This is a genomic window from Pseudomonas sp. P110(2024) (assembly GCF_057480795.1).
In genome coordinates, this window is record NZ_JBLIYT010000002.1 from 170,373 (window position 1) to 226,345 (window position 55,973).

General features: G+C 64.8%; 54 protein-coding genes and 1 pseudogene (2 of these 55 cut by a window edge). 24 read left to right on the forward strand and 31 right to left on the reverse strand.

Translation table 11 applies throughout. From position 1 onward, the window contains the following. Positions 1–350, forward strand: partial view of a flavin reductase family protein gene (locus AC25ND_RS03725; protein WP_062364125.1) — the 3' portion only. It extends 256 nt beyond the left edge of the window; 350 of the gene's 606 nt are visible here — the last part of the coding sequence; its start codon lies beyond the left edge, outside the window; the stop codon is at positions 348–350. On the opposite strand, the gene AC25ND_RS03730 is transcribed toward AC25ND_RS03725, so the two are convergent. Both AC25ND_RS03730 and AC25ND_RS03735 read right to left on the reverse strand, forming a co-directional pair. After that, entirely contained in the window at positions 351–584 is a 234-nt protein-coding gene (locus tag AC25ND_RS03730; RefSeq protein WP_028690193.1) for a hypothetical protein, read from the reverse strand. 42 nt (positions 585–626) lie between these two features. Beyond that, a complete protein-coding gene (locus AC25ND_RS03735; RefSeq protein WP_028690194.1) occupies positions 627–920 on the reverse strand; it encodes a putative quinol monooxygenase in 294 nt (97 codons plus the stop codon). Positions 921–1,122: 202 nt separating this feature from the next. On the opposite strand from AC25ND_RS03735, the gene AC25ND_RS03740 reads away from it, so the two are divergent. Beyond that, positions 1,123–2,043: an AraC family transcriptional regulator gene (locus tag AC25ND_RS03740; RefSeq protein WP_028690195.1), complete on the forward strand. Its 921-nt coding sequence runs from the start codon at positions 1,123–1,125 to the stop codon at positions 2,041–2,043. A 73-nt stretch (positions 2,044–2,116) separates the two neighbouring features. Here AC25ND_RS03740 and AC25ND_RS03745 read toward each other — a convergent pair whose 3' ends face one another. Further along, positions 2,117–3,754, reverse strand: coding sequence for a 5-guanidino-2-oxopentanoate decarboxylase (locus AC25ND_RS03745; RefSeq protein WP_486976151.1), 1,638 nt, complete (start codon positions 3,752–3,754; stop codon positions 2,117–2,119). A gap of 112 nt (positions 3,755–3,866) precedes the next feature. Here AC25ND_RS03745 and AC25ND_RS03750 point away from each other — a divergent pair, with 112 nt between their 5' ends. Continuing rightward, complete coding sequence (locus tag AC25ND_RS03750; RefSeq protein ID WP_028690197.1) at positions 3,867–4,748, forward strand: LysR substrate-binding domain-containing protein; 882 nt, start codon at positions 3,867–3,869, stop codon at positions 4,746–4,748. A 123-nt stretch (positions 4,749–4,871) separates the two neighbouring features. Here AC25ND_RS03750 and AC25ND_RS03755 read toward each other — a convergent pair whose 3' ends face one another. Together AC25ND_RS03755 and AC25ND_RS03760 are read right to left on the reverse strand one after the other, a co-directional pair. Continuing rightward, a complete protein-coding gene (locus tag AC25ND_RS03755) occupies positions 4,872–5,486 on the reverse strand; it encodes an NAD(P)-dependent oxidoreductase (RefSeq protein WP_062364124.1) in 615 nt (204 codons plus the stop codon). A 28-nt stretch (positions 5,487–5,514) separates the two neighbouring features. Then, a complete protein-coding gene (locus AC25ND_RS03760) occupies positions 5,515–6,390 on the reverse strand; it encodes an MBL fold metallo-hydrolase (protein ID WP_486976114.1) in 876 nt (291 codons plus the stop codon). A gap of 103 nt (positions 6,391–6,493) precedes the next feature. Here AC25ND_RS03760 and AC25ND_RS03765 point away from each other — a divergent pair, with 103 nt between their 5' ends. Beyond that, complete coding sequence (locus AC25ND_RS03765) at positions 6,494–7,402, forward strand: LysR family transcriptional regulator (protein WP_028690200.1); 909 nt, start codon at positions 6,494–6,496, stop codon at positions 7,400–7,402. Positions 7,403–7,478: 76 nt separating this feature from the next. Next, a complete protein-coding gene (locus AC25ND_RS03770) occupies positions 7,479–7,652 on the forward strand; it encodes a hypothetical protein (RefSeq protein WP_167388398.1) in 174 nt (57 codons plus the stop codon). A gap of 6 nt (positions 7,653–7,658) precedes the next feature. Here AC25ND_RS03770 and AC25ND_RS03775 read toward each other — a convergent pair whose 3' ends face one another. Further along, positions 7,659–8,528: an isocitrate lyase/PEP mutase family protein gene (locus AC25ND_RS03775; protein ID WP_028690201.1), complete on the reverse strand. Its 870-nt coding sequence runs from the start codon at positions 8,526–8,528 to the stop codon at positions 7,659–7,661. A gap of 396 nt (positions 8,529–8,924) precedes the next feature. Between AC25ND_RS03775 and AC25ND_RS03780 the strand changes: the two genes are divergently transcribed. After that, positions 8,925–10,376, forward strand: a complete 1,452-nt coding sequence (locus AC25ND_RS03780; RefSeq protein ID WP_028690202.1) for an MDR family MFS transporter — start codon at positions 8,925–8,927, stop codon at positions 10,374–10,376. Positions 10,377–10,454: 78 nt separating this feature from the next. Here AC25ND_RS03780 and ttgR read toward each other — a convergent pair whose 3' ends face one another. After that, positions 10,455–11,087, reverse strand: a complete 633-nt coding sequence (gene ttgR / locus AC25ND_RS03785; RefSeq protein WP_028690203.1) for an efflux transport transcriptional regulator TtgR — start codon at positions 11,085–11,087, stop codon at positions 10,455–10,457. Positions 11,088–11,334: 247 nt separating this feature from the next. Between ttgR and ttgA the strand changes: the two genes are divergently transcribed. From ttgA to AC25ND_RS03810, 5 genes are all read left to right on the forward strand, one after another. Continuing rightward, positions 11,335–12,489, forward strand: coding sequence for a toluene efflux RND transporter periplasmic adaptor subunit TtgA (gene ttgA, locus AC25ND_RS03790; RefSeq protein WP_028690204.1), 1,155 nt, complete (start codon positions 11,335–11,337; stop codon positions 12,487–12,489). 3 nt (positions 12,490–12,492) lie between these two features. Then, positions 12,493–15,645, forward strand: coding sequence for a multidrug efflux RND transporter permease subunit TtgB (gene ttgB / locus AC25ND_RS03795; protein WP_186594315.1), 3,153 nt, complete (start codon positions 12,493–12,495; stop codon positions 15,643–15,645). Further along, positions 15,642–17,087, forward strand: coding sequence for an AdeC/AdeK/OprM family multidrug efflux complex outer membrane factor (locus AC25ND_RS03800; RefSeq protein WP_028690206.1), 1,446 nt, complete (start codon positions 15,642–15,644; stop codon positions 17,085–17,087). Before ttgB ends, AC25ND_RS03800 begins: the two co-directional genes overlap by 4 nt. Before the next feature lie 241 nt (positions 17,088–17,328). Further along, positions 17,329–18,582: an OprD family porin gene (locus AC25ND_RS03805; RefSeq protein WP_186594307.1), complete on the forward strand. Its 1,254-nt coding sequence runs from the start codon at positions 17,329–17,331 to the stop codon at positions 18,580–18,582. 171 nt (positions 18,583–18,753) lie between these two features. Continuing rightward, a complete protein-coding gene (locus AC25ND_RS03810) occupies positions 18,754–19,737 on the forward strand; it encodes a LysR family transcriptional regulator (RefSeq protein ID WP_069016088.1) in 984 nt (327 codons plus the stop codon). Here AC25ND_RS03810 and AC25ND_RS03815 read toward each other — a convergent pair. Beyond that, the gene (locus tag AC25ND_RS03815; protein WP_186594305.1) at positions 19,637–20,323 is read right to left on the reverse strand and encodes a Crp/Fnr family transcriptional regulator; all 687 of its coding nucleotides are present in this window, start codon (positions 20,321–20,323) and stop codon (positions 19,637–19,639) included. The two genes, AC25ND_RS03810 and AC25ND_RS03815, sit on opposite strands and share 101 nt — an antisense overlap. A gap of 92 nt (positions 20,324–20,415) precedes the next feature. On the opposite strand from AC25ND_RS03815, the gene AC25ND_RS03820 reads away from it, so the two are divergent. Then, positions 20,416–20,940: an Mpo1 family 2-hydroxy fatty acid dioxygenase gene (locus AC25ND_RS03820; RefSeq protein ID WP_028690210.1), complete on the forward strand. Its 525-nt coding sequence runs from the start codon at positions 20,416–20,418 to the stop codon at positions 20,938–20,940. A gap of 120 nt (positions 20,941–21,060) precedes the next feature. Here the strand turns inward: AC25ND_RS03820 and pcaC are convergent, their stop codons facing one another. The 9 genes from pcaC to pcaR form a co-directional block, all read right to left on the reverse strand. Continuing rightward, the gene (gene pcaC / locus AC25ND_RS03825; protein ID WP_028690211.1) at positions 21,061–21,462 is read right to left on the reverse strand and encodes a 4-carboxymuconolactone decarboxylase; all 402 of its coding nucleotides are present in this window, start codon (positions 21,460–21,462) and stop codon (positions 21,061–21,063) included. Positions 21,463–21,472: 10 nt separating this feature from the next. Continuing rightward, entirely contained in the window at positions 21,473–22,264 is a 792-nt protein-coding gene (gene pcaD, locus AC25ND_RS03830) for a 3-oxoadipate enol-lactonase (protein ID WP_062364116.1), read from the reverse strand. 12 nt (positions 22,265–22,276) lie between these two features. Then, on the reverse strand, positions 22,277–23,629 hold the full coding sequence (locus tag AC25ND_RS03835) for a 3-carboxy-cis,cis-muconate cycloisomerase (protein WP_186594301.1): 1,353 nt from the start codon (positions 23,627–23,629) through the stop codon (positions 22,277–22,279). A 9-nt stretch (positions 23,630–23,638) separates the two neighbouring features. Further along, positions 23,639–24,928 carry an MFS family transporter gene (locus tag AC25ND_RS03840; RefSeq protein WP_028690214.1) on the reverse strand — a complete coding sequence of 430 codons (1,290 nt, stop codon included), beginning with the start codon at positions 24,926–24,928 and terminating at the stop codon, positions 23,639–23,641. A 135-nt stretch (positions 24,929–25,063) separates the two neighbouring features. Beyond that, on the reverse strand, positions 25,064–26,269 hold the full coding sequence (pcaF, locus tag AC25ND_RS03845; RefSeq protein WP_182322201.1) for a 3-oxoadipyl-CoA thiolase: 1,206 nt from the start codon (positions 26,267–26,269) through the stop codon (positions 25,064–25,066). Further along, on the reverse strand, positions 26,266–27,045 hold the full coding sequence (locus AC25ND_RS03850; RefSeq protein WP_028690216.1) for a CoA-transferase subunit beta: 780 nt from the start codon (positions 27,043–27,045) through the stop codon (positions 26,266–26,268). The genes pcaF and AC25ND_RS03850 overlap by 4 nt, the downstream gene beginning before the upstream one ends. Next, positions 27,042–27,902: a CoA transferase subunit A gene (locus AC25ND_RS03855; protein ID WP_028690217.1), complete on the reverse strand. Its 861-nt coding sequence runs from the start codon at positions 27,900–27,902 to the stop codon at positions 27,042–27,044. Before AC25ND_RS03855 ends, AC25ND_RS03850 begins: the two co-directional genes overlap by 4 nt. Positions 27,903–28,070: 168 nt before the next feature. After that, on the reverse strand, positions 28,071–29,417 hold the full coding sequence (gene pcaK, locus AC25ND_RS03860; protein WP_186594299.1) for a 4-hydroxybenzoate transporter PcaK: 1,347 nt from the start codon (positions 29,415–29,417) through the stop codon (positions 28,071–28,073). A 358-nt stretch (positions 29,418–29,775) separates the two neighbouring features. After that, positions 29,776–30,645, reverse strand: coding sequence for a pca regulon transcriptional regulator PcaR (gene pcaR / locus AC25ND_RS03865; RefSeq protein ID WP_028690220.1), 870 nt, complete (start codon positions 30,643–30,645; stop codon positions 29,776–29,778). A gap of 566 nt (positions 30,646–31,211) precedes the next feature. Here pcaR and AC25ND_RS03870 point away from each other — a divergent pair. Then, positions 31,212–31,412 (forward strand): hypothetical protein, encoded by a 201-nt coding sequence (locus AC25ND_RS03870; RefSeq protein ID WP_028690221.1) that lies wholly within the window; start codon positions 31,212–31,214, stop codon positions 31,410–31,412. A 312-nt stretch (positions 31,413–31,724) separates the two neighbouring features. Beyond that, positions 31,725–33,197 (forward strand): inorganic phosphate transporter, encoded by a 1,473-nt coding sequence (locus AC25ND_RS03875; RefSeq protein WP_028690222.1) that lies wholly within the window; start codon positions 31,725–31,727, stop codon positions 33,195–33,197. A gap of 84 nt (positions 33,198–33,281) precedes the next feature. Here the strand turns inward: AC25ND_RS03875 and AC25ND_RS03880 are convergent, their stop codons facing one another. Beyond that, positions 33,282–34,757: a helicase HerA-like domain-containing protein gene (locus AC25ND_RS03880; protein WP_028690223.1), complete on the reverse strand. Its 1,476-nt coding sequence runs from the start codon at positions 34,755–34,757 to the stop codon at positions 33,282–33,284. Between the two features lie 171 nt (positions 34,758–34,928). On the opposite strand from AC25ND_RS03880, the pseudogene AC25ND_RS03885 reads away from it, so the two are divergent. The 5 genes and pseudogenes from AC25ND_RS03885 to gpgF form a co-directional block, all read left to right on the forward strand. Further along, a pseudogene (locus AC25ND_RS03885) lies at positions 34,929–35,945 on the forward strand (HAMP domain-containing protein); the annotation flags it as partial. A gap of 93 nt (positions 35,946–36,038) precedes the next feature. Beyond that, complete coding sequence (locus tag AC25ND_RS03890; RefSeq protein WP_420917071.1) at positions 36,039–36,803, forward strand: methyl-accepting chemotaxis protein; 765 nt, start codon at positions 36,039–36,041, stop codon at positions 36,801–36,803. 159 nt (positions 36,804–36,962) lie between these two features. Continuing rightward, positions 36,963–38,084: an N-acetylglucosaminyl phosphatidylglycerol synthase gene (gene gpgS, locus AC25ND_RS03895; RefSeq protein ID WP_028690225.1), complete on the forward strand. Its 1,122-nt coding sequence runs from the start codon at positions 36,963–36,965 to the stop codon at positions 38,082–38,084. Further along, positions 38,077–38,841 carry an N-acetylglucosaminyl phosphatidylglycerol deacetylase gene (gene gpgD / locus AC25ND_RS03900; RefSeq protein ID WP_028690226.1) on the forward strand — a complete coding sequence of 255 codons (765 nt, stop codon included), beginning with the start codon at positions 38,077–38,079 and terminating at the stop codon, positions 38,839–38,841. Before gpgS ends, gpgD begins: the two co-directional genes overlap by 8 nt. Then, positions 38,838–39,827 carry a glucosaminyl phosphatidylglycerol flippase gene (gpgF, locus tag AC25ND_RS03905; protein WP_028690227.1) on the forward strand — a complete coding sequence of 330 codons (990 nt, stop codon included), beginning with the start codon at positions 38,838–38,840 and terminating at the stop codon, positions 39,825–39,827. The genes gpgD and gpgF overlap by 4 nt, the downstream gene beginning before the upstream one ends. Before the next feature lie 154 nt (positions 39,828–39,981). Here gpgF and purU read toward each other — a convergent pair whose 3' ends face one another. Next, positions 39,982–40,833, reverse strand: coding sequence for a formyltetrahydrofolate deformylase (gene purU, locus AC25ND_RS03910; protein WP_028690228.1), 852 nt, complete (start codon positions 40,831–40,833; stop codon positions 39,982–39,984). A gap of 300 nt (positions 40,834–41,133) precedes the next feature. Between purU and mvaT the strand changes: the two genes are divergently transcribed. Beyond that, a complete protein-coding gene (mvaT, locus tag AC25ND_RS03915; RefSeq protein WP_028690229.1) occupies positions 41,134–41,511 on the forward strand; it encodes a histone-like nucleoid-structuring protein MvaT in 378 nt (125 codons plus the stop codon). A 75-nt stretch (positions 41,512–41,586) separates the two neighbouring features. Here mvaT and sbcB read toward each other — a convergent pair whose 3' ends face one another. The 3 genes from sbcB to AC25ND_RS03930 all read right to left on the reverse strand — a co-directional run bounded on the left by sbcB (position 41,587) and on the right by AC25ND_RS03930 (position 43,948). Then, a complete protein-coding gene (sbcB, locus tag AC25ND_RS03920) occupies positions 41,587–43,017 on the reverse strand; it encodes an exodeoxyribonuclease I (protein ID WP_028690230.1) in 1,431 nt (476 codons plus the stop codon). 61 nt (positions 43,018–43,078) lie between these two features. Beyond that, entirely contained in the window at positions 43,079–43,438 is a 360-nt protein-coding gene (locus AC25ND_RS03925; RefSeq protein WP_023631126.1) for a PilZ domain-containing protein, read from the reverse strand. A gap of 123 nt (positions 43,439–43,561) precedes the next feature. Continuing rightward, complete coding sequence (locus tag AC25ND_RS03930) at positions 43,562–43,948, reverse strand: tol-pal system YbgF family protein (RefSeq protein ID WP_028690232.1); 387 nt, start codon at positions 43,946–43,948, stop codon at positions 43,562–43,564. A 181-nt stretch (positions 43,949–44,129) separates the two neighbouring features. Between AC25ND_RS03930 and pyk the strand changes: the two genes are divergently transcribed. Next, positions 44,130–45,584 carry a pyruvate kinase gene (gene pyk / locus AC25ND_RS03935; protein WP_486976115.1) on the forward strand — a complete coding sequence of 485 codons (1,455 nt, stop codon included), beginning with the start codon at positions 44,130–44,132 and terminating at the stop codon, positions 45,582–45,584. Between the two features lie 91 nt (positions 45,585–45,675). On the opposite strand, the gene AC25ND_RS03940 is transcribed toward pyk, so the two are convergent. Then, a complete protein-coding gene (locus tag AC25ND_RS03940; RefSeq protein ID WP_062364099.1) occupies positions 45,676–46,596 on the reverse strand; it encodes an iron-sulfur-binding ferredoxin reductase in 921 nt (306 codons plus the stop codon). Between the two features lie 273 nt (positions 46,597–46,869). Here AC25ND_RS03940 and AC25ND_RS03945 point away from each other — a divergent pair, with 273 nt between their 5' ends. Beyond that, positions 46,870–48,393 (forward strand): fumarate hydratase, encoded by a 1,524-nt coding sequence (locus AC25ND_RS03945; RefSeq protein ID WP_011532463.1) that lies wholly within the window; start codon positions 46,870–46,872, stop codon positions 48,391–48,393. 82 nt (positions 48,394–48,475) lie between these two features. Here the strand turns inward: AC25ND_RS03945 and AC25ND_RS03950 are convergent, their stop codons facing one another. The 7 genes from AC25ND_RS03950 to AC25ND_RS03980 form a co-directional block, all read right to left on the reverse strand. Continuing rightward, positions 48,476–49,066 carry a GNAT family N-acetyltransferase gene (locus AC25ND_RS03950; protein WP_186594297.1) on the reverse strand — a complete coding sequence of 197 codons (591 nt, stop codon included), beginning with the start codon at positions 49,064–49,066 and terminating at the stop codon, positions 48,476–48,478. 172 nt (positions 49,067–49,238) lie between these two features. Then, positions 49,239–49,817: a DJ-1/PfpI family protein gene (locus AC25ND_RS03955; RefSeq protein WP_062364095.1), complete on the reverse strand. Its 579-nt coding sequence runs from the start codon at positions 49,815–49,817 to the stop codon at positions 49,239–49,241. A gap of 73 nt (positions 49,818–49,890) precedes the next feature. After that, positions 49,891–51,048 carry a phospholipase D-like domain-containing protein gene (locus tag AC25ND_RS03960; RefSeq protein ID WP_028689707.1) on the reverse strand — a complete coding sequence of 386 codons (1,158 nt, stop codon included), beginning with the start codon at positions 51,046–51,048 and terminating at the stop codon, positions 49,891–49,893. A 1-nt stretch (position 51,049) separates the two neighbouring features. Next, a complete protein-coding gene (locus AC25ND_RS03965) occupies positions 51,050–51,631 on the reverse strand; it encodes a YceI family protein (protein WP_028689708.1) in 582 nt (193 codons plus the stop codon). A gap of 44 nt (positions 51,632–51,675) precedes the next feature. Then, complete coding sequence (locus AC25ND_RS03970) at positions 51,676–51,972, reverse strand: amidase (RefSeq protein WP_028689709.1); 297 nt, start codon at positions 51,970–51,972, stop codon at positions 51,676–51,678. Then, complete coding sequence (locus tag AC25ND_RS03975) at positions 51,969–53,045, reverse strand: serine hydrolase domain-containing protein (RefSeq protein ID WP_028689710.1); 1,077 nt, start codon at positions 53,043–53,045, stop codon at positions 51,969–51,971. The genes AC25ND_RS03970 and AC25ND_RS03975 overlap by 4 nt, the downstream gene beginning before the upstream one ends. A 43-nt stretch (positions 53,046–53,088) precedes the next feature. Continuing rightward, positions 53,089–53,976: an acyl-CoA dehydrogenase middle domain-containing protein gene (locus tag AC25ND_RS03980; protein ID WP_186594295.1), complete on the reverse strand. Its 888-nt coding sequence runs from the start codon at positions 53,974–53,976 to the stop codon at positions 53,089–53,091. 132 nt (positions 53,977–54,108) lie between these two features. Between AC25ND_RS03980 and olsB the strand changes: the two genes are divergently transcribed. Beyond that, a complete protein-coding gene (gene olsB, locus AC25ND_RS03985; RefSeq protein ID WP_028689712.1) occupies positions 54,109–54,864 on the forward strand; it encodes an L-ornithine N(alpha)-acyltransferase in 756 nt (251 codons plus the stop codon). Continuing rightward, positions 54,864–55,646, forward strand: coding sequence for a lysophospholipid acyltransferase family protein (locus AC25ND_RS03990; protein WP_062364089.1), 783 nt, complete (start codon positions 54,864–54,866; stop codon positions 55,644–55,646). Before olsB ends, AC25ND_RS03990 begins: the two co-directional genes overlap by 1 nt. A 10-nt stretch (positions 55,647–55,656) precedes the next feature. Here AC25ND_RS03990 and AC25ND_RS03995 read toward each other — a convergent pair whose 3' ends face one another. Beyond that, positions 55,657–55,973 carry the 3' portion of an acyl carrier protein phosphodiesterase gene (locus AC25ND_RS03995; RefSeq protein ID WP_028689714.1) on the reverse strand. 268 nt of this gene lie beyond the right edge of the window, so only the last 317 of its 585 coding nucleotides appear in the window; its start codon lies off the right edge, out of view; it ends in the stop codon at positions 55,657–55,659.

Consider the following 55,973-nt stretch of genomic DNA (forward strand, 5'->3'; position numbering starts at 1 on the left):
CGCAGCAGATGAACCAGAGCTGCGCCGCCGTGGCGGCGGATGTCGACGAGTTCGCGCTCAGCGGCCTCACCCCGACCGCCTCGAATGTGGTCAAGGTGCCGCGTGTCGGCGAAAGCCCGGTGAGTTTCGAATGCAAGGTCAGCCAGATCGTCCAGCTCAAGCGTGCGGACCAGGAAGTGGTGCCCAGCTGGCTGATCCTCGGCGAGGTGGTGGCGGTGCACATTGCCGAGCACCTGCTGAAAGACGGTATCTACGACACCGCCGCCGCCGAGCCGATCCTGCGTGGCGGCGGCCCGGCCGACTACTTTGCGCTGGGCGAGCTGTTCAAGATGGCTCGGCCACAGGCCTGATCAGAAAATCAGCTCACCTTCCTCGCCCACGCCCTGCAGGCGTTCGAGTTCGGCACAAGCGGCCTCGTCGGCCGCGATCGCCGACTGGAACACCTGCCCGTCCAGCACTTTGTGAAAGCGCGGCGCGCCGCCCATGACCAGGGCCTTCACGGCAATCGCCGCGTGGTAGCCGCCGCCTTGTACCGGGACCATTGCCGAAACCGCTTCGAAGTGGGGGAATTCTCTACGTGCCATGTCGCTCTGCGCCTGTGTGATCGAGGGACAACATTTTACACGCTAGGCGAACGTATGCAGGTCGAGGCTGCTGACCACCTGCTCCTGCACCAGCTCACCAAATACGTCGAGGGTGGGCGAGGCGAAATAGCCACTCATCGCCTGCTGGTCGCACCAGCTGCCGCTGAGCAGCCACAGGTCGGCATCGACCTGCGAGCGCTGCACGCTGAAGCTCAGGCAGCCCGGCGCACGCCGCGACGGCTCGAGCAGGTCGCGCAGGCGCACGCCAAGTTCCGCGGATCGACCGTTGCTGGCGCGGATGAAAGCCAGGTGTGTGACCGGTTGCTGCTGGCTCATGAACGATCTCCTTGAAGCGCTACGGACGGGAAAACCAGGCTGCCAAGGTTAGGGGGTCGCCCACGCGGAACGTTAGGCCATTACTGCCGGCCGATTGCCTGATCCTGCAACGGAGCAGGATCAGGCAATCGATCTGCAGCTTTCGACTAGCGCCTGCCATTGCCCAAACCTATGCTGCGTCCGTCAGCAGAGGAATACCGCCATGAGTTCATCCACGTCCCTCGATCCGCTTCTGGAGCAGCAACGCCAGGAGCTGGCCGGACTGATCCGGCGTCACGCCCAAATCCCCCATGGCTCGGTGTCGGCCATCGAAGACCTGTACCTGACCCGCTACGAAGAGGATGTACGCGGCATGCCGGCCCTGGCACAACCGGCCTTGTGCATCCTGGCCCAGGGCAGCAAGACATTGTTCCTGGGCGACGAGCGCTATACCTACGACCCGCTGCACTACATGGTGGTCTCGGTGACGCTGCCCATTACCGGCGCCCTGCTCGAGGCCAGCCCGGAGAACCCCTGCCTGGGTTTGCGCCTGGATATCGACCCGGCACAGATCAGCCAGCTGATCGCCGAGAGCGGGCCGATACTGGTCCCCGGCCAGGCTTCCGGCCGTGGACTGTTCGTGGAGAAAAGCGATCCGCAGTTGCTCGACACGCTGCTGCGCCTGGTGCGCTTGCTCGACAGCCCGCGGGATATCGCCGTGCTCGCCCCACTGGTGCGCCGCGAGCTGATGTATCGCGTGCTGCGTGGCCCCCAGGGCTGGCGTCTGTGCGAGATCGCCCTGTCCAGCAGCCAGACCCACCGGGTATGCCAGGCCATCGCCTGGCTCAACCGGCATTACCAGGAGCCCTTGCGCATCGAGGACCTGGCACGCGAGGTCAACCTCAGCACCTCGACCCTGCACCACCGTTTCAAGGCGGTGACCTCGATGAGCCCGTTGCAGTACCAGAAGCAGCTGCGCCTGCAGGAGGCGCGGCGACTGATGCTCAATGACGGGCTGGAGGCCGCGGTGGCTGGCTACCGGGTGGGCTATGAAAGTCCGTCGCAGTTCAGCCGCGAGTACAGCCGCTTGTACGGAGCACCGCCGATTCGCGACGTGGCGCGCCTGCGCGCCAGCGCCAGCTGAAAAGAGACAAACATCGGACGACCGTAGGATCGGGCTTGCCCCGCGATCGACGGCAAAGCCCTCGCTACTGCGCTCAGGCTAGTACCGCCTGCTGCCACCGACCTTGATCCACCTGGATCAAGGTCGGTCCCTGACGCTCCACTGCCCGGCCCAACGCCGCCTGCAACTGCCCCACATCGCCCACGTCCTCTGCCTCGGCCCCCAGCGCCAGCGCCAAGCCAATGAAGTCCGGGGTATGGATGTCCACGCCAACCGGCTCGATCGCCCGGTTGACCATGTACTTCTTGATTTCCTCGTACCCCTGGTTGTTCCACAGCAGCACGATCAGCGGCACCTGCGCCTCGACCACGCTGGCCAGCTCGGGCAAGGTGAACTGCAACCCGCCGTCACCGATAAGGCACACCACCGGCGCGCGTTCGGCGGGCGACTCGGCGCTGCCCAACCAGGCGCCCATGGCGGCCGGCAACGCGTAGCCCAGCGTGCCGTAACCGGTCGAGGCATTGAACCAGCGGCGCGGCCTGGCCATGTCCAGGGTCAGGTTGCCGGTATAGACCGGCTGGGTCGAATCGCCCACCAGGATGGCGTCCGGCAGGGTTTGCAGGATGCTGGTCAGCAGACGGGTCTGGCTCAGGGTCGGCTGGTCCCAACTGGCCGCGTTGTCCTGGCGCAGGCGGGCGGCCCGCGCCGCTCCCCAATCGCTATCACGCGGCGGTTGCGCCTGCAGGTTCAGGGCTACCAGCAGCGCTTCGGTGGCCTGGGCGGCATCGCCCACCAGGGCCAGTTCTGGCAGGTAATTGCGTACTGTCTGGTCAGGGTCGATATCGATCCGCAGCAGGCTGCCGGGAATCTCGAAACCGCCCTTGAAGGTCACATCGTAGTCGGTTTCGGCCAGTTCGGTGCCGATGGCCAGCACCACGTCGGCCTCGGCCACCAGCGCGCGGGTGGCAGACAGGGTCTGGGTCGAACCGATCTGCAGCGGATGGTTGGCGGGCAACAACCCCTTGGCGTTGATGGTCAGCGCCACCGGCGCCTGCAGGTGCTCGGCCAGTCGCGCCAGCGCGGTGCCCGCCTCCAGCGCACCGCCACCGGCCAGGATCAGCGGACGCCGCGCCTTGGCCAGGCGCACGGCCATGCGCTGCACGGTCTGTGGCGCGGCGCCGGCACGGGTGGTACGCACCACGCGGCCCGGCAACAGATGATCGGCGGGTTCCACCAGCACATCCAGCGGGATCTCGATATGCACAGGGCGAGGCCGGCCACCGTCGAACACGGCGAAGGCCCGGGCCAGCACCTCAGGCAGATCATCGGCGCTCATCAGCGTGTGCGAGAACGCCGCCACCCCCGCTACCAGCCCGGCCTGGTTGGACAGCTCATGCAGCTTGCCACGGCCGCCGCCCAGCTGGTTGCGCGATTGCACGCTGGAAATCACCAGCATCGGAATCGAGTCGGCATAGGCCTGGCCCATGGCGGTGGTGATGTTGGTCATGCCCGGGCCGGTGATGATGAAACACACGCCAGGCTTACCCCGGGTACGCGCGTAGCCATCGGCCATGAACCCGGCACCCTGCTCGTGGCGGGGGGTGATGTGACGGATCGAGGAAGCGGCCAGGCCGCGGTAGAGTTCCACGGTATGCACGCCGGGAATGCCAAAGACATGATCGACGCCATAGCCTTCGAGGAGTTTGACCAGCACTTCACCACAGGTTGCCATCATCGAGTACCCGATTCTTGTTAAGACCTGTGCTCATGGAAACAAGCGCCGACTACCGCCACAATGCAAAAAAACACATACTAGCCATGATCCCATATCATGGCTTGTCACAATGAAACGCCTGCCGCCCCTCCCCGCCCTGCACACCTTCCTGGTGACCGCCCAGCACTGCAACTTCACCCGCGCCGCGCACCATCTGCATATCACCCAAGGCGCGGTCAGCCGGCAGATCGCCGGGCTCGAGGAGCACCTGGGCTACGCATTGTTCCAGCGCCAGGCCCGAGGCCTGGCGCTGACCCGCGAAGGGCAGGACTGGCTGCCCCGGGTGCAGCAGATCTTTGCCCTGATCGAGCAAGGCGTGCGCGAGGTCGGCGGACGCAGCGCGACACTGCAGCTCAAAGCGCCGACCTGTGTGATGCGCTGGCTGCTGCCACGCTTGCTGGAATGGCAGGCACTGCGCCCAGATGTCCCGGTGGAGTTGACCACCACGGTGCAGCATGGCGTGGATTTTCGTCGCGAGGGCTTCGATGCGGCCGTGGTCTATGGCGCGGCGCCGAACCAGGGGCAGCAGGTACGCAAGCTGTTCGACGAACAACTGACGCCGGTCTGCGCGCCATCGGTGTCTAGCGGCCCCTTGCAGTTGCAGGACCTGGCACGGCAGATGCTGCTGCACCCCTCGCGGGACGAACATGACTGGCGGTTGTGGTTGCAGGCGGCCAATGCCGGGTTCGAGCCCCAGGGGCCGAAGCAGCATTTCGAGACGTTGGACATGGCGATGGCCATGGCCTCCCAAGGGACGGGGATCGCCATTGGCGATTTCTCGCTGATCGGCGACGACCTGCACGCAGGCCGATTGTGCATGCCGTTCGAGCTGAAGGTGACGACCGGGAAGGGGTATTACCTGGTGACACCTTCGAAGACCATGCCCGCGGGGCTGGTCGAGTTGATGGAGTGGCTGCAGGCACGTGCCTCAAGCCTTGCACAATCCCTGTAGGAGCGGCCTTGTGTCGCGAAAGGGGCGCGCAGCGGCCCCAGGATCGTGGCCATGGCATAGATCGCCGGGGCCGCTTGCGGGTCCTTTCGCGACACAAGGCCGCTCCTACAGGTACCGTGCGACTCAGTAACCGACCGTGAACCTTGCCCGCGAGTGTGCCGGCTTTTCCAGCTCGTCGAGCATGGCGATGGCGTAATCGGCAAAGGTGATCCAGCTCTTGCCGTCTGCGCCGATCAGCAGGTGGTCCTTGCCCAGGGTGTAGTGCCCGCTGCGCTCGCCTTCGACGAACTCCGCCGACGGCGACAGGAAGGTCCAGTCCAGGGTCGGTTCGCGGCGCAGCGTATCGAGAAAGCGCACCCCGGCGCTGGCCTCGGCCTTGTAGGCCTCGGGGAAGTCCGGGCTGTCGATCACCCGGTGCCCGGACGGCAGCAGCAGGCTGCCGGCCCCGCCCACCACCAGCAGGCGCTTGACCCCGGCCCGCTTGACCGGCTCGATGATCGCGCCCGGCTCGAGAGTGGAAAAATGCGCCGCGCTCAGCACCGCGTCGCAGCCCGCCACGGCCGCCTGCAGGGCGGCGCTGTCCTTGGCATCCAGCGCCTTGACCGTCACGCCGTCACGGCCTTGCAGGCTGCCCGGATCACGGGCGATCGCCACCACACTGTGACCACGACGCAGGGCCTCTTCCAGTAACTGGCTGCCGGCGCGCCCGGTGGCGCCGATGATTGCGATCTTGCTCATGGGAAACACTCCAACAGGTTGAAAGGGATTACCACTTCATCTCGCCCTTGGCGACCTTGGCCCCCAGTTCCAGGGAACTCTCGTCGCCAAGGTTCGGGTAGCGTTGCTTCATCGCTGCGATCAGCGCGGCGGAGTCGGCGGCCTTGGCGGCTTCGGTATCGAAGTCACGAATGTAGCCGGCGGTGAAGCGCACCGCGTCCAGCGAGCGGCTGCTGTCGCCCAGGTAATGCCCAGGGATCACCGTGCGCGGGGCAAGCTGCTCGATCTTCGCCAGGGTGCTCAGCCAGTCGGCGTGGGATTGCGCGGTCTGGGTGTCGGCCATCCACACGTGGATGTGCTCGGAAACCACCACGCCACCGACCACTGCCTTGATCGAGGGAATCCAGACGAAGCTGCGGTCCGGCTGTGGACCGTCAAGGCCGACAACCTCCAGTGCCTGGCCTTCCAGCTCCAGGCGATTGCCCTCGAGGACCTGCGGCACCACCAGGCGTGCCGGCTTGTCCGCGCCCATCTGCGGGCCCCAGTAGGCCAACTTGGCGTCCATGGTCTTGCGAATGTGTTCGACAGTGGCGGCCGAGGCGACCACCCGGGCCTTGGGAAACGCCTGGGCGATGGTGTCCAGGCCAAAGTAGTAGTCTGGGTCGCCATGGCTGACATAGATGGTGGTGAGCTGCTTGCCGCTGGCACGCAGGCGTTCGACCACCTGCTCGGCCTGGCCTTTGCCGAACTGGGCGTCGACCAGGATGGCCTCATGGGCGCCACTGACGATCACCGAACTGACCGGGAAGATCGCCGCGTGGCCAGGGTTGTAGGCTTCGAGCTTTAGCGGTTCGCTGGCCATGGCCTGGCCGCCGAGGGTGAGACAGGCCAGCAGCAGGCCGCGCAGGGGAGTGAGAAGAGACATCGCAAGATCCTGTGAGTGGGACGATGCAGACAAGCTTAGTTGCCCGAACCAATACAAAAAATGCGATGCTTCGACATAGTTTGTTTCTAAAATCGGACAGATCATGGACCGTCTCAACGCCATGCGCGTATTCGTCACCGTCGTCGACCTGGGCAGCCAGTCCGCCGCGGCGGATCATCTGGAGCTTTCCAGGCCCGTGGTATCGCGCTACCTGGCGGAGCTGGAGGACTGGGTGGGCGCACGCCTGATGCAACGCACCACGCGCAAGCTAAGCCTGACGGCGGCGGGTCTCGAAACCCTGCCCCGCTGCCGCCAGTTGCTGGAGCTGGCCGGCGACCTGCAGAACGCCGTGCGCCAGCCGGACGACGCCCCCCGCGGTGAACTGCGCATCAGCGTCAGCACCTCGTTCGGCCAGGCCCAACTGGTGGATGCGCTGGCCGCCTATGTCAAACGCTACCCTGGGGTGAAAGTGGAACTGCAAATGCTCGACCGCACCGTCAACTTGGTGGACGAGCGCATCGACCTGGCCATCCGCACCAGCAACGACGTCGACCCCAACCTCATCGCACGGCGCCTGAGCGTGTGCCGCTCGGTGGTCTGCGCCAGCCCCGCCTACCTGCGCGAGCACGGTACGCCGCGCCAGGTCGAGGAACTGAGCCGGCACAACTGCCTGACCCACGCCTACTTCGGCCACAGCCTGTGGCATTTCGAGGTGGACGGGCAGAACGTCGCCGTGCCGGTGCAGGGCAATATCAGCGCCAACGAGGCCATGACCCTGCAGAAAGCCGCCCTGGCCCACGCCGGGATCGCCATGTTGCCCACCTACCAGGCGGCGGCCGCGTTGCGCAGTGGCGAGCTGGTGCGGCTATTGCCGCACGCCAGGCCACGGGAGCTGACCCTGAATGCGGTGTACACCTCGCGTAAGCACATGCCGGCGACGCTGCGCAGCATGCTCGACTTCCTGGCGCAGCGGTTCGGCGACGAGCCGGAGTGGGACAAGGGATTGAGCTGAGTCCAGGCGATGCAGATTCGTGCACAAGGCCTATGCTTGAAGGTATGACCTGTTGCACCAACAGGAGGTCCGCACCATGAGCATCAAATCCAGGCGTTGCGCCCTCGTCTTCGCCCTGGTCGCGGTGGCCGGGCTTTATGGCTCGGCCTGCTGGCGGGTCGAGCTGCTGCGAAGCCAGCCCAACACGGCGGCCAGTTGCGTCCACGAACACTGCGTTCCCCACAGCGCCACCCTGAGCGCCGTCAGGTAGAGAAAATCACTCCTCGACGCTCATGTACTCTTTCGCCCAGCGGATGTAGTCCTCGGGCTGGGTGTAGGTGTGCGAAAGCTCGGTGGCGCCGAGGCTGTCCGACTTGTGCTGCTGGCCACGCTGCTGGCGCAGGCAGTCGTAGGTGGCCTTGATCGCGGCGAAGTAGGCGGCATGGCCATCGACCACGATGCGCACGCCCAGGCGCGCCAGGCGTTCGTCGTCGCGCAGGTTCGGGTTGGCGTAGGTGACCAGCATCAGCGGCACGCTCAGGTGCTCGGCGATCTGCTCCAACTGCTCGAAGTCCTTCACCCCCACCATGCAGATGCCATCGGCGCCGGCCTTCTGGTAGCTCTGGGTGCGGACGATGATTTCCTCGGTGGTGAGCACGCCAGCATTGGTCCGGGCGATGATCGCCAGCGCCGAATCGACACGTGCCTCCAGCGCCGCGCGAATCTTGCCCACGCCCTCCTCCACCGAGATCAGGTCGGTGGACTTGCGGCCGAACTGGGCCGGCAGCAAGGTGTCCTCGATGGTCAGCGCGGCCACGCCGGCGCGCTCCAGCTCGATGACCGTGCGCATCACATTGAGCGCATTGCCATAGCCGTGGTCGGCGTCGGCGAGCACCGGCAACTGGGCCACGCGCCCGATGCGGGTGGCCTGCTCGACGAACTCGCTGAGGGTGATCAGGGCGAAGTCCGGCGCGGCCAGGACCTGCAACGAGGCGACCGAGCCGCCGAGGATGCCGACTTCGAAGCCCAGGTCCGCGGCGATACGGGCGGACATCGGGTCGAAGACCGAAGCGGTGTGATAGCACGAACCTGAAGCAAGCAGTTCGCGAAAGGCAAAACGCAGATCGTGGTGGGAAGCCTTGGGCATGATCACTCCGCTTGTAATGAAATTTGTGAACGGCTGACAACCGACCCCTGTATCGGGTCTACCTGACTGTTCCAACCGTCGCCATCAGGGCGGTCATGCTCGACATGCAGGCAGAGGAATAGAAGGTGTGGACATACAGCGACGCGAAACCCTGCGGCAAACAGCTGCACCATGCTGGTGCAGCCCCCGGATTTCAGCCTCTGCGGCCCTGCCACGATATCACGCGGTCATGCATCGCTGGATGAATGCGCTAATGCCGATCTTGCATAGGGGATGCATGGAGTACATAGGTAGCTATGTAACTCAGGCTACAATACGCCCCCATTGACGATCCCATCGCACGACAAGCCCACGACGCCTCGCGCTCGTGCCAGCTCTGACCACAAGGTATCCACCGTGACTGCCGCCCTGCCCCCCACCGTCCTGCGTAGCGTCCTGACCGCCCTGATGCTGGCGATCTTCCTCGGCGCACTCGACCAGACCATCGTCGCCGTGTCCATGCCGGCGATCTCCGCGCAGTTCAATGACGTCGGGCTGCTGGCCTGGGTCATCTCCGGCTACATGGTGGCCATGACCATCGCGGTGCCGATCTACGGCAAGCTCGGCGACCTGTATGGTCGGCGGCGCATGATCCTCACCGGCACTGCCCTGTTCACCCTGGCCTCGGTGGCCTGCGGCCTGGCCCAGGACATGCCGCAGCTGGTGCTGGCGCGGGTGCTCCAGGGCATCGGCGCCGGCGGCATGGTGTCGGTGAGCCAGGCGATCATCGGCGACTTCGTGCCACCGCGCGAGCGCGGACGCTACCAGGGCTATTTCAGCAGTATGTACGCCCTGGCCAGTGTCGCCGGGCCGGTGCTCGGCGGCTGGCTGACCGAGTACCTGTCCTGGCGCTGGGTGTTCTGGATCAACCTGCCGCTGGGACTGGTCGCCCTGTGGGTCATCCATCGGGCGCTGGACGGGTTGTCGGTCAAGCGCCGCGAGGCCCGGGTGGACTACCTGGGCGCTGTGTTGATGATCGTTGGTCTGGGCAGCCTGCTGCTGGGCATCACCCTGGTCGGCCAGGGGCATGCCTGGCTGTCGTCGCAGGTGCTGGCGCTGCTGGGTTGCGCGCTGCTCGGGCTGCTGGCGTTCATCGCCCACGAGCGCCGTTGCCGCGAGCCGCTGCTGCCGCTGAGCCTGTTCGGCAATCGGGTGGCGGTGCTGTGCTGGTGCGTGATCTTCTTCGCCAGCTTCCAGTCGATTTCGCTGACCATGCTCATGCCCCTGCGCTACCAGGGCATTACCGGTGCGGGTGCCGACAGCGCGGCGCTGCACCTGCTGCCACTGGCCATGGGGCTGCCCGTCGGCGCCTTCACCGGTGGACGCATGACCAGCCGCACCGGCCGCTTCAAACCGCAGATCCTGACCGGAGCACTGCTGATGCCGCTAGCCATTGCCGCCATGGCGCTGACACCACCACAGTCGGGCTTGCTCGGCGCGGTGTTCATGCTGCTGACCGGCATCGCCTGCGGCCTGCAGTTCCCCACCTCGCTGGTGGGCACGCAAAGCGCGGTGGACAGCAGGGACATCGGCGTGGCGACCAGTACCACCAACCTGTTCCGCTCGCTCGGCGGGGCGATGGGGGTGGCGTGCATGTCGAGCCTGTTGCTGGCGCTGCTGCATCAGGGCGGCTTCGAAATGCTGGGCAACCCGCTGCTGGGGAGCCTCAAGACCGGCGAGGCGGATCCGCAGACGCAGGCGCGCTTGTTGGAAACCTTCCGCGACCTGCTGCTGGTCAGTGCCGGCGCTTCGCTGATCGGACTGCTGGCGGCGCTGGCCTTACCCGACCGGCAGTTGCGCGGGCGCTAGCTGTCTGCGCCCACAGGGGGTACTAACGCCCCCTTAATCGCAAAGGAGTAACACTTCCTCACAATCCTTAACAAAGTGTCATTTGCGCAAGCCTGGGCTCAAGCGCAGCATATCCAGCCCGGTATCGACCCATTTTTCGACATCGGCCAACAGGTCGAAGCTGTCCGGCAGCAGCAGCCAGCGGCCGATCAGGCCGTCCACATAGGCAAACATGGCCACGGCAGCCCGATCGATATCGAGCTCCCCGGGCAACTGGCCACGACGTACCGCATTGCCCAGGGCCAGGGCGATGCTCTGATGGCAGTCCAGCACCGCGCCCTGGCGTTGCTGGCGAATCTCACACATGTCGTCGGTGAACTCGCACTTGTGATGCAGGATTTCATTGATACGCCGGGTACGGGCATCGAGCACCAGCTCGTTGAACACTTGCAGCAAGAGCTTGCGCATGCAGCCGAGCGGGTCGAGTTCGTCCTCGCTTTCACTGGCCCGGGCCAGGTGGTCATGGGTTTCGTGCAGGCTATCGAGCAGCGCCTGCACCAACTCCGCCTTGTTGCTGAAATGCCAGTAGATCGCCCCGCGGGTCACCCCCGCGAGCTCGGCGATGTCGGCCAGGGTGGTACGCGCGACACCGCGCTTGTAGAAGGCCTTTTCCGCCGCCTCAATGATCTGGGCACGGGTTTCCTGGGCTTCTTCTTTGGTTCGACGGACCATGGCAGTACAACCTCATCAGGCCCCGCCCGCACATCTGGCGGACGGGAATCGGGCCGGGGCGAGCATTTTATGGGCCACTCCCGGGTGCATGTGGACGATCCGCGGCGACTCACCGACGGTATTTACAAACAACCATGAATGTAAGTATATTCCTTAGCAAGCTATTTATCCACCGGATAGCGTTTTTCTCTTAAGACTCTTCCACTATATTCTTGAGCTCCCTTGCTCCTGCGACCCGAGGATCCTCATGCAATTCAAGCCAGCCGTAACCGCCCTGGTTTCCGCCGTGGCCCTGGCAACCCTGCTCAGTGGCTGTAAGAAAGAGGAAGCAGCGCCTGCGCCGCAGGCTCCTCAGGTCGGCGTCGTGACCGTGCAACCGCAAGCCTTCACCCTGACCTCGGAACTGCCGGGGCGTACCAGCGCCTACCGGGTGGCCGAGGTTCGCCCGCAGGTGAACGGCATCATTCTCAAGCGCCTGTTCAAGGAAGGCACCGACGTCAAGGAAGGGCAGCAGCTCTACCAGATCGACCCGGCCGTCTACGAGGCGACCCTGGCCAACGCCCAGGCCAACCTGCAGGCTACCCGCTCGCTGGCCGAACGCTACAAGCAACTGATCGACGAGCAGGCCGTCTCCAAGCAGGAATACGACGACGCCAATGCCAAACGATTGCAGGCCGAGGCCTCGCTCAAGAGCGCCCAGATCGACCTGCGCTACACCAAGGTACTGGCCCCGATCAGTGGCCGCATCGGTCGCTCCTCGGTCACCGAAGGCGCCCTGGTGAACAACGGCCAGACCAACGCCATGGCCACCATCCAGCAGCTCGATCCAATCTACGTCGACGTCACCCAGTCCACCGCCGAGCTGCTCAAGCTGCGTCGTGACCTGGAAAGCGGCCAACTGCAGAAGGCCGGCGACAACGCCGCCCAGGTGCAACTGGTGCTGGAGGACGGCAGCCTGTTCAAGCAACAGGGTCGCCTGGAGTTCTCCGAAGTCGCCGTCGACGAGACCACAGGCTCGGTCACCCTGCGCGCGATCTTCCCCAACCCCGACCACACCCTGCTGCCTGGCATGTTCGTGCATGCGCGGCTCAAGGCCGGGGTCAACGCCAACGCCATCCTGGCCCCGCAACAGGGCGTGACCCGCGACCTCAAGGGCGCGCCGACCGCGCTGGTGGTCAACCAGGAGAACAAGGTCGAACTGCGCCAGCTCAAGGCCAGCCGCACCTTGGGCAGCGACTGGCTGATCGAGGAAGGCCTGAACCCGGGCGATCGTCTGATCACCGAAGGGCTGCAGTTCGTGCGACCGGGCGTCGAGGTCAAGGTCAGCGAAGCCACCAACGTCAAGAAGCCGGCCGGCCCTGCTCAGGCCAACACGGCCAAAGCCGACGCCAAAGCGGAGTAAACCATGTCGAAGTTCTTTATCGATCGCCCGATCTTCGCCTGGGTGATCGCCCTGGTGATCATGCTGGTCGGCGCCCTGTCGATCCTGAAGCTGCCGATCAACCAGTACCCGAGCATCGCCCCGCCGGCCATCGCCATCTCCGTGACCTACCCGGGCGCCTCGGCGCAGACGGTGCAGGACACCGTGGTGCAGGTGATCGAGCAACAGCTCAACGGTATCGACAACCTGCGTTATGTGTCGTCGGAAAGTAACTCCGACGGCAGCATGACCATCACCGCCACCTTCGAGCAGGGCACCAACTCCGACACCGCGCAGGTCCAGGTCCAGAACAAGCTGAACCTGGCCACCCCGCTGTTGCCGCAGGAAGTGCAGCAGCAAGGTATCCGCGTCACCAAGGCCGTGAAGAACTTCCTGCTGGTGATCGGCCTGGTGTCCGAAGACGGCAGCATGAGCAAGGACGACCTGGCCAACTACATCGTCTCCAACATGCAGGACCCGATCTCGCGGACCGCGGGCGTCGGTGACTTCCAGGTGTTCGGTGCGCAGTACGCCATGCGTATCTGGCTGGATCCGGCCAAGCTGAACAAGTTCCAGCTGACCCCGGTCGACGTGCGCACCGCCGTGGCCGCGCAGAACGTCCAGGTCTCGTCCGGCCAGCTCGGCGGCCTGCCAGCACTGCCGGGCACCCAGCTCAACGCCACCATCATCGGCAAGACCCGCCTGCAGACCGCCGAGCAGTTCGAGAAGATCCTGCTCAAGGTCAACAACGACGGCTCCCAGGTACGCCTGGGCGATGTCGCCACGGTCGGCCTGGGCGGCGAGAACTACGCCATCAGCGCCCAGTACAACGGCAAGCCGGCCTCGGGCCTGGCGGTCAAGCTGGCCACCGGCGCCAACGCCCTGGACACCGCCAAGGCGCTGCGCACCACCATCAGCGACCTGGAGCCATTCTTCCCGCCGGGCGTGAAGGCCGTATTCCCGTATGACACCACGCCAGTGGTCACCGAATCGATCAGCGGGGTGATCCACACCCTGATCGAGGCCGTGGTTCTGGTGTTCCTGGTGATGTACCTGTTCCTGCAGAACTTCCGCGCCACCATCATCACCACCATGACCGTGCCGGTGGTGTTGCTGGGTACTTTCGGCATCCTTGCCGCCGCAGGCTTCAGCATCAACACCCTGACCATGTTCGCCATGGTCCTGGCCATCGGCCTGCTGGTGGACGACGCCATCGTCGTGGTGGAGAACGTCGAGCGGGTGATGTCCGAGGAAGGGTTGCCGCCCAAGGAGGCAACCAAGCGCTCCATGGAGCAGATCCAGGGCGCCCTGGTGGGTATCGCCCTGGTCCTGTCGGCGGTACTGCTGCCGATGGCCTTCTTCGGCGGTTCCACCGGTGTGATCTATCGCCAGTTCTCCATCACCATCGTCTCGGCCATGGGCCTGTCGGTGCTGGTGGCGCTGATCTTCACCCCGGCCCTGTGCGCCACCATGCTCAAGCCGCTCAAGAAGGGCGAGCACCATGTGGCCAAGCGCGGCTTCTTCGGCTGGTTCAACCGCAACTTCGACCGCAGCGTCGCCGGCTACGAACGCAGCGTCGGCACCATCCTGCGCAACAAGATCCCGTTCCTGCTGGCCTACGCCCTGATCGTGGTCGGCATGATCTGGCTGTTCGCGCGCATCCCCACCGCGTTCCTGCCCGAGGAAGACCAGGGCGTGCTGTTCGCCCAGGTGCAGACCCCGGCCGGCTCCAGTGCCGAGCGCACCCAGGTGGTGGTCGACCAGATGCGCGAGTACCTGCTCGACAAGGAAGCCGATACCGTGGCTTCGGTGTTCACCGTCAACGGCTTCAACTTCGCCGGTCGTGGCCAGAGCTCGGGCATGGCCTTCATCATGCTCAAGCCGTGGGGCGAGCGCTCGAAGGAGAACAGCGTGTTCGCCCTCGCCCAGCGCGCGCAGATGCACTTCTTCAGCTTCCGTGACGCGATGGTGTTCGCCTTCGCCCCGCCGGCGGTACTCGAACTGGGTAACGCCACCGGCTTCGACGTGTTCCTCCAGGACCGCGCCGGCGTCGGCCACGCGAAACTGATGGAAGCGCGCAACCAGTTCCTGGCCAACGCCGCGCAGAGCAAGATCCTCAGCGCCGTGCGTCCGAACGGCCTGAACGACGAGCCACAGTACCAACTGACCATCGACGACGAACGCGCCAGTGCCCTGGGCGTGACCATCGCCGACATCAACAACACCCTGTCGATCGCCCTGGGCGGTAGCTACGTCAACGACTTCATCGACCGCGGTCGGGTCAAGAAGGTCTACATCCAGGGCGAGCCAAACTCGCGGATGAGCCCGGAAGACCTGCAGAAGTGGTACGTGCGCAACGGCAAGGGTGAAATGGTGCCGTTCTCCTCCTTCGCCAAGGGCGAATGGAGCTACGGCTCACCGAAGCTGTCGCGCTACAACGGCGTGGAAGCGGTCGAGATCCTCGGTACCCCGGCCCCGGGCTACAGTACCGGTGAGGCCATGGCCGAAGTCGAGCGCATCGCCGGCGAACTGCCAACCGGCATCGGCTACTCCTGGACCGGCATGTCCTACGAGGAAAAACTCTCCGGCTCGCAGATGCCGGCGCTGTTCGCCCTCTCGGTACTGTTCGTGTTCCTGTGCCTGGCGGCGCTGTACGAAAGCTGGTCGATCCCGATCGCGGTCGTGCTCGTGGTACCGCTGGGCATCATCGGTGCCCTGCTCGCCACCAGCCTGCGTGGGTTGTCCAACGACGTGTACTTCCTGGTCGGCCTGCTGACCACGATCGGCCTGGCGGCGAAGAACGCCATCCTGATCGTCGAGTTTGCCAAGGAACTGCACGAGCAAGGCCGCAGCCTGTACGACGCGGCGATCGAGGCGTGCCGCATGCGTCTGCGCCCGATCATCATGACCTCGCTGGCGTTCATCCTCGGCGTGGTACCGTTGACCATCGCCAGCGGCGCCGGCGCCGGCAGCCAGCACGCCATTGGTACCGGCGTGATCGGCGGCATGATCAGTGCGACCGTGCTGGCCATCTTCTGGGTACCGCTATTCTTCGTCGCAGTGTCGTCGCTGTTCGGCAGCAAAGAGCCGAAAGAACACGCCACCCCTGAAACTCCACGTTATGAGGCTGGGCAATGACCAAGTCTTTGTTGTCCCTGGCGGTAACCGCCTTCATCCTCGGCGGCTGCTCGCTGATCCCCGACTACCAGACGCCCGAGGCGCCGGTGGCCGCGCAGTGGCCGCAAGGCCCTGCGTACTCGCCGACCGAGTCGGCCAACGTTGCCGCGGCCGAGCAAGGCTGGCGCCAGTTCTTCCACGACCCGGCGCTGCAGCAACTGATCCAGACGTCGCTGGAAAACAACCGCGACCTGCGCGTCGCGGCGCTGAACATCGACGCCTACCGCGCCCAGTACCGCATCCAGCGCGCCGACCTGCTGCCGGCGGTATCGGCCAATGGCAGCGGTAGCCGCCAGCGGCTGCCGGCGAACATGTCGCAGACCGGCGAGGCATCCATCAGCAGCCAGTACTCGGCCACCCTGGGTGTCAGCGCTTATGAACTGGACCTGTTCGGCCGTGTGCGCAGCCTGACCCAACAGGCCCTGGAAACCTACCTGTCCAGCGAGCAGGCGCGTCGCTCCACGCAGATCAGCCTGGTGGCCAGCGTGGCCAACGCCTATTACACCTGGCAGGCCGACCAGGCGTTGCTGAAGCTGACCGAAGAAACGCTCAAGACGTACGAAGAGAGCTACAACCTGACCCGCCGCAGCAATGAGGTGGGCGTGGCTTCGGCGCTGGACCTGAGCCAGGCCCGCACCGCCGTCGAAGGAGCGCGGGTCAAGCTGTCGCAGTACCAGCGCCTGGTCGCCCAGGACCTGAACAGCCTCACCGTGCTGGTAGGTACCGGCGTGCCGGCCAACCTGCCCAAGCCGCTGGAGCTCAATGCCGACCAACTGGCCGAAGTGCCGGCGGGCCTGCCGTCCGACATCCTGCAACGTCGTCCGGACATCCAGGAAGCCGAGCACCTGCTCAAGGCCGCCAACGCCAACATCGGCGCCGCCCGCGCCGCGTTCTTCCCGAGCATCAGCCTGACCGCCAACGCCGGTACCCTGAGCCCGGACATGGGCGGGCTGTTCAAGGGTGGTTCGGGCACCTGGCTGTTCCAGCCGCAGATCAACCTGCCGATCTTCAACGCCGGTAGCCTCAAGGCCAGCCTGGACTACTCGAAGATCCAGAAGGACATCAACGTCGCCAAGTACGAAAAGACCATTCAGACCGCCTTCCAGGAAGTCGCCGATGGCCTGGCCGCACGCAAGACGTTCGAGGAGCAGCTGCAGGCGCAACGTGACCTGGTGGCCGCCAACCAGGACTACTACCGCCTGGCCGAGCGCCGCTACCGCATCGGAATCGACAGCAACCTGACCTTCCTCGACGCCCAGCGCAACCTGTTCAGCGCCCAGCAGTCGCTGATCGGCGATCGCCTGTCGCAGCTGGTCAGCGAGGTCAACCTGTACAAGGCCCTCGGTGGCGGCTGGTACGAGCAGACCCAGCAACAAGCCTCGATCCAGACGCCGAAAGGCTGATTGGCCCGGTAACGCATCAAGCCCACCCTTGCGGTGGGCTTTTTGTTGCCCGCGATGACGCTCGGTCAACATTACGTTCGATAATCGCCCCATTCCGCGTTCCACGAATTGCCTCGCCCCCACCCTCCCCCGCACCATCGCCCACGCAACGTTGCACTCGTTCTCTCTAATGACGCCCACCCCTGCGGTCCGTACCCGCAGTGCACCGGCTCGCCCAATAAAAACAAGAGATCCACGACAGATGAGCACTTTGCAACCCGCACGCCAGCTGCTCCCGGGCCTGTTGGCCCTGTCCTGCGCCCTGCCCGCCGTCGCCGCCGAAAGCGGTTTCCTGGAAGACGCCAAGGCCAGCCTCAACCTGCGCAACTTCTACATCAACCGCAACTTCGTCGACCCGGCCAACCCTCAGGGCAAGGCCGAGGAATGGACCCAGAGCTTTATCCTCGACGCTCGCTCCGGCTTCACCCAGGGCACCGTCGGCTTCGGTGTCGACGTGCTGGGGCTGTACTCGGTCAAGCTCGACGGTGGCAAGGGCACGGCCGGCACTCACCTGCTGCCGGTGCATGACGATGGCCGCCCGGCCGATGATTTCGGCCGCCTGGGCGTGGCATTCAAGGCGCGCCTGTCGCAGACCGAACTCAAGGTCGGCGAGTGGATGCCGGTGCTGCCGATCCTGCGTTCGGACGATGGCCGCTCGCTGCCGCAGACGTTCCGCGGCGGCCAGCTCACCGCCAAGGAGATCGAAGGCCTGACCCTCTATGCCGGCCAGTTCCGCGGTAACAGCCCGCGCAACGACGCGAGCATGGAAGACATGTTCATGCAGGGGCGCGCCGGCATCACCTCCGACCGCTTCAACTTCGCCGGTGGCGAATACAGCTTCAACGACAAGCGCACGATGGTCGGCCTGTGGGATGCCCGACTCAAGGACATCTACCGCCAACAGTACCTGAACCTGGTCCACAGCCAGCCGCTGGGCGACTGGACCTTGGGCGCCAACCTGGGCTACTTCCTCGGCAAGGAAGAGGGTAGCGCCCGCGCCGGCGACCTCGACAACCGTACGGCCTCGGCCATGCTTTCGGCACGTTACCAGGGCCACACCTTCTACATCGGCCTGCAGAAGGTCAGCGGCGATGACGCCTGGATGCGGGTCAACGGCACCAGCGGCGGCACCCTGGCCAACGACAGCTACAACGCCAGCTTCGATAATGCCAAGGAGCGCTCCTGGCAAGTGCGCCATGACTTCAACTTCGTCACCGTGGGCATCCCTGGGCTGACCCTGATGAACCGCTACATCAAGGGTGACAACGTGCACGCCGGTGGGGTGGACGATGGCAAGGAGTGGGCCAGGGAGACCGAGCTGGCCTATGTGGTACAGGCCGGGACGTTCAAGGACCTTTCGGTGAAATGGCGCAACTCGACCATGCGCAGGGACTTCAGCAGCAATGCGTTCGACGAGAACCGACTGATCGTCAGTTACCCACTCAATCTTCTTTGATGCCATCGCGGGACAAGCCCGCTCCCACATCGTCCGCACAAGAGAGGAGCGGCGTGGGAGTGGGTTTTCCTCAAATAATCAAAAGACATATTCAAATCAAATCAAATTCTTTGACGCTATATGCGAGAACTCGCTAAAACCAAGCTCCGATCCCCGCCCCAGAGCCCGAGCATGGACCTGCGCCAACTGCGCTACTTCATCGCCCTTACCGAATACCGCAGTTTCGTCCGCGCTGCCGAAGCCATGGGCATCACCCAACCCGCCTTCAGCCGCGCCATCCAGAACCTCGAACAGGCCTTCGGCTGCGCCCTGGTCGATCGCGCCAACAAGTCACTGCGCCCAACTCCCGAGGGGCAGGTGGTACTGCAACACGCCCGTCGCCTGGTGCAAGGCGCGGCGCAGTTGAACAACGAAGTGCTGCAGATGACCAAGCTCGATGCCGGCGAACTGCATTTCGGCAGCGGCCCGGCACTGGCCGTGCGCCTGGTGCCCCAGGCCCTGCAACAGTTCATCGAGCGCCATCCGGGCATCCGCACCGCGCTGCTGGTGGACAACGCCGAACGCCTGGGCCAGGCGCTGCGGCGCGAGCAGATCGAGTTCTTCGTCGATGACGTGCGCACCTTCGAGGCCGACCCGAACTTCCACACCGAACCGCTGACCCCGCGCCCCGGCCTGTTCTTCTGCCGCCCCGGGCACCCATTGCTGGCCAAGGACAGCTTGTCGACCAACGACTTGTTCGCCTATCCCCTGGCCAGTGCATTGCTGGCGCCGGGCGTGCGCAAGCGCCTGGCCAACCTCAGCGGACGCAGCGACTTCACCCCGCACCTGCAGACCGAGCACCTGGCGGTGCTGCGCAGTGTGGTGCTGGCCAGCGACGCCATCGGCACGGCCAGTGAGGAGGCGGTGGCCGAGGACCTGGCCGCCGGCGATCTGGTGCGCCTGCACTGGCGCAACCTGCCGCCAGGCCTGGAGGTGCTCAGCGTCCGCTGCGGGGTGATCAGCCGCAGCGGCTATCGCCTGTCACCGGCGGCACGGGCGATGATCGACACCCTGGTCAGCCTGGATGCTGCCCCATCGCCCGCAGACGCCGGGCATCGACAATCTCCACCTCGCCATAGCCCAGGCGTACCACGCCGGACTGCTCGAAGCTCTTGAGGATCTGGTTGATGGTCTGGCGCGACAGCGACAGCATCAGCGCCAGCTGTTCCTGGGACACCTGCAGCCGCCACTGGGCGACATCGCGCTCGCCGTAGCCTTCGGCCATCTGCAGCAGGCGCTGTGCCACCCGCGGCGCGGCGGACAGCAGGCTCTGCTGCTCCAGGGCAACGAACACCCAGCGCAACTTGTGGCTCATCAGCAAGGCCAGCTCACGCCAATGCACAGGCTCGCGCGCCAGCCACTCGAGCAGCGGCGCCTGGGGGATCCACAGCAGGCGCGTCGGTCCTTCGGCATAGGCGTCATGGGTACGCGGCTGGCCGTCGAAGAGGCTGATCTCGCCGAACCAGTGGGGCGATTCAACCAACGTCAACAACGCCTCCTTGCCCTCGCTGCTGACCGCGCCGACCCGCATCGTCCCCTCGAGCACCGCATACAGGCCACAGGGCGCATCGCCGCGCTGGAACAGGCACTGCCCCGGCGCCAGCTCGCGCGCACGCCCCTGAGCCAGAAGGCTATCCTGAACGGTAGCGGGCAATTGCCGGAACCACTGGCCATGCAGCAGCTGGGTACGCGGATCGTGCATGGCGCCTCGCAAAACGAACTCTGTCGGCCAGGCGACAGACGACGGTGACTGAACGGGGGCAAGCTGCGCTCACCCCTGATGGAGGAACAACAATGAAAAACCTCGTCGAGCACCTGAGTCAATACGCGACCTACCACCGCGACCCGCGCAATATCGCCACCCACTTCATCGGCATTCCGCTGATCGTGCTGGCCGTGGCCATCCTGCTGTCGCGCCCCGGCTGGGAACTGGCCGGCGTCTGGCTGTCGCCGGCGCTGTTGCTGGCGGGCTGGTCGGTGTGGTTCTACCTGCGCCTGGACCTGCGCTTCGGGCTGGTGATGGGCCTGCTGCTAGGGCTGTGCCTGTGGGCCGGCCAGGCGCTGGCCGTACAGAGCACCGGGCTGTGGCTGAGCGCCGGGCTGGGGGCATTCGTGGTGGGCTGGATCATCCAGTTCGTCGGCCACTGGTACGAAGGGCGCAAGCCAGCGTTCGTCGATGACCTGAGCGGGCTGATCATCGGGCCGCTGTTCGTGGTGGCGGAGCTGGCGTTCATGGCCGGGCTGTGCCCTGAGCTGAAAAAGGCCGTGGAGGCCAATGCCGGGCCGGTGGCCATCCGCCACAAGAAAGCCGCGATCTGACCACAAGAGTCAGGGGCCGCCGCACACCCCAACGCGACACAGCCACTCCCGCAGGCTTGTGCAAACCCTGTGGGAGCGGCCTTGTGTCGCGATGGGCTGCACAGCAGCCCCGGCAATTTCTCAAGTCACCTGGGTGCGCGATTCCACCCCCAGCTCATCCCACACCGACTCGGCCAGGTGGAACGTGGCGTTGGCCGCCGGGATCCCGCAGTAGATCGCGCTCTGCATGATCACCTCCTTGATCTCCTCTCGCGTCACGCCATTATTGGCGGCAGCGCGAAGGTGCAGCTTGAGCTCTTCGTTGCGGTTCATGCCGATCAGCATGGCGATGGTGATCAGGCTGCGGGTATGTCGCGACAACCCCGGGCGCGTCCAGATATCGCCCCAGGCATGCCGGGTGATCATCTCCTGGAACTCGCCGTTGAAGTCATTGAGCTTCTCCAGACTGCGGTCGACATGAGCATCGCCCAGTACCGCGCGGCGCACTTGCATGCCCGCCTCGTAGCGTTGTTTCTCGTCCACGGTGTACTCCTCAGCGGCTCGACAGGAAGTCGAGCACACGGGCGCCGAACGGCGCGCCGATTTCGACATTGGACAGGTGCGCCGCCGCAAACTCGGCGTACTCGGCGCCATGGATGCCGGCCTGCATGAAGCGACCATGCTCGGGGGTGGTCACTGCATCTGCAGTGCCGGCGACGATCAGGGTCGGCACCTGGATGTGGGTGAGCTGGTCACGGAAATCGGCATCGCGCACCGCGGCGCAATTGGCCGCGTAGCCCTCCGGTGAAGTCTGCGCCAGCATCTGGCAGATACGCAGGGTGCGTTCCGGCTCGGCGGCGGCGAACGCCGGGGTGAACCAGCGGGCGATGGACGCATCACGCAGTTCGGCCATGGCCTGCCGGCCCCCCGCGAGCACGGTGGCGATGCGGGTGTTCCACACCTCGTCGTTGGCGATCTTCGCCGCGGTGTTGCACAGGGACAGGCTGAGCAAGCGGTTACCCGCATTGATACCCAGCCACTGACCGATCAGGCCGCCCATGGACAGGCCTATGAAGTGGGCCTTCTCGATATCCAGGGCATCGAGCAGGGTCAGCACGTCGCCGCCCAACTGCTCGATGCTGTAGGGCCCCTCGCTGACCAGCGAACCGCCATGCCCCCGGGTATCGTAGCGCAGCACACGGAAATGTTCGGCCCATGCCGGGATCTGCGCATCCCACATGTGCAGGTCGGTGCCCAGCGAATTGGACAGGACCAACACCGGCGCATCGGCCGGGCCGTCGAGTTGGTAATGCATTTCGCCATCGGCCAGTTGCAGGTGCGCCACAGCAGTCTCCTTTCAGGCAGTGAATCGTTGATGTTCGGCCACGGCGCGCGCCACCCAGACGCGGGCCTGGCCAAGGTAATGGGCCGGGTCGAGCAGGCGGTCGAGTTCGTCGGCGGACAGTTCGGCGCTGACCTGTGGCTCGTCGCCCAGCACGGCACGCAAATGGCGCTCCTCGGCCACGGCGCGCTGGCAGCATTGCTCCAGCAGGTGATGGGCACGCTCGCGCCCCAGGCGCTGGGCGAGCACGATACTGACGGCCTCGGCCAGCACCAGGCCCTGGGTCAGATCCAGGTTGCGGCGCATGCGGGCGGCGTCCACCTCCATGCCCTCGGCGATCAGCTGCGCCTGGCGCAGGGCGCCGGAGACCAGGCAACAGATTTCCGGCAGGGTTTCCCATTCGGCGTGCCACAGGCCGAGGCTACGCTCATGCTCCTGGGGCATCGCGGCGAACAATGTCGAGACCAATCCCGGTACCCGGGTGGCAGCACCGATCAGCACCGCCGCGCCCACCGGGTTACGCTTGTGCGGCATGGTCGAGGACCCGCCCTTGCCCGGCGCAGCGGGCTCGAACAGCTCGCCCGCCTCGGTCTGCATCAGCAGGCTGACATCCCGGCCGAACTTCCCCAGGCTGCCGGCGACCAGGCCCAATACCGAGGCAAACTCCACCAGGCGGTCCCGCTGGGTGTGCCACGGCTGTTCGGGCAAGGACAGTTTCAACTGCGCGGCCAGGGCTTCTGCCACCGGCAAGGCCTTGCTGCCCAGCGCCGCCAGGCTGCCCGAAGCGCCGCCAAACTGCAGTACCAGCAGGCGCGGGCGCAGCTCCTTGAGGCGCTGGCGATGACGGGTCAGGGCGCCGAGCACACCGCCCAGTTTCATCCCCAGCGTCACCGGCGTGGCATGCTGCAGCCAGGTACGCCCCACCAGCGGCGTGTCGGCATGTTGCAGGGCCTGACGAGCCAAGGTGTCGGCCAATTTGCCAAGGTCACGGTCGATCAGCGTCAGGGCGTCACGCAGTTGCAGCACCAGGCCGCTGTCCATCGCATCCTGGCTGGTCGCGCCCAAGTGCACGTAGCGCTCGGCCTCGGGCACGCCGCTGGCGACCACCTTGCCCAAAGCCTTGACCAACGGAATCGCCGAGTTGCCAGCGGTGGCGATGGCATCGGCCAAGGCACGCACGTCATAACGCTCGGCCTTGCAGGCCGTCTCGATGGCGGTCACCGCCGTGTGCGGCACTAGACCGGCACCGGCCTCGGCGCGGGCCAAGGCGGCCTCGAAATCGAGCATGCCCTGCAACCGGCCGCGGTCAGAGAAGATCTCGCGCATCGCCGGCGCGGTGAAGTAGGCGTCGAACAGTTGGTTGCTCATGCAACGTCCTTAATGATCGTGATGCAGATACGCCGCCTGCTTGGGCAGGCGCAGGCTGAACAGGAAGGCCACCGCCATCATCGCGGTCACGTACCAGTAGAAGGTGTTCTCCATGCCTAAGGTTTTCAAGCCCAGCGCCACGTATTCGGCCGAGCCGCCAAACACCGCGTTGGCCACCGCGTAGGCCAGCCCCACCCCCAGCGCACGGACCTGCGGCGGGAACATCTCGGCCTTCACCAGGCCGCTGATGGAGGTGTAGAAACTGACGATGCACAGCGCCAGGGTCACCAGCACGAAGGCCATGAACGGACTGCTCACGGTCTTCAGCGCCATCAGCAGCGGCACGGTGAAAATCGTCCCCAGGGCGCCGAACAGGAGCATCGAGTTGCGTCGACCGATACGGTCGGAGAGCATGCCGAACACCGGCTGCAGGATCATGAACAGGAACAGCGCGCCGGTCATGACGAAACTGGCGCTCTTGGCGTTCATGCCGGCGGTGTTGACCAGATACTTCTGCATGTAGGTGGTGAAGGTGTAGAAGATCAGCGAGCCACCGGCGGTGTAGCCCAATACCGTGACAAAGGCGGCGGCATGGTTGCGGAAAAGCCCGCGAATGGTACCGGCCTCCTTGTCCTGGCGGGTCTCGGCACTGCTGGTCTCCTTCAGCGAGCGGCGCAGCATCAGCGAGATCAGCGCGGCGATGGCGCCGACCACGAACGGGATGCGCCAGCCATAAGCACGCAGCTCATCCTCGGTGAGCAGCTGTTGCAGGATCACCACCACCAGCACCGCCAGCAACTGGCCGCCGATCAGGGTGACGTACTGGAACGAAGCGAAGAAGCCGCGCTGACCGCGCAAGGCCACTTCGCTCATGTAGGTGGCAGTGGTGCCGTACTCGCCGCCCACCGACAGGCCCTGGATTAGCCGCGCCAGGAGCAGCAGCGCCGGCGCCCAGGCGCCAATGCTGGCGTAGGTGGGCAGGCAGGCGATGATCAGCGAGCCGCCGCACATCATCAGCACCGAGATCATCAGCGAATTCTTGCGCCCGTGCCGGTCGGCCAGGCGGCCGAAGATCCAGCCACCGATGGGGCGCATCAGAAAGCCCGCGGCGAACACGCCTGCCGTGTTGAGCAACTGCACGGTGGGGTCATCGGAGGGAAAGAAGGCCGGTGCAAAGTAGATCGCGCAGAAGGCGTAGACATAGAAGTCGAACCATTCCACCAGGTTGCCCGAGGAGGCGCCGACGATGGCGAAGATCCGCTTGCTGCGTTCTTCGCCGGTGTAATAGCTGGAAGTCATGGTGTTTTTACTCCTGGGAGGTCACTGCAAAGTCTAGACATACCCAGTAACAATCTCGTTCCCTGTCAGACACGGCGCCCTGTAGGAGCGGCCTTTCGCGACACAAGACCGCTCCTACAGGGCGCGCGTCCAACTTCAGACCCGCTCGATGGCCAGTGCCAACCCTTGGCCAACTCCGACGCACATGGTCGCCAACCCCTTGCGCCCACCGCTCCTCTCCAGCTGATGCAACGCCGTCAGCACCAACCGCGCCCCGCTCATCCCCAGCGGATGCCCCAGGGCAATCGCACCGCCGTTAGGGTTGACCTGCGGCGCATCATCCGCCACGCCCAGCTCGCGCAGCACCGCAAGCCCCTGGCTGGCAAACGCCTCGTTGAGCTCGATGACATCGAAATCCGCCACCGCCACACCCAGCCGTTCGGTCAGTTTGCGCACCGCCGGCACCGGGCCGATCCCCATCACCCGTGGCGCCACGCCGGCACTGGCCATGCCCAGCACCCGGGCCCGTGGGGTCAGGCCATGTTTCTTCACCGCATCGGCCGAGGCCAGGATCAGTGCGGCGGCGCCATCGTTGACGCCCGATGCATTACCTGCGGTAACCGTCTTGTCCGGGCCATTGACCGGCTTGAGCCTGTTCAGCGCCTCCAGCGTGGTGTCCGGGCGCAGGTGCTCATCCTGCTCGACCACGGTCTCGCCTTTTTTATGGGCGATACGCACCGGCACGATCTCTTCGGCGAAGTAACCAGCAGCCTGCGCGGCGGCAGCCTTTTGCTGGCTGCGCAGGGCGAAGGCGTCCTGGTCGGCGCGCGACACCTGGTAATCGTCAGCGACGTTGTCGGCGGTCTCGGGCATGGCGTCCACGCCATGTTGCGCCTTCATCAACGGATTGACGAAGCGCCAGCCGATGGTGGTGTCCTCGAGCTTCATGTTGCGCGAGTAGCCGCTTTCGGCTTTTCCCATCACGAACGGCGCACGGGACATCGACTCGACGCCACCGGCGATGGCCAACTCCATCTCGCCACTGGCGATGGCGCGAAACGCGCTGCCGATGGCGTCCATGCCCGAGGCGCACAGACGATTGAGGGTCACGCCAGGAATGCTCTGCGGCAGGCCGGCCAGCAGCAGCGCCATGCGCGCCACGTTACGGTTGTCCTCGCCGGCCTGGTTGGCGCAACCGAGGAACACTTCGTCGAGCAGCTCCCACTGCACCTGCGGATTGCGCTCGACCAGCGCCTTGAGCGGCACCGCCGCCAGGTCGTCGGCGCGCACGCCGGCCAGAGCGCCACCGAAGCGGCCGATTGGGGTGCGGATGGCGTCGCAAATAAAGACGTCACGCATCAGGCTTCTCCTGCCGTCTGGCCATGGGCGGCGGCGGTGCGCGCTTCGAGGTCGCGCAGGGCGGACAGCTCGACATCGCTGGGTGCCGCGGTCTGCAGCACGTCGTCGGCGAAGCGGATCGCCCAGCCAGTGGCGGCAACGATCTGCTCGCGGGTTACGCCCGGGTGGATCGACGTGACCACGAATTCATGGGTGCCCGCTTCCGGCTCCATGATGCACAGGTCGGTGATGATGCCGACCGGCCCCTCGCCGGGCAGGCCCAGGTGCTTGCGCGAGTCACCACCTTCACCGTGGCCGACCGAGGTGATGAAATCGAGCTTGTCGACGAAGGCGCGTGGCGACTGCTTGAGGATGATCAGCACCTGCTTGGCGGAACCGGCGATCTCCGGCGCACCACCGGCACCTGGCAGGCGAGTCTTCGGCGCGTGGTAGTCGCCGACCACCGTGGTGTTGATATTGCCGAAGCGGTCGACCTGGGCCGCGCCGAGGAAACCGACGTCGATGCGCCCGCCCTGCAGCCAGTAGCGGAAGATCTCGCCGGTCGGCACCACGGTGTCGGCAGTCTCGGCCAGCTCGCCGTCACCGATGGACAGCGGCAACACACTCGGCTTGGCACCGATCGGGCCGGACTCGTAGATCAGCACGACATCGGGCGACGAGGTCAGGCGCGCCAGATTGGCGGCCTTCGACGGCAAGCCGATGCCGACGAAGCACACGGCACCGTTACGCAGGCGGCGGGCCGCCGCGACGGTCATCATTTCGGAAGTGGAGTAGCTCATTGCGCGGCCTCCGCGGTGCTGGCCAGCTTGGCCTGGAATTCGGTGAAGTCCCGGGTGCCACGGATGAAGGTGTCGATCCAGGCGGTGAACGACTCGCGGTTGCGGGCGATCGGGTCCCAGGCCTGGTAGAAGCGGTTGTCGCGCTCGTAGTAGCCGTGGGCGTAGGACGGGTGGGCGCCGCCGGGCACCAGGCACACCGCGCTGAGCGCCCAGGTCGGCAGCACGCAGGCATTCATCGGCGCATTCAAGTCATCGACGATCTCCTCGACGGTGACGATGCAGCGCTTGGCCGCCAGGGCCGCTTCCTTCTGCACGCCGAGGATGCCCCACAACAGCACGTTGCCCTTGCGGTCGGCCTTCTGCGCGTGGATCACGGTGACGTCCGGACGCACCGACGGCACAGCGGCGAGCACCTCGCCGGTGAACGGGCAGGTGACGCTCTTGATCAGCGGGTTGACCTTCGGCAGGTCGGAGCCGGCGTAGGCACGCAGCACCGCGAACGGCAGGCCGGAGGCGCCGGCGACATAGGCGTTGGCCAGGTCGGCGTGGCTGTGCTCTTCGATCTCGATGGCGTGCGGCCACTGCTTCTCCACCGCGTCGCGCAGGCGATGCAGCGAACCGACGCCGGGATTGCCACCCCAGGAGAAGATCAGCTTGCGCGCGCAACCGGCACCGATCAGCTGGTCGTAGATCAGGTCCGGGGTCATGCGCACCAGGGTCAGGTCGCGCTTGCCCTGGCGGATGATCTCGTGACCGGCCGCCGTCGGGATCAGGTGGGTGAAGCCTTCGAGGGCGACGCTGTCGCCGTCCTGGATGAACTGCTTCACAGCCTCGTGAAGCGAGAGGATTGCTGCCATTGGAGACTCCTGGTCAGGTCGAGTCGAATCAGTGAGCAGCGGGCCATTGCGTCGCTGCGATGGGCCCAGATTACGGAGGCTATCGGGGTGGTTACAATCCGATAATCGCACTTTGGTGCGATTATCGAACAGATTGTTATCTTGCTATTTATGCGCGCCCCTGTCGTCTCAGGTCGCGTCGGCGTGGCTTACCAGCCCCTTGACCACCACCGCCAGGGTGGCCAGCGCCGCCGGCACCAACAGCGCGGTCAGTACCTGCTCGAAAGTCCACCCCAGCCCCAGCAGCGTCGCCCCGCTCCAGGCACCGAGAATCGCGCCGAAGCGACCGATCCCGAGCATCCACGACACCCCAGTGGCGCGCGCCTGGGTCGGGTAGAACCGCGCTGCCAGCGAAGGCATGGCCGACTGCGCGCCGTTCACGCACATGCCGGCGACCAGCACCAGCGTGGCCAGCAAGGTAATGTTGCCCAGGCTCTGCCCCACGGCATAGGCGAAAACACCCGCCAGCAGGTAGAAGATGCCGATCACCTTGTGCGGGTTGAAGCGGTCCATCGCCCAACCCACGGCCACCGCACTGAGCACGCCGCCGAACTGGAACAATGCGCCGATGAAGGCAGCCTGCTCCATGCTCGCGCCGCTGTCACGCATCAGGGTCGGCAGCCAGCTGGTCAGCAGGTAGACGATCACCAGCCCCATGAAGTAGGTCAGCCACAGCAGCACGGTGCCCAGGCCATAAGTGCCCGAGAAGATCACCGCGAACACGTTGCGCGCCGCCACCACTTTGTGCTCAGGCACACTGAAGCTCGCAGCCTGGGCCACCAGGGCCGGGGCAATCGGCGCCAGGGTCCGGCGCACCTTCTCGGTGCCACGATTGCGCACCACCAGGAACCGCGCCGACTCCGGCAACCAGACCAACAACACCAGCGCCAGCAGCAACGGCAGCACCCCGCCGATCACCAGCAGGCTATGCCAGCCGTAGGCCGGGATCAGCTTGGCCGAGATGAAACCACCCCCGGCCATGCCCAGGTTGAAGCCACAGAACATGCTGGTCACCAGCAGCGACTTGAGCCGTTCCGGGGTGTACTCGGAAAGCAAGGTAGTGGCATTGGGCATGCCCGCCCCCAGGCCCAGGCCGGTCAGAAAGCGCAGCACCAGCAACTGGTCGACATTGGTCGCGTAGGCCGAGGCCAGGCTGAACCCACCGAACACCAGCACCGCCCCCACCAGCACGCCCTTGCGCCCGAAGCGGTCGGCCAGCGGCCCGGAGCCGAGGGCGCCGAACACCATGCCGATCAGCGCGGCGCTCATCACCGGGCCGAGGCTGGCACGGTCGATGCCCCATTCCTGAGACAGCGCCGGGGCGATGAAACCCATGGCGGCAGTGTCCAGGCCATCGAGGAAGACGATCAGGAAGCACAGGATCACCACCCGCCATTGATAGCGCGACAGCGGTTGGTCATTGATGAAGGACTGGACATCGAGGCAGTTGCCGACAGCGGATTGAGGCTTGTTCATTGTTGTTATCCGGGAGTTGGGCACAGGCAGGCTACCGGCGCATCGCTGATACGCAGGAGCAGGAAACGTTGGATACGACGGCCTGGGATCAGCCGGGCAGCAGCACTGCGCGCGGGTGTGGCCGCGACAGCAAAGGGACGGTCTTCATGGGGGATGCCCTCGGGCCTGTTGTTATTGTCCGGTCGGCGAAGCCGACTCGTGCGACAGACATTAATCAGCAGGCGTGGGTGGCGCAATTCGTCGGGAACGACACTGTGCGTTTATCGAACAGGAAACGGCAGCGCCGGTTCGACAGCTCAGCCCACATGGTATGAAAGCCCGTCTGCCGCCGATGGGGCGCAATGCGCCCCGACGTTGTTCAGCCAAACAACTGGTGACACAGGTCCCGGCTGGCAGCCAGCAGGATCGGCAGGAAACGTTGCTCCAGTTCGCCACGGCTGACCCGACCGACATGGGTGCTCACGTTCAACGCCGCCAGCACCTGCCCGGAGGCGTCATAGATCGGCACGGCAATCGAACGCAACCCCTGCTCCAGTTCCTGGTCGACCACGCACCAACCCTGCTCGCGCACCTGCTGGATGCAGGCGAACAACGATTCAGGGTCGTGCAGTGTACGGCTGGTCCGCGCCTTGAGGTCGGCCCTATCCAGATATTCGTGCAGGCTGGCATCGTCGAGCGCCGCCAAGAGGATGCGCCCCATCGAGGTGCAATAGGCCGGCAACCGCCCACCGACGGACAGGTCGACCGAGATCAACCGTTCGACCGTGGCCGAGCGCGCTATATAAAGAATGTCGTCGCCTTCCAGCGTGGCCATGTTGGCCGCTTCGTGCAGCTGGTCGCTGATCCGGTCGAGGTAGGGCTGTGCCGATACCGCCAACGGCGTCGACGACAGGTAGGCATGGCCAAGGGTCAACACCTTGGGCAACAGCGAATAAGTACGCCCGTCAGTGGTCGCGTAACCCAGCTTCATCAAAGTATGCAGACAACGCCGGACCGCCGCCCGGGGTATTTCCGTGCGGTGGCTGATCTGCGCGATGGTCAGGTGTCGCTTGCGCTCCTGGAACGCCTGGATCACTGCCAGCCCACGGGCCAGGGAAGTCATGAAGTCCGGGTCGCCGGTGAAGGCCTGAATGCGCTTGGCCGCGGACGCCACGATCGGCGGTGCCAGGGCGGGGCTGGTACTGCGCGTGGGCTCGTTTGCTGGCGGCGCGCTGGTTTCTTCGCTCATGGACATGCCTCAAAAAAATCGCTACCTCGTGCGATTATCGAACGAACGGCCGATAATCGCAATTGACCGCTGACACGTTTGCTTATACCTTTCCCCTGCCACATGTGGCTTCTTTGGAGAGACTGGTCAGGTACCCACCGTAGAAGTCCCAGGCAGCGGCCTCGCCTCCTAGCGAGGCCGTTTTCATTTCTGACAGCGAACGGTCAAAGTGGCCCCCTGACAAGTGGAACTTTCAGCACGCCAATCAGGCCAAAACTTTGGCTGGCCAGAATAACTTCCGGTCTATTGTCAATGACGCGTAAAGAACGATAGCCTTCGAATTGACGATTGCTATAATCGGCACTGTTGATTGTCAGTGCTGTATAACGGATCCAATCGATAAACTTTCGTTGCCTTCCTGACGCCAGCCCGCTGCTTGAGCAGTGGTGTGTCGTGTGGTGCACGGCAGGTCGCCCTCCCACGCCCAGTCATTCCAAGTGCAACGATGTGTACGCGCTGCCTGTATGTCCACATTCAGCATGTGTATTTAACGGCCAACGCCCAACTTAAACTATTCAGGTATGACTGTGACGAAAGAAGAACTGCGCGCCGAACTCGAGCGCCAGGCTGAACGTTACAAGGATGTTTACGGTGGTGAAGTCACCACCTATGCCGCACAACCCGACCCGGAACGCAAACCCTGGCGTAAACGTGCCAGCATTCTCGACCAGGCCTTCGCCCAGGAGATCGAGAAGATCGAAAAGGAACTGCGCAGCGACGGCGATTGAAGCTGAGCGATGCTATAGCGCCATCACCCTATGGCGATTGCAGCGAGGCATCCTGGACAAAATTGCTCGATATGAAATGGAATCACACAAATTTCATACAAGCGTTTTAATTGCGGACAACTTGCCTAAATCGTCTCAAATCGCTGATTTTTCTGAAATTTATCGATTTTTTACGGCATTTTTTCGCAACAGCCCACTCGCACGACGCGTGGATGGGGTCGACATTCCCCTGCCATCGGTCAGTGGCGGGTGCATCGATTGCAATGGTTTTCTGGCATAATCCGCCCCCCCTAAGACCGCCAGACAACCTTCATGATCGATTTATTCAGCGGACTGGATGCCTGGGTTATCGTGAGCCTGACGCTCGCTCTGACCTTCGTGCTCGCATTCGAGTTCATCAATGGCTTTCATGACACCGCCAACGCGGTAGCCACTGTCATCTATACCAAGGCCATGCCACCGCACCTGGCCGTGTTCTTCTCCGGGGTGTTCAACTTCCTCGGCGTTCTGCTCGGCGGTGTCGGGGTGGCCTACGCCATCGTCCACCTGCTTCCGGTCGAACTGCTGATCAACGTGAACACCGGCCACGGCCTGGCCATGGTCTTCTCGCTGCTGGCTGCCGCCATCACCTGGAACCTGGGCACCTGGTACTTCGGTATCCCGGCCTCCAGCTCGCACACCCTGATCGGCTCGATCCTCGGTGTCGGCCTGGCCAACGCCCTGCTCAGCGACATTCCACTGGGCGACGGCGTCAACTGGCAGAAGGCGATCGACATCGGCATGTCCCTGGTGCTTTCGCCCATGGCCGGCTTCGCTGTCGCCGCCCTGCTGCTGATCGGCCTGAAATGGTGGCGTCCGCTGTCGAAGATGCACAAGACCCCGGACCAGCGCCGCAAGCTCGACGACAAGAAGCACCCGCCGTTCTGGAACCGCCTGGTGCTGGTGATCTCGGCCATGGGCGTGAGCTTCGTGCACGGCTCCAACGATGGCCAGAAAGGCATCGGCCTGATCATGCTGGTACTGATCGGCATCGTCCCCGCCAAGTTCGTCCTCGACCTGAACAGCACCACCTACCAGATCGAGCGTACCCGTGACGCCACCCTGCACCTGAGCCAGTTCTACCAGCGCAACGCCGCCACCCTGGGCGAGTTCCTGGCGCTGGGCAAGGCGCAAGCGAGCGACCTGCCGGAGCAGTTCAGCTGCAATCCACAGCAGACCGAGCCAACCATCGCCGCGCTGCAATCGTCGCTGGCCGGCGTGACCGACTACCGCGCCCTGAGCGCCGAGAAGCGCGTCGAAGTACGTCGCTACCTGCTGTGCCTGGACGACACGGCGAAGAAGGTCGGCAAGCTGCCGGGCCTGCAGGCCCGTGAAAAGGCCGACCTGGAGAAACTGCGCAAGGACCTGACCGCCACCACCGAGTACGCACCGTTCTGGGTGATCGTCGCCGTCGCTCTGGCCCTGGGCCTGGGCACCATGGTCGGCTGGAAACGCGTGGTACTGACTGTCGGCGAGAAGATCGGCAAGCAGGGCATGACCTATGCCCAGGGCATGTCGGCCCAGATCACCGCGGCCTGCGCCATCGGCATGGCCAACGTGTTCAGCCTGCCGGTGTCCACCACCCACGTGCTGTCGTCGGGTGTCGCCGGTACCATGGTCGCCAACAAGAGCGGCCTGCAGGGCGGCACCGTGAAGACCATCCTGCTGGCCTGGGTGCTCACCCTGCCGGCAACGATGGGCCTGGCGGCTGGCCTGTTCTGGCTGGCCACCAAGGCGATAGGCTGAGTGCTGATGCAGTACTGAAAAAGGCGCCTTTGCAGGGCGCCTTTTTCATATCCGTCATTCGAGGCCTATCGCGGGGTAACGGGTTTAACGTTTCTTCCCGCCCAGCAACGATCCCATCAAACCACGCACCAACTGCCGCCCCAACTGATTGGCCGCCTGGCGCACCGCTGACTTGATGGCCTGCCCCGCCGCGCTCTGCAGAAACTCGCCGGCCTTGTCGGCGAAGCTGTCCTCGTCGGCCTTGGCCTGGGGCGCGGGCTCCACCGGCTCGCCCTTGCGCTGGGTCAGCATTTCATAGGCCGACTCACGGTCCACCGGCTTGTCATAGCGCCCTGCCAGCGGCGATGCCGCGATCAGTGCCTGCCGCTCTGCTGCGCTCAATGGCCCGATCCGCGACTGCGGTGGCGCGACCAGCACCCGCTGGACCATGGCCGGCGTACCCTTCTCCTCCAACGTCCCGACCAGTGCCTCACCAATGCCCAGCTCGGTCAACACCGCCAGGCTGTCGAACGCCGGATTGGGACGGAAACCATCGGCCACCGCGCGCAGCGACTTCTGCTCCTTGGCGGTGAATGCCCGCAGGCCATGCTGGATGCGCAGCCCCAACTGAGCCAGTACCGCATCCGGCAGGTCGCCCGGTGACTGGGTGACGAAATACACCCCCACGCCCTTGGAGCGGATCAACCGCACCACCTGCTCCAGGCGGTCCTGCAACGCCTTGGGGGTGCCGTTGAACAGCAGGTGCGCTTCGTCGAAGAACAGTGCCAGCACCGGCTTGTCGGCATCGCCACGCTCCGGCAACTGCTCGAACAGCTCGGCCAGCAGCCACAACAGGAAGGTCGCGTAGACCTTGGGCGCGTCATGCACCAGGCGGCTGGCATCGAGCAGGTGAATACGCCCGCGACCATCGCCTTCGGGGCGCAGCAGGTCCTGCAGTTGCAGCGCCGGCTCGCCGAACAGCGCCTCGGCGCCCTGCTGTTCCAGGGTCGCCAGCCGGCGCAGCAAGGCCTGCGTGGAAGCGCCGGTCATCAAGGCGCTGTCCTCGCCCAGCAGCTGCGGGTTGTCCTTCAGGTGCGCGAGCAGGGCCTTGAGGTCTTTCAGGTCGAGCAGCAGCAGGCCTTCGCGATCGGCCACCTTGAACGCCGCATACAAGGCGGCCTGCTGGCTGTCGGTGAGCTCCAGCAGGTTGCCCAGCAACAACGGTCCCATTTCGCTCAAGGTAGTGCGCAATGGATGCCCCGATTGCCCCGCGATATCCCAAAGACTTACCGGATAAGCCTGGGGCGTGTGGTTCAGCCAGGGCATGCCGGCGATCCGCTCGGCCACCTTGCCCTGGGGCGCCCCCGCCGCGCCCAGGCCGCACAGGTCGCCCTTCACATCTGCGGCGAATACCGCGACCCCGGCATCGCTGAACAGTTCGGCCAGATGTTGCAGGGTGACCGTCTTGCCGGTGCCGGTGGCCCCGGCCACCAGGCCGTGCCGGTTGGCCAGTCGCATGGACTGGGACACCGGCTGACCATCGGGACCTGCTCCTACTACCATTCGTAAGAAATCCGACATCTTCTTTCATCCCCTGCTCAAGTTCTGACGCGTGACAGCCGATATTTCAAATTGATTCTTCCAGAAAGACAGTAACAACCCGAAAAGGACCCACGGGAATTGTTGCACTGTTTTCCAGCCGTGCTTTGTGCGAACGACCCGATAAAAAACCTTAGCGGACGCGATCACGTTATGAATAAAAGCCTTCGTTTCAGCCATAAGATTCTTCTGGCGGCATCACTGATCGTGATACTCGCCTTCAGCCTCTTCACCCTTTACAACGACTACCTCCAGCGTAACGCCATTCGCGAAGACCTGGAGAACTACCTGGCTGAGATGGGCGAGTCCACCTCCACCAATATCCGCAACCTGTTCGAAGGGCGCATCAAGCTGGTCGAGAACGTCGCCCAGAATATTGCCCAGTACCCACAGAACACCGGTACCCTGCTGGGCCAGAACGCCCTCACCTCGAGCTTCCAGACCATCTATCTGGGCCAGCCCGACGGCACCTTCACCGTGCGCCCGGACACCAAGATGCCCGACGGCTATGACCCGCGCGTGCGTCCTTGGTACAAGGACGGCCTGAACGCCAATGGCACGATCCTCACCGAACCCTATATCGACATGGCCACCAATGAGCTGGTCATTTCGATCATCAGCACCGCCTCGCGCTCGGTCGGCGTGGTCGGCGGCGACCTGGCCCTCGACGGACTGGTGCAGATCATCAACTCGCTGAACTTCGGCGGCATGGGCTACGCGTTTCTGGTCAACGACCAGGGCAAGATCCTGGTGCACCCGGACAAGAACCTGGTGATGAAGTCGCTGTCGGACCTGTTCCCGCAGAACACGCCCAGGCTGGCCAGCAACCTGACCGAAGTGACGCTCAACGGCGAAACCCGCCTGCTTACCTTCACCCCGGTCAAGGGCCTGCCGTCGGCCAACTGGTACATCGGCCTGTCGGTGGACAAGGACAAGGCCTTCTCGATGCTCAGCACCTTCCGCACTTCGGCGGTGATTGCCACCCTGGTGGCGGTGGTGATCATCATCGCCCTGCTCGGCCTGCTGATCCGCGTGCTGATGCAGCCACTGCACACCATGACTCGCGCCATGTCGAACATCGCCGAGGGTGAAGGCGACCTGACCCGCCGCCTGGAAATCCACAACCACGACGAGTTCGGCATCCTCGGTACCGCCTTCAACCGCTTCGTCGAGCGTATCCATGGTTCGATCCGCGAGGTGTCCTCGGCCACCGAGCAAGTCAACGAAGTGGCGCTGCGGGTCATCAGCGCCTCGAATTCGTCGATGAGCAACTCCGACGAGCAGTCCAACCGCACCAACAGCGTCGCCGCCGCCATCAACCAGCTCGGCGCCGCCGCCCAGGAAATCGCCGGCAACGCCGCCCAGGCCTCGCAGCATGCCAGCTCCGCGCGGCTGCTGGCCGAGGAAGGCCAGCAGGTGGTGCAACGCAACATCGATGCGATGAACCGCCTGTCGAACCTGATCGTCACCTCCAGCGAGCATATCGAGACGCTGAACAACAAGACCGTCAACATTGGCCAGATCCTCGAGGTGATCACCAGCATTTCCCAGCAGACCAACCTGCTCGCCCTCAACGCCGCCATCGAGGCTGCCCGCGCAGGCGAGGCAGGACGTGGTTTTGCCGTGGTCGCCGACGAGGTGCGCAACCTGGCGCACCGCACCCAGGAGTCGGCGCAACAGGTGCAGACCATGATCGAGGAGCTGCAGGTCGGCGCCCGCGAGTCGGTCGACACCATGGGCCAGAGCCAGCGTCATAGCCAGGACAGCATGGAGATCGCCAACCAGGCCGGCGAACGCCTGGGCAGCGTCACCCAGCGCATCGGCGAGATCGACGGCATGAACCAGTCAGTGGCTACCGCCACCGAAGAGCAGACCGCCGTGGTCGACTCGATCAACATGGATATCAACGAGATCAACATGCTCAACCAGGAAGGCGTCGAGAACCTGCAGGCCACCCTGCGCGCCTGCTCGGACCTCGAGCAACAGGCCGGCCGCCTCAAGCAACTGGTCGGCAGCTTCCGCATCTGACCTGCCGCCCGCTCCCGTCATGGGAGCGGGCTTGCCCCGCGACAGGGCGCCCCGCCAAATCCCGATCGAACAAACTATCCTTCAGACAGGTCAACCCTCAGGCGCGTCATCGCCGGTTCATTACCGCCGGATGACACACTCGAGGACGATCCCGGAGGGATGCTGATCGTGCACATCGCCGACATCACCATGTTCTACGCCCCGGCCAGCGGCGGCGTGCGAACCTATCTTGATGCCAAACACCGCCGCCTCGACGCCATGCCCGGCGTTCGCCACAGCCTGCTGATTCCCGGTGCCAATGCCAGCCATGTCGATGGTGTCTACCACGTACCGGCCCCGCCCCTGCCCTTCGGCAATGGCTACCGCTTCCCGGTGCGCCTGGCGCCCTGGTGCAAGGAGCTGCGCCGCCTGCAGCCCGACCTGATCGAGGTCGGTGACCCCTACCTCACCGCCTGGGCAGCCCTCGAGGCGCGGCGCAAGCTCGATGTGCCGGTGATCGGCTTCTATCATTCCGACCTGCCCTTGCTGGTGAGCAACCGCATGGGCAACTGGTTCACCCCCAATGTCGAGGCCTACGTCAGCAAGCTCTACGGGCATTTCGACCGAGTCCTGGCGCCCAGCCAGGTAATGGCCGACAAGTTGCGCCGGCTTGGCGTTGAGAATGTGCACGTGCAGCGCCTGGGTGTGGACTTGGCGCTGTTCAACCCCGACCGGCACGACCCCGGCCTGCGTGCAGAGATGGGCATCGCCGACGACCGTCGCCTGCTGGTGTTCGCTGGTCGCGGCTCACGGGAAAAGAACCTGCCGGTGCTGCTCGACTGCATGCAAGCGCTCGGCCAGCCCTACCACCTGCTGCTGGTGGGCTCGAACATGCCGGCCAACGTGCCGGGCAATGTCAGCGTGATCGACCACTTCTGCCCGCCCACGCAGATCGCACGACTGCTGGCCAGCGCCGACCTTCTGGTGCATGCCGGTGACCAGGAGACCTTCGGTCTGGTGATACTCGAGGCCATGGCCAGCGCGACGCCCGTGGTGGCCGTGCGTGCCGGCGCCTTTAGCGAGATCGTCGACGGGCACTGCGGCCGGCTGTGTCCACCCAACAATGGCCAAGCCATGGCCGAAGCTGTGCGCGAGGCGTTCGACAGCGGTGTGGACCAGCTGGGCCGTCAGGCGCGCCAGCATGTGGAGCGCCATTACAGTTGGGACACCGTGGTCAACGGTTTGCTCCAGCATTACCAGGCAGTGCTCGGCCACCCACTGACGGTGCGCGCCCATGGCTGAGGGCCAGACCGCCACGCGCAGCCTGATGCTGGTGCTGCACGATGTCGCGCCAGAAACCTGGCCGGACTACCAGCCCTTTGTCCAGGCCATCGACGCACTGGGCGGGGTGCCTATGACCTGGCTGGTGGTGCCGGATTTCCACCATCGCAATCCACTGACGCGTTCTCCTACCTTTTGCCGACTGCTCGAGCGGCGCCTGGCCCAAGGTGACGAGCTGGCCTTGCATGGCTACTACCACGCCGACGATGGCCCGCCACCGCGCGGACCGGGCGAATACTTCATGCGCCGGATCTATACCCACGAAGGCGAGTTCCATGGGCTGGACCAGGCAGATGCCCTGCAGCGCCTGCAGGCGGGGCTGGCACTGTTCGAGAAACAGGGCTGGCCGGTGGCGGGCTTCGTCGCTCCCGCCTGGCTGATGAGCGAAGGCACGCGCCAGGCATTGCGGGCGTTGCCGCTGCGCTATACCAGTTCACCGCGCCATCTCTACCGGCTGCCGGATTTCACCGCCTTCGATGCCCCGGGGCTGGTGTGGAGCGCACGCAGCGCATGGCGCCGCGGCCTGTCGAGGGTGGTCAGCGACTGGCAGTGCCGCCGCTGGCGCGAAGCCGACACCCTGCGCCTGGGTCTGCATCCGGTCGACATGCGCCACGCCAGCGCACGCAATTACTGGCTCGACACCCTGCACCGGTTGCTGGCCCAAGGCCGTGAGCCACTGACCAAGTCCGCCTGGCTGGGGCGCCAGGCCGCCCCATGAAGCGCCTGGGCTGGTTGGCCCTGGCACTGCTGCTGGCAATGCTGGTGCCCACCCTGCTCGGCGGCAGCGACCTGCTCCCGCGCCTGCGCGCGTTCGACGCCGGGCTGATGCTGTTGCTGCTGGCCATGATCCTGCTGTGCTGGATCCTCAATGCCGCCCGTCTGCGCCTGCTGCTGGGTGAGCAGAGCACACAGGTGGGACGCATGCACAGCCTGGGCGTGGTGATGGCCACCGAATTTGCCATCTGCACCACCCCCGGCGGGAGCGGTGGCCCGTTGACCCTGATGACACTGCTGGCCCGCGCGCGCATCGCGCCATCGCGCAGTGGCGCGGTGTTCGCCATGGACCAATTGAACGACCTGCTGTTCTTCTTCTGTGCGATGCTGGCGATTGCCGCCTATGCCCTGTTCCACCGCCTCGGTCATAGCCAGGCGCAGATGCTGCTGGGCAGCGCCCTGCTGCTGTGCGCCGCACTTGCGGGGATTTTCCTGCTGCTGCGCTATCGACGCGCGGTGATGCGCGGCAACGGTCGGTTGTTGCTTCGCCTGGGCATCGCGCCGGCACGCCGATGGCGCTGGGCGCGCAAGCTGCTGCGCTTTGTCCACGCACTGAGCGAAACCTGGAGCATGCCCAGGCGCACACTGGCGCTGGTGTTCATCCTCACCTGCGCGCACTGGTGCCTGCGCTATAGCGTGCTGTATCTGGCGTTGCGGGGATTGGGGGTGGACCTGGCGTGGATTGCCAGTTTCCTGGTGCAGATGCTCTCGCTCAGTGCCGGGCAGTTCAGCCTGTTGCCAGGCGGTGCCGGTGCGGCGGAGCTGACCTCGGCGACCTTGCTGTCACCGCTGGTGGGCAGTTCGACGGCAGCCGCGGCGATCCTGATCTGGCGCGCGGTTACCTATTACTTCTATCTGCTGGCGGGCGGGCCGGTGTTCCTGTTCCTGCTGGTGCGTCCACGGCAGGCGCAGCGTCACCAGACGGGTTGAGTCGTCCCCAGAGCTCGGCGGCACCGGGAAACTCGGTGCCGTCCTCGCCGCTCAACGCCTCGGGATCGAAGCGGGCCAGGCAGCCTTCGCCCAAGGTCGCTGGCGCCGAGGCGCCGGCCTTGTCACGCGGATCTGCCATGCCTGAGCCCTCGTCTCAGTTGAACACCACGGTCTTGTTGCCATGCACCAGCACGCGGTCTTCCAGGTGGTAGCGCAGGCCACGGGCCAGGACCATCTTTTCCACGTCACGGCCAAAGCGCACCATGTCCTCGATGCTGTCGGCGTGACTGACACGCACCACGTCCTGCTCGATGATCGGGCCGGCGTCCAACTCCTCGGTCACGTAGTGGCAGGTCGCGCCGATCAGCTTCACGCCGCGCAGCGCCGCCTGGTGGTACGGCTTGGCACCCACGAACGAGGGCAGGAAACTGTGGTGGATGTTGATGACCTTTTCGGCGTATTCCTGGCACAGCTGCGGCGGCAGGATCTGCATGTAGCGCGCCAGCACCACGGCATCGGCGCCGTATTCGGCGACCAGGCGCGAGACCTCGGCGAACGCCGGCTGCTTGTCCTTCGGATCGACCGGCACATGGTGGAACGGAATGCCGTGCCACTCGACCATGCTGCGCAGGTCATTGTGGTTGGAGATCACGCAGGGAATCTCGCAGTCCAGCTCGTCGGTGTGCCAGCGGTGCAGCAGGTCGGCCAGGCAGTGCGATTCGCGGCTGGCCATCAGCACCACGCGCTTCTTCTGCGCCGAGTCGGTGATCCGCCAGGTCATGGAGAACTCTTCGGCGATTGGGGCGAACGCCTCACGGAAAGCCTCGATACCGAACGGCAGGGACTCGGCGCGGATCTCATGGCGCATGAAGAACCAACCGCTCTGCTCGTCGGAGTGGTGGCTGGCTTCATTGATCCAGCCATTGTAGAGGGCCAGGAAATTACTGACTTTTGCCACGATGCCGACACGGTCGGGGCAGGCAATCACCAGTCGATAGGTGCGCATGAGGGAGACTCCAGAACTTCGCAAAGGCGCATATTCTAGCGACCTGCCGGGAAAAACGCAGTAAGCATCTACGCCTCTGCGCCCTCAAGCTCAAGGACACCGTCGCACACGCCTATTCCCTTCATCCCAAGGGAAAATGGCCAGAGGCCCAGACAAATTGTAAATTTTTCTTAACCTAATGACTGCGCAGTCAGTGCCTACTATTAAATGAGTGATCAATATTAAATTGTTTACTTGAGAGTTTCGCCTGTCTATTATTGCCTCACTGTCTCTCTCTGAACATGCATTAAGGAACACACCATGTCCCTGATCAACGAATACCGCGCCACCGAAGAAGCCATCAAAGAACTTCAAGCCCGCCTGGCCAACCTGTCGCAAGACGGCAAGCTGCAAAAAGAGCTGGAGTTCGAAAAGAAACTGCGCGAGCTGATGGCCGAAAACGGCAAGTCGCTGCGTGACGTGATCGCCCTGCTCGATCCCGAAAGCAAACTGAGCAAAGCCCCGCGTGGCGCAGTCAAGACCACCGGCACCAAGCGTGCGCGCAAGGTCAAGCAATACAAGAACCCGCACAACGGCGAGGTTATTGAAACCAAGGGTGGCAATCACAAGACCCTGAAAGAGTGGAAAGCCAAGTGGGGCGGCGACGTCGTCGAAAGCTGGGCTACCCTGCTGGATTGATTCGCCTGATAGGCGCATTGGTTTCAACATTAAAAACGCCGGCACTTGCCGGCGTTTTTTGTTTATCTGCACATTTCAAAGCTGGTACTGCACTTTCAGTTGCCGGACATGAGCTTGCCAAGCCTCCAGCACCTGCCGTCCCGCTTCGCTGGCGTCGGCCCAACTGCCCTGGCATGCTTGCTCGAAGTCCGCCAGGGTATTAGGCGCACCGTAAGTAGGATCAGTAAGCCGCTGCTGACAGAATCCATACCAACGGGCGTGCTCCTGTTCATCAAGGGTGTCGGAAAAGTTTCGCGCGCGATAGCGGAACAGCAGTTCCGGCAGCCGCGGATCATCGAACATCCAGTGCCCATGTGCCAATTGCGCCGGATCCACACGCCGCACTTGTTCACTCAGGCGCTTGTCGCGGTCACCGAGAAAACCGTCATACAACTGTTGCTCCGGATCTTCGCTGGGGGCAAAGCCTTCTTCCTGATAAATGATGTCCAGCTTGTCTCCCCAAATGGCCTGCTGATTGGCCAACTGCTCCGCCTTTACCTGCAATGCCGACAACTCGAGCCCCAGGCGTTGTTGGTCGTCCGGGCGCAGTACCGACAGTGGCGCCACTACCGGACAGCGGTTGATATGCACCAACTTCAGCGGCACCGGTAGTTCGCCCTGGGTCATCTCTTCGTGCCGCGTATACAGCCGCTGGCGCAAGGCCTCTGCACTTTCCTGGAGCAGCGGCGAAGCATCTTGTTGCAAGTCGCAGACAATCAGCGCGTTGCGGTTACGCGGATGCCAGGCCAATGGCAGCACCACGCCGATATAGTTGCGCTGGGCCGAGAAACGCCCGGAGACATGTACCAGGGGCTGTAACAGTCGAACCTGCTCCATGACCTTGTGTTTGCTGCGCAACTGGAACAACCAGTCATACAATCGCGGCTGTTTCTCACGAATCAAGCGAGCCAGGGCAATGGTCGCCCGCACGTCGGAAAGCGCCTCGTGGGCATGGCCATGGTCGATGCCATTGGCCTGGCTCAGCAGTTCCAGGCGCAGACTGGTGCGCCCGTCCTGCTGTGGCCAGACAATCCCCTCGGGGCGCAGCGCATAGGCGGTACGGACCACGTCGATCAGGTCCCAGCGGCTGTTGCCGCCCTGCCATTCCCGGGCGTAGGGGTCGAAGAAGTTGCGATAGAGGCTGTAGCGCGTGACCTCATCATCAAAACGCAAGGTGTTGTAGCCCGCGCCGCAGGTACCGGGGCGAGCCAGCTGATCGTGCACCCGGGTCATGAACTCGGCTTCGCACAGGCCCTGGTCGGCCAGCTGCCGGGGAGTGATGCCGGTCACCAGGCAGGCCGCCGGGTGCGGCAGGATATCGTCTGAGGGACGGCAGTAGAGGCTGATCGGCGCCTCGATCTCGTTGAGGTCGAGGTCGGTACGCACGCCGGCCACCTGCAGCGGGCGGTCGCTGCGCGGATTGATGCCGGTGGTTTCGTAGTCGTGCCAGAAAATGCTGGAGCTCACGGGGTCTTCCTGTATCGAGGTCGACCAGAGTCTAACGGCACGTGGGAGGGCTGGGCCAGCCTCAGGCGGAGGCGTTCATGGGTCGGAAGCTGAAGAAATCGCGCAGTGAGCGGACGAATTCATCGTATTCCTGCGGTGCCTGCAGCAGCATGAAACCGGCATCGAAATGCCCCGGCGTCTCATCTTCGCGGCACCACAGGCAACTGGCCGTCAGGTTGATGAACTGCAGGCCACCGCCGGCGAGGGGCACCCGCAGCTGCAACTCGAAGTCGGGCCCCACCAGCACCGGCAACTGGCTGATCAGCATCAGGCCATCTTCCGAAGCGTTGCCCAGATAACCGATCTGCTGGTCGGTGCAGCGGTTGAACACCTTGAGCACGCAAGGCAGTTGATGACGTTGTATGTGTCGCTCGATAAACATGATCGCAGTGAAGTCCTGTACCTGGAGCCAGGAAGACAAGGTACTGGCGATGATCGTTACAACCCTTTAACAGATTAGCCCAGTCCGACGGACGGACTACATGAAATCATCGACACCTTGGGATTAACGCCAAGGTGTAGTCTTCACCGGATTGGCCACCGCCGCCTCGCTGCCACGCAGGTAGCCGAGCTTATCCAGCGTCTGCAGGCGGGCCTGGGCGCGGTAGGCGTACTCGTTGCGTGGGTACTGCTGGATCAGGTACTGATAGGTCTGCGCCGCATCGACGTAGAGTTTCTGCCGCTCCAGGCACTGGCCACGCAGCAGCGACACTTCCGGGTGGATGAACGGACGGGCGCGGCTGGTGCGGTCGACCTGTGACAGCTCCAGCATGACTTTCGCGCAATCGCCACGATCGTAGGCGCGATAGGCATTGTTCAAATGGTGGTCCATGGACCAACGGGTGCAGCCGACGACACTGGCCGCCATGGTCAAAACGATCAGGGTGCGCATGGGAATTCTCCTTTGATGGGCAGTGTATCGGCCTTTCACGACAAATCTTCACCGCCTTTTGCAAGCATACCCGCGCCGTTCAAACGCAACCCTGCTTCGTGTGCGGGTAGTGCAACGGAACAATGACTACAGCGCAATTGAGGAGTAGCCTTTCGCTGCGCTTCACTATAGGAGTCTGTGCATGACCATCCGCCGTACCAAAATCGTCGCCACCCTTGGCCCCGCCAGCAACTCGCCGGAAGTGATCGAACAGCTGATCCTCGCCGGCCTGGACGTGGCACGCCTGAACTTCTCCCACGGCACCCCGGACGAGCACAAGGCCCGCGCCCGCCTGATCCGTGACATCGCCGCCAAGAACGGCCGCCATGTCGCGCTGCTGGGCGACCTGCAGGGTCCGAAGATCCGCATCGCCAAGTTCGCCAACAAGCGCATCGAACTGAAAGTCGGTGACACGTTCACCTTCTCCACCGCCCACCCGCTGACCGAAGGCAACCAGGATATCGTCGGCATCGACTACCCCGACCTGGTCAAGGACTGCGGTGTCGGTGACGAACTGCTGCTCGACGACGGCCGTGTGGTCATGCGTGTCGAAACCGCCACCGCCGATGCCCTGCACTGCGTGGTGATCATCGGTGGCCCGCTGTCCGACCACAAAGGCATCAACCGCAAGGGTGGCGGCCTGACCGCGCCGGCCCTGACCGAAAAAGACAAGGCCGACATCAAGCTGGCCGCGGAAATGGACCTGGACTACCTGGCCGTGTCGTTCCCGCGTGACGCCAGCGACATGGAGTACGCGCGCAAGCTGCGTGACGAAGCCGGCGGCAGCGCCTGGCTGGTGGCCAAGATCGAACGCGCCGAAGCGGTCGCCGACGACGAGACCCTCGACCAGCTGATTCTCGCTTCCGACGCCGTCATGGTTGCCCGTGGCGACCTGGGCGTGGAAATCGGCGACGCCGAGCTGATCGCCATCCAGAAGAAGATCATCCAGCACGCCCGCCGCAACAACAAGGCGGTGATCGTGGCGACCCAGATGATGGAGTCGATGATCCAGAACCCGATGCCGACCCGCGCCGAAGTGTCCGACGTGGCCAACGCCGTGCTGGACAACACCGACGCGGTGATGCTGTCGGCCGAAAGCGCCGCCGGTGCCTACCCGATCGAAGCCGTGCAGGCCATGGCCCGTATCTGCTCGGGCGCCGAGAAGCACCCGACCAGCCAGAAGTCCAGCCACCGCCTGCACACGACGTTCGAGCGCTGCGACGAGTCCATCGCCCTGGCGGCGATGTACACCGCCAACCACTTCCCCGGCGTCAAGGCGATCATCGCCCTCACCGAAAGTGGCTATACCCCGCTGATCATGTCGCGCCTGCGTTCGCACGTGCCGATCTTCGCCCTGTCGCCGCACCGCGCCACCCAGGCCCGTGCCAACATGTTCCGCGGCGTCTACCCGATCGCCTTCGATCCGGCCTCGCTGCCGGCCGACAAGGTGAGCCAGGCGGCGGTCGACGAGCTGCTCAAGCGTGGCCTGGTCGAGCAAGGTGACTGGGTGATCCTGACCAAGGGCGACAGCTACCACACCATCGGCGGCACCAATGGCATGAAGATCCTGCCTGTCGGTGATCCGCTGGTCGGCTGATTCCTCGGCAGTCCCTATCGCGGGGCAAGCCCGCTCCCACGCCGGTGTCGGCATTGTGGGAGCGGGCTTGCCCCGCGATGCTTTTCAGCCCTCAAACATGCTCGGTAAATACGTCCGCAAAGATCTGATTACGTGGCACCCCGGCAATGAACAGCCGTCGGGCAAAGCGCTCCACGCTCCCGGGCGACCCGCACACCAGCGCCATGGTCTGACGCGACATCAGCTTCAATCCAGCCAGCGCTTCATCCAGCTGCGCCGCCAACACCCATTCGACCGTCACTCCGTCCAGCGCCTGTAACGACTGCGCCAGATAGTGCCCCTCAGCGGTGTGTGCCACGTGCAGCACCCGAATTTCCCCCTGATGCCCCTGTCGCAACGCCTCGCGCAGGATGCCCCATAACGGCGCCAGCCCGGTCCCCGCCGCCAGCAGCCAGAGCGGCCGCGCCTGCCATTCCGGGTCGTAGTGCAACGCACCGCCCCTGAGTTCACCGAGCCTCAGCACATCCCCCAGCAGAAGCTGCCTCGCCTGGTCGCAGAACGCCCCGGGACGGCGGCAATCCAGGTGAAATTCAAGAAAGTCGTCCTCGCCTGGCACGCTCGCCAGCGAGTAAGGCCGTGCAACGCCGCCGCGCCACAACACCAGGTGCTGCCCGGCCTGGTAGCGCAGCGCCCGCTCCGGTCGCAGCCTCAGGCGCAGCACATCAGCGAACCAGTCCAGGCCAATCACCGTGGCCGGCAGGCCATCGTTTCGGGGGTCGAACAACGCCACCCGCAAGTCGCCGGCGACCGAGCACTGGCAGGCCAGGCGCCAGCCCTGCTCGCGCTTGTCCGCCGCCAGTGCCTCGGGTTTGGCGTCAATGAGGATACCGTCCAGACAGCGCACCAGGCAGGCGTGGCAGCTGCCAGCGCGGCAGCTGTAGGGCACGTTCAGGCCTGCCTCGTTGAGGGCATCCAGCAGGTTGCTGCCGCTAGGCACGGTCCACAGGTGCTCGCCCACGCAAAGTTCGGGCATGGTCAGGTTTCCCGTCTGATTCAAGATTGTCCTGGGAGCCGCTTTGCGCCCCAGTGCCACAGCATCGCATGCCATCAGCAAAAAGGATGCCCTTTCCCTGCCGACCTTGGTCCAGACCACGTGCAGGTGTTTCCGAAGGCGCGGCACGGTATACTGCCGCGCCTTTTTGTGCCGGCCCGACCAGCCGGCGCCTTGCCAGGCGTTCCTGACATACCGGTGTGCACTGTCGGAATGCCTTTTCGAATGTTCCCGTCTTTAAGAGGAGCGCGCTGCATGACCGTGATCAAGCAAGACGACCTGATTCAGAGCGTCGCCGACGCCCTGCAATTCATCTCGTACTACCACCCCGTCGACTTCATCCAGGCGATGCACGAAGCCTACCTGCGTGAAGAGTCGCCTGCTGCGCGTGACTCGATCGCCCAGATCCTGATCAACTCGCGCATGTGCGCCACCGGCCACCGCCCGATCTGCCAGGACACCGGTATCGTCACCGTGTTCATCCGCGTCGGCATGGACGTACGCTGGGACGGCGCCACCCTGAGCGTCGACGACATGATCAACGAAGGTGTGCGCCGCGCCTACAACCTGCCCGAGAACGTCCTGCGCGCCTCGATTCTGGCCGACCCGGCCGGTGCCCGCAAGAACACCAAGGACAACACCCCGGCCGTGATCCACTACTCCATCGTCCCCGGCGACAAGGTCGAGGTCGATGTCGCGGCCAAGGGCGGCGGCTCGGAGAACAAGTCCAAGATGGCCATGCTCAACCCGTCCGACTCGATCGTCGACTGGGTGCTCAAGACCGTCCCCACCATGGGCGCCGGCTGGTGCCCGCCTGGCATGCTCGGCATCGGCATCGGCGGCACCGCCGAGAAAGCCGCGGTCATGGCCAAGGAAGTGTTGATGGAGTCCATCGACATCCATGAGCTGAAGGCCCGTGGCCCGCAGAACCGTCTTGAGGAGATCCGCCTCGAGCTGTTCGACAAGGTCAACCAGCTGGGCATCGGCGCCCAGGGCCTGGGCGGCCTGACCACCGTGCTCGACGTCAAGATCATGGACTACCCGACCCACGCCGCCTCGCTGCCGGTGTGCATGATCCCCAACTGCGCCGCCACCCGTCACGCCCACTTCGTGCTGGATGGTTCCGGCCCTGCCGAGCTGGAAGCGCCGTCGCTGGACGCCTACCCGGAAATCGTCTGGGAAGCCGGTCCGAGCGCCCGTCGCGTCAACCTCGACGACATCACCCCGGAAGAGGTCGCCAGCTGGAAGCCGGGCGAGACCATCCTGCTCAATGGCAAGATGCTCACCGGTCGCGATGCCGCGCACAAGCGCATGGTCGAGATGCTCAACCGTGGCGAAGAGCTGCCGGTCGACCTCAAGGGCCGCTTCATCTACTACGTCGGCCCGGTCGACCCGGTCGGTGACGAAGTGGTGGGCCCGGCCGGTCCGACCACCGCTACCCGCATGGACAAGTTCACCCGCCAGATCCTCGAACAGACCGGCCTGCTGGGCATGATTGGCAAGTCCGAACGCGGCCCAACCGCCATCGAGGCGATCAAGGACAACAAGGCCGTGTACCTGATGGCCGTCGGCGGCGCCGCCTACCTGGTGGCCCAGGCCATCCGCAAGTCGAAGGTCCTGGCCTTCGCCGAGCTGGGCATGGAAGCGATCTACGAGTTCGAAGTGAAGGACATGCCGGTCACCGTCGCGGTGGACAGCAAGGGCGAGTCGGTGCACATCACCGGTCCCGCGCTGTGGCAGAGCAAGATCGCCGAGAGCCTGGCGGTGGAAGTGAAGTAAAGCACCGTTCGCGGTCAACGAAACGCCCGGCTTATGTCGGGCGTTTTCGTTGACGGCGCTCGCTTGGGTGACTCAGGCAAGATCACGCAGGCAGCGCCTTGAGCCAGAACGACATGATCTTGGCCGACTGCGCCTGCTCGTCGAGGTCTCGCCAACGATAGGCGGTACGCAGCGACGGTTCATGCAGAAAGCCGCGGTTGCGCCAGAACCCCTGCAATGGCTTGTAGTCCGCCGGACGCCGCGGGTGTCCAGACGGACGCTCCACCGCACAGAAGGTGCAGCAGTCGAACTCGGCCAGCTTGTGCGCGTAGGACTCGCGTTCGATAAAAAAGCGCACGCCAAGCCCCTGTCCACGGTAAGCCGGCAGCAGCACAGACTCGCCGAAGTAATAGACCGAGGCCGGATCACGGCCCTGGGCGAGGAACGGTTGCTGCAACTCGAGATCGACATCCACCAGCGGCAGGCCGGTGGCGGCGCCCACCAGCTGGTTGCCGTCCAACGCCAGCACCACCAGGCTGCGTCCGGACTCGGCGTAATTGGCCAGGTAATCGGCCTGGTGACTCAGGGAACTGTCCAGGAGATAGGGAAACTCGCGAAACAGCGCCAGGCGCAGGCGCGCGAGGTCATCGATGTAAGGCGCGATGGCGGCGCCATGGAGCAGACGTATTTCCATGCGGGCGGTCGTCCTGTCGATGGCTATGACTGAGGCCCACCCTAGCATCCCCCCAGCCCCGCGGCCTTTCCCCTGCGCGACAGGTATTTCTCCATGACCGCTACCTTTGCTCGATCCCTGTAGGAGCGGCCCTTTCGCGGCACAAGGCCGCTCCTAAAGTTCAGCGTGTCGGTCAGCAGATACGAGTTCCCAACACTTTCAGAAACGCCGCCAGCCACGCCGGATGCGCAGGCCAGGCAGGCGCCGTCACCAGATTCCCGTCGACATGGGCCTGGTCCACCGCGATATCGATGAACCGCCCACCCGCCAGCCGTACCTCGGGCGCACAAGCGGGATAGGCGCTGCACTCGCGCCCTTCTAGCACGCCTGCCGCCGCCAGCAACTGGGCCCCATGGCACACGGCCGCAATGGGCTTGCCGGCCTGGTCGAAGGCCTTGACCAGCTCCAGCACCCTGTCGTTCAGGCGCAGATACTCCGGGGCGCGGCCACCGGGGATCAGCAGCGCATCGTAGCTTTCGGCGCGCACCTGGACGAAGTCGTAGTTCAGGGCGAAATTGTGCCCCGGCTTCTCGCTGTAGGTCTGCTCGCCCTCGAAATCGTGGATCGCCGTGCGCACCGTCTGCCCGGCAATCTTCTCCGGGCACACGGCATGGACGGTGTGGCCAACCATGGCCAGGGCCTGGAATGGCACCATGACCTCGTAGTCCTCGACGTAGTCGCCCACCAGCATGAGAATCTTCTTCGCCGTCATCGCATCCACTCCTTCGCTTGTCTGGGAACAATCCTGCAAGATAGTCCGGTTTGCCCGAGCGCGATATACACGACTAGTTGCGCCGGTCCAACAGGTTGGCCACCACCCGGTCAAGCCAGCCCCACAGGCGTTGCTGGATCCGCCGCCACAATGGCCGCGCGTGCCAGCGCGCCAGGTCAACCTCCAGGCTCTGGGCGAAATCGCGCTCGAAGCTGACGGCCACCGCGGCGGTCAGCGGAGGGTCGAGGGCCTCGACGTTGGCTTCGAGGTTAAAGCGCAGGTTCCAGTGATCGAAGTTGCACGACCCCACGCTGACCCAGTCATCCACCAGCACCATCTTCAGGTGCAGGAAGCACGGCTGGTACTCGAAGATGCGCACCCCTGCGCGCAGCAGCCGCGGGTAATAGCGGTGGCCAGCGTAGCGCACCGCAGGGTGGTCGGTGCGCGGCCCGGTCAGCAGCAGGCGTACATCGATGCCCTTCTGCGCGGCACGGCGCAGTGAGCGGCGCACGCTGAAGGTCGGCAGAAAATAGGGCGTGGCCAGCCAGATACGACGCTGGCCGCTGTTCAAAGCGCGGACCAGCGCATGCAGGATGTCCTTGTGCTGGCGGGCGTCGGCATAGGCCACCCGGCCCAGGCCCTGGCCCTTGGCCGGCACCTGGGGCAGGCGCGGCAGGCCGAAGCCCTCGGGTGGGCGCCACGCCGTGCGGCGCTGGTTAGCGTGCCACTGGCGATCAAACAACAGTTGCCAATCAGTGACGATCGGTCCCTGCATGCGCACCATCACCTCGTGCCATTCGCTGGCCTCCTCGCCCGGCGTCCAGAATTCATCGGTGACCCCGGTACCGCCGACCACCGCCAGCCGCTCATCCACCAGCAGCAGCTTGCGGTGATCGCGATAGAGGTTGCGCAGGCCCCGGCGCCAGCGCAGGCGATTGTACCAGCGCAGGTAGACCCCCGCCGCCAGCAGGCGCTCACGCAGCACCGTGGGGAAGGCCAGCGAGCCGTAGTCATCGAACAGGCAGCGCACCCGCACGCCGCGTCGCGCCGCTTGCTCCAGGGCCTCGACCACCGCCTCGGCGCAGGCGCCGCCCTCGACCAGGTACAGCTCCAGGTCGACCTGGAATTCGGCGCGCACGATCGCCAGCAGCATGCGCGGAAAGAATTCGGGGCCGTCGATCAGCAGTTCGAACTGGTTGCCATCCCGCCAGGGGAAGACCGGCCCCGGCATGTCAGCGGGCGGTGAAGATCAGCACCGCGCTCACCGGCACCGAGGGGTTGATCGACTTGAGCCCGGCCAGCTTGCGCAGGTTTTCCAGGCCCGGCAGCAGGCCGAAGTCCGAGGCGCGCAGGATCAGCGGCTCGAGAGTCACCACCTGGAATCGTCGCTCATCCAGGCGCGTGGCCAGCAGCAGGGTGTTGTAACTACGGGTCTGCCCATGCAGGGTGACACTGACCGGCAGGCGCAGCTCCAGTTGCGCGCCACTGGCCAGATCGTTGATCGGACGCAGGTCGATCTGCGCCTGCACCGTGGCCTCGGGGAACTGCTCAAAGACGAACAGGTTGTCGCGCATGCGCTCATCGCGCAGTGGGATACCGCTGCTGATCGAGTCCATTTCGATGCTCACTTCGGCGGCGCCCTTGCGGTCGACCTTGCCGTGCAGCACCAGGAATCGGTTGACCTCGGCGATATTGCCGTTCTTGCCGGTGACGAAGGACAGGCGCGAGGACTCGCCGTCCAGGTGCCAGTTGGCGTGAGCGGGCAGGCACAGGGCGAGCAGGAGGGCGGGCAGCAGGCGAGACGGCTTGAACATGTGAAATCCTGTAGATCAAGGCCGTCAACCTTACCCGCACGGTTTCACGGCAGCAAGCGGCAGCCCTCACGCGCGCCCTGCCAGGCGGCCTGGTTGCGCCGCCCCATGCCTTCGGCGGTGACCAGACGCCGGGCGCCGTCCTCCTCCAGCAGGCTCAAGGGCAGGTACTGCTGCACATAGCCACGGCAGTAGGTCTCAGCAAAGCCCATGACGAAGCGGCACGAGCAGTACTCTTTCGCCGAATAGGCCGAAAGAATGCCCGGGAAGTCCGCCAGCGCCTGGCGCTCATGCCAGGCCCAGGCCAACCCGGCCAGCAACACCACGAGCACGACCCGCTTCATGCGCCCTCCCCCGCCACGGCGGCCAGTACCCGCTTGAGCAGTTCGTTGTGGCTGAAGCTGGCGTCGCGGTCATCGGCGTAGCGCACGATCACCAGTTTGTGCGAAGGCAGCACATAGAGGGCTTGGCCCCAATGGCCGAGCGCGGCGAAGGTGTCCGCTGGCGCATCCGGCCACGGCGCCGGCTGCCCGGGCAGTGGCTGGTTGAGCCACCAATGGCCGCCGGGGTTGGCTTCGCCCGGCACCGGCTGGGCGGCGTTGAACAGGGTACGGTTGAACGCCACCCAATCGGTCGGCAGCAACCGGCCCTCGCGCCAGCATCCGTCGCGCTGCATCAGCAGGCCGATGCGCGCCAGGTCGCGGGCATTCAGATAAAGATAGGAAGAGCCAACATAGGTGCCCGCCCCATCCCGTTCCCAGACCGCGCTGTCGATCCCCAGCGGGATGAACAGGGACTGCCAGGGGTAGTCGGCATAGCCCGCGGGATCGAGCATGCCGCGCAGGCTGGCGGCGAGCAGGTTGCTGTCGCCGCTGGAATAGGCGAACTGCGTGCCGGGCGCATTGGCAGCGGGCATTGCCGCCGCGTAGGCCGGCATATCAGCACGGCCACGGGTATAGAGCATGGCCACCACCGACGACTTCAGGGGCGCGTATTCGTAGTCCTCCTGCCAGGCCAGGCCGCTGGCCCAGTGCAGCAGGTCGGCCAGGCGCAGCCCAGGATGTCGCTGTAGGGCCGGGTAGTAACGGGCGGCCGGGTCATCAAGCCTGAAACGCCCCTCGCCGTAGGCCACGCCCATGACCGTGGCCAGCACGCTTTTGCTCACCGACCAGGTCAGGTGCGGCGTGTCGGCTTGGGTTGGTTCGGTATAGCGCTCATGCAGAATACGACCATCGCGGATGATCAACAGCGCGTCGGTGCGAATGCCGCCGCGTTCGGCATCACGCGGCGCGAAGGCGTAGGTGTCGACCGCCTGCCAGTCGATGACGGCGTTATCGACCGGCCATTGCGCCGAGGGCCAGTATTCGGCCCAGGCAGGGCCAGCGGTCATGGCCAGGGCAAGCAATAGTGACTTCATCGGGAGCAGCCCAGGTTCAAAGGCTCCCCAGCCTCTCAGGCTTTCATGACAATCCGGCGGCGCTCCAGGCCTTGGCCAGGCGCTTGTCACGGGCCACGCCGGCCAGCGCCAGCAGGCCCTGGTCGCGCTGCCACAATTGCGCCCAGTGCCCGGGCCCGGCGGCCAACGCCTGGTCGATCTCGCCCCGCAAGCCCTGGAACTGGGCAAACAGGCCACCCAGCAGCAAGTGGCAGGCCACGCTGTCCGGGCATTGCCGGCTGCCCTCGGCACAACCGGCCAGCAGCCCGATCAGCCGCAGGCGCAGGTCCTGCGGCCAGGCGCACTCCTGGGCCACGCCATACAGCCAGGCCACCAGCGCGGCGAGCACATAAAGGTCTTCAAGGGAGCGGAACGGTTTGACGTAGGCGTGCCAACCATCGCCGGCCAGCAACTCGCACGCGGCTTCCTTGAGCTGCAGGCGGCCATGGCCGACTTCAGGCATCAACGGCAGGGTCGGCAACGCTTCGAGGCTTACCCCTGGCTCGCCCGGATAGACCACCGCCAGCTGCAAGCGCGGCGCCTCGCCCACGCCCTCGTGGCGCGCCGCCACCAACAGCCATTCAGCATCCAGCCCGGCGGTGACGAAGTCCTTGCTGCCGCTCAGGCGCAAGCCATCGAGACGGGTGTGCATGTCCGCAGGGCGCACGCTGCGCCGCTCGGTGGCGCACAACGCCCCCAGGCTGGCGGGCGCGCTGGGCCAAAGCACGCGCAGCGCCGCCTGGTAACCGAGCAGGAAGGCCAGGCCCGGCGTAGCCATGGCGCGCCCGCCCAGCACCGCCAGCTCGAACGGCGCGACGGCGCCCAGGCGCTCGAGTACCGCCGCGTAGGTTTCGCCCAGGGTCGCCGCCAGCGGGTGGCGCAAGGGGTCATTGAGTCGTTGCAACCAGGCCATCGCAAGCTCCTTGTGGGGTGTCACGCAAGCATCACCAAAGATTCACAGGGGTGACACCGGGCGTACCTAGGCTGACTTTGCACAACAAAGCCGACCGGCCGCAACCCTTTGGCTGGCTTATGGAGACTCGCAATGACTCGGATCGCTCGCTCTGGCGACAACAGCACTGAACGCCGTCTGCAAGCCGAACGCCTGGTCGGCGCCGCGGCCCTGCAGGAAGCACAGGCCCTGCGCTTCAAGGTGTTCAGCGCCGAATTCAAGGCCAAGCTCAAGGGCGCCGAACACGGCCTGGACATGGACGACTACGACATCCACTGCCGCCACATCGGCGTGCGCGACCTGGCCACCGGCCAGCTCGTCGCCACCACCCGCCTGCTCGACCACCAGGCCGCCAGCAGCCTGGGTCGCTTCTACAGCGAAGAAGAATTCAGCCTGCACGGCCTGTTGCAGCTACAAGGCCCGATCCTCGAACTGGGCCGTACCTGCGTCGACCCGGCCTACCGCAACGGCGGCACCATCGCCGTGCTCTGGAGCGAATTGGCCGAAGTGCTCAACGAAGGCCGCTACAGCTACCTGATGGGTTGCGCCAGCATCCCCATGCAGGACGGTGGCGTGCAGGCCCACGCGATCATGCAGCGCCTGCGCGAACGCTACCTGTGCACCGAGCACCTGCGCGCCGAACCGAAGAACCCACTGCCCAGTCTGCCGCTGCCGAACAACGTCATCGCCGAAATGCCACCGCTGCTCAAGGCCTACATGCGCCTGGGCGCGAAGATCTGCGGCGAGCCTTGCTGGGACGAGGACTTCCAGGTCGCCGACGTGTTCATCCTGCTCAAGCGCGACGACCTCTGCCCGCGCTACGCCCGTCACTTCAAGGCGGCGGTCTGATGCCGCGTCTGCGGGCCACTGCCCGCCTGCTGCGGCTGTTTCTGGTACTGGCACTGGGGCTGGCAATGGCCAGCATCATTGCCCTGGGCGAACGCCTGGGCCTGAAAGCCTCGATCGAACGTCGCCAGCGCTGGACACGCCTGTTCATGGGCCGCCTGGTCGCCGCCCTGCCCTTCGACGTCAAGGTCAAGGGTGAACTGCCGCAACGGCCGATGCTGTGGATCTGCAACCATGTGTCGTGGACCGACATCCCGCTGCTCGGCATGCTCACGCCGCTGTCGTTCCTGTCCAAGGCCGAGGTGCGGCACTGGCCGGTGGCCGGCTGGCTGGCCGAGAAGGCCGGGACCCTGTTCATCCGCCGTGGCGGTGGCGATGCCCAGCGCCTGCGCCAACAGATCAGCGAACAGCTGGGCGAGCAACGTCCCCTGCTGATCTTTCCGGAAGGCACCACCACTGACGGTCGCACCCTGCGCACCTTCCATGGACGTCTGCTGGCCGGGGCCATCGACCGTGGCACGCCGCTACAGCCGGTGGCGATCCAGTATCTTCGCGCGGGCCAACCCGATCCGATTGCGCCGTTCATAGGCGATGACGACCTGGTATCCCATCTGCTGCGGCTGTTCGGGCAAGACCGGGGCGAGGTGGTGATTCACCTGCTAGCGCCGATCGGCAGTGAAGGCCAGGAGCGCGCGGCGCTGGCATTCCAGGCACAGCAGGCAGTGCATCTTGCGTTGTTCGGCATCGAGTATGTCGAGCCGCGACGCCAGGCCAAGGCAGCCTGAATAGCTGACGTCAGTTGGAGGGGCGTCTTCGCGCTGCCGCAAACGCCTGCAGTTGCGGATAGAACTCGCGAAAATCCGCCAGCAGCGGCTCGTACAGCCGCTCCAGCTCTCCCATCATCCCGTCCATCCCCTCGGGCCGCGACAAGCGCCGGGCAATACCGCCAAACACCTGCTCCAGGGTGGCGAAGTCGCCATACGCCCCCAGCCAGTCATCCGCTGCCATGAACGGCGCGATCCGCGCCAGCCGGCCCGGCAGCTGCGGCTCAGCCAGCAGCACTTTGTAGAAGTCGCCGGTGAACTGCGCCAGCGGCTGCTCCGCGTAGTCCC

What these genes read in the sequence shown, in the direction of transcription:
- AC25ND_RS03730 (WP_028690193.1), bottom strand. Translation starts at nt 584, where the DNA reads ATGGCACGTAGAGAATTCCCCCACTTCGAAGCGGTTTCGGCAATGGTC.
- AC25ND_RS03735 (WP_028690194.1), bottom strand. Translation starts at nt 920, where the DNA reads ATGAGCCAGCAGCAACCGGTCACACACCTGGCTTTCATCCGCGCCAGC.
- AC25ND_RS03740 (WP_028690195.1), top strand. Translation starts at nt 1,123, where the DNA reads ATGAGTTCATCCACGTCCCTCGATCCGCTTCTGGAGCAGCAACGCCAG.
- AC25ND_RS03745 (WP_486976151.1), bottom strand. Translation starts at nt 3,754, where the DNA reads ATGGCAACCTGTGGTGAAGTGCTGGTCAAACTCCTCGAAGGCTATGGC.
- AC25ND_RS03750 (WP_028690197.1), top strand. Translation starts at nt 3,867, where the DNA reads ATGAAACGCCTGCCGCCCCTCCCCGCCCTGCACACCTTCCTGGTGACC.
- AC25ND_RS03755 (WP_062364124.1), bottom strand. Translation starts at nt 5,486, where the DNA reads ATGAGCAAGATCGCAATCATCGGCGCCACCGGGCGCGCCGGCAGCCAG.
- AC25ND_RS03760 (WP_486976114.1), bottom strand. Translation starts at nt 6,390, where the DNA reads ATGTCTCTTCTCACTCCCCTGCGCGGCCTGCTGCTGGCCTGTCTCACC.
- AC25ND_RS03765 (WP_028690200.1), top strand. Translation starts at nt 6,494, where the DNA reads ATGGACCGTCTCAACGCCATGCGCGTATTCGTCACCGTCGTCGACCTG.
- AC25ND_RS03770 (WP_167388398.1), top strand. Translation starts at nt 7,479, where the DNA reads ATGAGCATCAAATCCAGGCGTTGCGCCCTCGTCTTCGCCCTGGTCGCG.
- AC25ND_RS03775 (WP_028690201.1), bottom strand. Translation starts at nt 8,528, where the DNA reads ATGCCCAAGGCTTCCCACCACGATCTGCGTTTTGCCTTTCGCGAACTG.
- ttgR (WP_028690203.1), bottom strand. Translation starts at nt 11,087, where the DNA reads ATGGTCCGTCGAACCAAAGAAGAAGCCCAGGAAACCCGTGCCCAGATC.
- ttgA (WP_028690204.1), top strand. Translation starts at nt 11,335, where the DNA reads ATGCAATTCAAGCCAGCCGTAACCGCCCTGGTTTCCGCCGTGGCCCTG.
- ttgB (WP_186594315.1), top strand. Translation starts at nt 12,493, where the DNA reads ATGTCGAAGTTCTTTATCGATCGCCCGATCTTCGCCTGGGTGATCGCC.
- AC25ND_RS03800 (WP_028690206.1), top strand. Translation starts at nt 15,642, where the DNA reads ATGACCAAGTCTTTGTTGTCCCTGGCGGTAACCGCCTTCATCCTCGGC.
- AC25ND_RS03805 (WP_186594307.1), top strand. Translation starts at nt 17,329, where the DNA reads ATGAGCACTTTGCAACCCGCACGCCAGCTGCTCCCGGGCCTGTTGGCC.
- AC25ND_RS03810 (WP_069016088.1), top strand. Translation starts at nt 18,754, where the DNA reads ATGGACCTGCGCCAACTGCGCTACTTCATCGCCCTTACCGAATACCGC.
- AC25ND_RS03815 (WP_186594305.1), bottom strand. Translation starts at nt 20,323, where the DNA reads ATGCACGATCCGCGTACCCAGCTGCTGCATGGCCAGTGGTTCCGGCAA.
- AC25ND_RS03820 (WP_028690210.1), top strand. Translation starts at nt 20,416, where the DNA reads ATGAAAAACCTCGTCGAGCACCTGAGTCAATACGCGACCTACCACCGC.
- AC25ND_RS03835 (WP_186594301.1), bottom strand. Translation starts at nt 23,629, where the DNA reads ATGAGCAACCAACTGTTCGACGCCTACTTCACCGCGCCGGCGATGCGC.
- AC25ND_RS03840 (WP_028690214.1), bottom strand. Translation starts at nt 24,928, where the DNA reads ATGACTTCCAGCTATTACACCGGCGAAGAACGCAGCAAGCGGATCTTC.
- AC25ND_RS03850 (WP_028690216.1), bottom strand. Translation starts at nt 27,045, where the DNA reads ATGAGCTACTCCACTTCCGAAATGATGACCGTCGCGGCGGCCCGCCGC.
- AC25ND_RS03855 (WP_028690217.1), bottom strand. Translation starts at nt 27,902, where the DNA reads ATGGCAGCAATCCTCTCGCTTCACGAGGCTGTGAAGCAGTTCATCCAG.
- pcaK (WP_186594299.1), bottom strand. Translation starts at nt 29,417, where the DNA reads ATGAACAAGCCTCAATCCGCTGTCGGCAACTGCCTCGATGTCCAGTCC.
- pcaR (WP_028690220.1), bottom strand. Translation starts at nt 30,645, where the DNA reads ATGAGCGAAGAAACCAGCGCGCCGCCAGCAAACGAGCCCACGCGCAGT.
- AC25ND_RS03875 (WP_028690222.1), top strand. Translation starts at nt 31,725, where the DNA reads ATGATCGATTTATTCAGCGGACTGGATGCCTGGGTTATCGTGAGCCTG.
- AC25ND_RS03880 (WP_028690223.1), bottom strand. Translation starts at nt 34,757, where the DNA reads ATGTCGGATTTCTTACGAATGGTAGTAGGAGCAGGTCCCGATGGTCAG.
- AC25ND_RS03890 (WP_420917071.1), top strand. Translation starts at nt 36,039, where the DNA reads ATGAGCAACTCCGACGAGCAGTCCAACCGCACCAACAGCGTCGCCGCC.
- gpgS (WP_028690225.1), top strand. Translation starts at nt 36,963, where the DNA reads ATGCTGATCGTGCACATCGCCGACATCACCATGTTCTACGCCCCGGCC.
- gpgD (WP_028690226.1), top strand. Translation starts at nt 38,077, where the DNA reads ATGGCTGAGGGCCAGACCGCCACGCGCAGCCTGATGCTGGTGCTGCAC.
- gpgF (WP_028690227.1), top strand. Translation starts at nt 38,838, where the DNA reads ATGAAGCGCCTGGGCTGGTTGGCCCTGGCACTGCTGCTGGCAATGCTG.
- purU (WP_028690228.1), bottom strand. Translation starts at nt 40,833, where the DNA reads ATGCGCACCTATCGACTGGTGATTGCCTGCCCCGACCGTGTCGGCATC.
- mvaT (WP_028690229.1), top strand. Translation starts at nt 41,134, where the DNA reads ATGTCCCTGATCAACGAATACCGCGCCACCGAAGAAGCCATCAAAGAA.
- AC25ND_RS03925 (WP_023631126.1), bottom strand. Translation starts at nt 43,438, where the DNA reads ATGTTTATCGAGCGACACATACAACGTCATCAACTGCCTTGCGTGCTC.
- AC25ND_RS03930 (WP_028690232.1), bottom strand. Translation starts at nt 43,948, where the DNA reads ATGCGCACCCTGATCGTTTTGACCATGGCGGCCAGTGTCGTCGGCTGC.
- pyk (WP_486976115.1), top strand. Translation starts at nt 44,130, where the DNA reads ATGACCATCCGCCGTACCAAAATCGTCGCCACCCTTGGCCCCGCCAGC.
- AC25ND_RS03940 (WP_062364099.1), bottom strand. Translation starts at nt 46,596, where the DNA reads ATGCCCGAACTTTGCGTGGGCGAGCACCTGTGGACCGTGCCTAGCGGC.
- AC25ND_RS03945 (WP_011532463.1), top strand. Translation starts at nt 46,870, where the DNA reads ATGACCGTGATCAAGCAAGACGACCTGATTCAGAGCGTCGCCGACGCC.
- AC25ND_RS03950 (WP_186594297.1), bottom strand. Translation starts at nt 49,066, where the DNA reads ATGGAAATACGTCTGCTCCATGGCGCCGCCATCGCGCCTTACATCGAT.
- AC25ND_RS03955 (WP_062364095.1), bottom strand. Translation starts at nt 49,817, where the DNA reads ATGACGGCGAAGAAGATTCTCATGCTGGTGGGCGACTACGTCGAGGAC.
- AC25ND_RS03960 (WP_028689707.1), bottom strand. Translation starts at nt 51,048, where the DNA reads ATGCCGGGGCCGGTCTTCCCCTGGCGGGATGGCAACCAGTTCGAACTG.
- AC25ND_RS03965 (WP_028689708.1), bottom strand. Translation starts at nt 51,631, where the DNA reads ATGTTCAAGCCGTCTCGCCTGCTGCCCGCCCTCCTGCTCGCCCTGTGC.
- AC25ND_RS03970 (WP_028689709.1), bottom strand. Translation starts at nt 51,972, where the DNA reads ATGAAGCGGGTCGTGCTCGTGGTGTTGCTGGCCGGGTTGGCCTGGGCC.
- AC25ND_RS03975 (WP_028689710.1), bottom strand. Translation starts at nt 53,045, where the DNA reads ATGAAGTCACTATTGCTTGCCCTGGCCATGACCGCTGGCCCTGCCTGG.
- AC25ND_RS03980 (WP_186594295.1), bottom strand. Translation starts at nt 53,976, where the DNA reads ATGGCCTGGTTGCAACGACTCAATGACCCCTTGCGCCACCCGCTGGCG.
- olsB (WP_028689712.1), top strand. Translation starts at nt 54,109, where the DNA reads ATGACTCGGATCGCTCGCTCTGGCGACAACAGCACTGAACGCCGTCTG.
- AC25ND_RS03990 (WP_062364089.1), top strand. Translation starts at nt 54,864, where the DNA reads ATGCCGCGTCTGCGGGCCACTGCCCGCCTGCTGCGGCTGTTTCTGGTA.